This is a genomic window from Shewanella waksmanii (assembly GCF_043643685.1).
In the GTDB taxonomy this organism is placed as follows: Bacteria; Pseudomonadota; Gammaproteobacteria; order Enterobacterales; family Shewanellaceae; genus Shewanella; species Shewanella waksmanii_A.
On sequence record NZ_JBHZSN010000007.1, the window covers coordinates 13,581 to 71,251 of the forward strand.

Below are 57,671 nucleotides of genomic sequence, written 5' to 3' on the forward strand. Positions count from 1 at the left end.
TCGTTAGCTCAGTCGGTAGAGCAGTTGGCTTTTAACCAATTGGTCGAAGGTTCGAATCCTTCACGACCCACCACTTTCTTTATATCTTCCTTGAAGTACCATTTACCAACTATATTAATCTTAAGTCGTTAGCTCAGTCGCTTTAAATTACAATAGCCAGTTGGTTTTAATTGGTCATTTGTTTTAGGTTCGCATCCTTCAGGGCCCTGTACTTTCTTTATATCTTCCTTGCAGTACCATTTCCTAACTTTATCAATCTTAAGTCGTTAGCTCAGTCGCTTTGAGTTGCAATAGCCATTGGTTTTAATTGGTCATTTGTTTTAGGTTCGAATCCTTCACGACCCACCACTTAATTTGTATCTTCCTTGCAGAGCATTTCCCAACTTTATCAATCTTAAGTCGTTAGCTCAGTCGTTTTGAGTTGCAATAGCCAGTTGGTTTTAATTGGTCATTTGTTTTAGGTTCGAATCCTTCAGGGCCCTGTACTTTGTTTGCATCTTCCTTACAGTACTATTTCCTCACTATATAAACTCTTAGTTGTTAGCTCAGTCGTTTTGAGTTGCAATAGCCAGTTGGCTTTACTTGGTCATTTGTTTTAGGTTCGAATCCTTCAGGGCCCTGCACTTTATTTGTATCTTCCTTGCAGTACCATTTCCTCACTATATAAACTCTTAGTTGTTAGCTCAGTCGCTATGAACCGCAATAGCCAGTTGGCTTTAATTGGTCATTTGTTTTAGGTTCGAATCCTTCACGACCCACCACCTTGTTTGCATCGTTTGTTGTTTTACGCCTTTGACCTATCCTTGTTTTGTAGAGGTGGATGCTGTCAGCAGTAGAGGTAGCGTATTATTTTGGTTGGTATCATTAGCTAAGTTAACTAGTAGCGGTAGCAAAAGTTTTAGATTTTGCTGTTATACCTTTGTCTCATAGACGTTTTGCTAATGTTGTTTGTTTGTTATCTCGGTCATATTAATTTTGATAATAAAAGTAAATGACGAGGGAGAGGTTAATGAACAACTACAAGGCAAGTGCGATAGCAGTGGCAACGTTGCTGGGCTTGGGAGCAAATGTACAAGCGGCTGAAACTGACTTTACTTTTGGTGGTTATGTCAAAACAGACGTGATGTTTAGTGATTATTCCAATGGTGCACCAGACTCAGGTTCACTGTCTCGCCAGTTCTATGTACCGGGTACCATTTATGGCACGCCTGGGAATGGTGAGCAGGTTGTCGATTTTCAAGCAAGGGAGTCTCGGTTTAATTTCAAAACTGTGTCAGATTTTGACGGTCATAAATTAACCGGCTTCATTGAGCTAGACTTTATGACCCACACCGACGGTAATGAGCGTGTTTCTAATAGTTATTCACCTCGTATTCGTCATGCATTTGTTAGCTATGATAATTGGACAGTGGGTCAAACTTGGACCACATTCCAAAACCCGGGCGCCTTACCTGAAAATTTAGATTTTGTTGGCGCCGCTGAGGGTACACCATTTGTGCGCCAAGCGATGGTTCGTTATACCAATGGTGGTTTTCAATTTGCGATAGAAAACCCAGAAACAACGGTAAATTCACCGCTAGATAGCGATGGTGGTACAAAGAGACTGGTCAGTGGTTCGGGCATGGTTCCAGACTTCGTGGCGCGCTATAACTTCAAAACAGAAGGCGGGGCTAAGTTTACCGTAGCGGGTTTGGCACGACAGCTTAATATCGAGAAAAGTGGTTATGATTCACAAACCATGGGCTATGGTGTCAGCTTTACTGGTGTGATCCCGGTTGGAGATGATGATATCAAGCTCTCGGCAACCGCAGGTGACGGTATGGGGCGCTACATGGCGCTTAACTATGCTAACGCTGGGGTATTGGATGCCGATGGTGATATTAAAACCATTAGCTCATACGGTGGCTTTGTTTCCTATCGCCACTGGTGGAATGATAAGTGGCGCTCAAGCTTTACGTTATCAGCATTTACGGCAGATAATGATGAGAGTTTAACGGGTGGTAGCGTCAATAAAGAATCATATTCAGGCTATATCAACTTGCTGTATTCACCGATTAAACCGATGACGATTGGTGCTGAATACATGTATGCAGAAAACACCAGACAGGATGGATATAAAGGCGAGTTAAATCGCGTAATATTTTCTGTGAAATATGTCCTCTAACACGCTCAAATAAAAAAGGAGGCATCAGCCTCCTTTTTTATTACGTTGCGATTATAACAAGTTGTTGTCACGCACGTATTGTTCAAACTCGGTGCAGCCGCCCACATGCTCTTGATCGATAAATATCTGTGGTACGGTTTCAACAGGCTTTCCGACGGTTTTTTCTAGATCTGCCTTACTGATCCCTTCGGCGTGGATATCAACATACTTAAACTTAAAGTCGTCGCGCGCTTCGACAAGCTGTTCAGATAATTGTACTGCACGAACGCAGTATGGGCAGCCTGGTCGGCCAAAGATCACAACAAACATATCAACTCCTGAATAAAGTGTTCGAGTCTTTATACCATAGGCTTTAAGAGAATGCATATTCCCATTTAAAGAAACTTATGCTCAGTTTGATATCGGCCTTTATAGTCGAAAAAACGCTCAACTAAGTCCCAACCTTTTTTGGTTTTTTTTAATAGCAGCATATCGGGTTTACGAAAATGCTCGGCTTGGCTAATGACATCATTGACACTGTGGAACTTTGGCTGCTCCATTCCAGGTGTTTTGGTATGTGGCATGACAAATACGGCGTAAAAAGCGCGTCGTTGTGCTGAGGTGCTGAAATGGTATCGCTCGGTATAGTCGTTACCATCTAAATCGATATATTTAACTTCCAATCGATCATCGTGATTGGATAGCAACATATCATGACATTTAAACAGGTGATGATGGCGTTTTTGCAATACTTCTTTTAAGCGTTTATCTGCATCGATAATGGCCGCGTCACAGGCATGACAAATCTTAGCGGCTATATCGTTTAGCTCGCCGCAGTGTGGGCAAGGTTTAGCACGATATCGATAGTCACATTGAGTTTGCCCATCATTGGTATCTACCGTGCCTTGGCACCTGCGGCCATAGTGTTCGACAATCGCGCCGTCTTCGTCGACGATTCCCCAAAAAATATTGGCAAAATCACATTGTGGACAGGGAACTTGTACCGGGACGCTTTTGCTATTGGGTTTAACCTGTCCAACTTCTGGGTAGAACAAATTGAAACCATTAGCCGCATAATCTATGACTAAACAGTGTTGTTTGTCGGTATCTATTCTTAACCCACGGCCAACCATTTGTTGAAACAAGCTGACTGAAGCCGTAGGGCGTAATACCGCAATGAAATCCACATGCGGCGCATCAAACCCAGTGGTTAATACGGCAACATTGACTAAGTACTTTAATTGCTTGGCTTTAAAGTGTTGGATAATGCTATCACGCTCATCATTATGAGTATTTGCAGTGATGATACCCGCCTGTTCATCGGGCAGTAATGATATGACTTCCTGTGCATGACGCACAGTGGCAGCAAAAATAATTACACCTTGCTTATTTTCTGCTAGCTCTATGATTTGCTTTACAATAGCCTTTGTTGCTCGACCACTGTGATTGAGTAAATCATTAACTTGCTGTTCTGGGTAGTGACCTGATTCGGTCACGTTAAGCTGACTAAAGTCGTATTGTGCCGATAAGCCATCATAGATTTTTGGCTGACTCAGGTATCCGCGTTTTATCAGTGGTCTTATGGGCAATTCATAGATGCACTTTTCAAAAGCCGGTGTGTCAGTGTTGCCAACCTTACCATGGTAATGGTAGCGATAAATCCAACCTGTTTCTAAGCGGTAGGGGGTTGCAGTCAGCCCAAGTAATTTAAGCTTAGGGTTTTGTTGCTTTAGATGCTGCAATAACACTTGATATTGACTGTCTTCGTGCTGAGAGACGCGATGGCATTCATCAATGATCACCAAAGAATAGGGTACATCGAATTGCTGAGGTTGCCTCACTGCAGATTGGATGCTCGCTACAATGGTTTTTTCTTGGGTTGATTTTTGCTTTAACCCCGCAGAGTAAATACCGGCTTTATGGGTTAGTAGGCCGATTTTTTCCGCGTTTTGTTCAACTAACTCTTTGACATGGGTAAGCACCAGTACTCGCCCTTTGGCGATTCGGGCAAGTTCGGCAATCACAATACTTTTACCCGCGCCGGTTGGTAGTACCAATACGGCAGAGTCTGGTGATTGCTTAAAGTGGTTAATTGCGGCGTCTACCGCATCTTGCTGGTAATCTCGAAGTTTCAAACAGCTAGGTTGTATTGGCGATATTGGCCAAGCAGAATAACAAGCCTCAGGGGTAAGTGCTACGGATTCTTGAGTTGTGGCTATAAAAAAGCCCCTCTATCAATGAGAGGGGCGTTGGTCGGGAGAGTCCAAAAATTATTCGGTACGGTTTAGACGGGTTTCAATCAAGGTGTCAATCACTGCTGGATCTGCCAGTGTTGAAGAATCGCCTAAGTTGGTGACTTCATTAGCAGCAATTTTACGCAAGAAGCGACGCATGATTTTGCCGGAGCGAGTTTTCGGAAGGCCGCCAGCCCATTGAATCAAATCAGGTGTAGCTAACGCACCAATCTCTTTTCTCACCCATTGTCTTAGGGCTTGACGCAGTTCTTCAGATTCTGCGGTGCCTTTAGTTAGCGTCACGTAGGCGTAGATACCTTGACCTTTAATGTCGTGTGGGTAGCCTACAACTGCTGCTTCAGCAACAAGCTCATGAGCAACCAAAGCACTTTCTACTTCGGCCGTACCAAGTCTGTGGCCAGAAACGTTAATGACATCATCAACACGGCCGGTGATCCAGTAGTAACCGTCTTCGTCACGCTTCGCGCCGTCACCAGTAAAGTACATGCCACGGAAGGTTTTAAAGTAGGTTAGTGCAAAGCGTTCATGATCACCATATACGGTACGCATTTGTCCTGGCCATGAATCAAGCATGACAAGATTACCTTCAGCCGCGCCGTCGATAATATTGCCCATATTGTCGACTAGAGCTGGCTGTACGCCAAAGAATGGACGGGTGGCTGAGCCAGGCTTAGTATCTGTAGCACCGGGTAATGGGCTAATCAAAATACCGCCAGTTTCAGTCTGCCACCAAGTATCTACAATTGGGCATTGTTCGTGACCAATCACATCATTGTACCAGCGCCATGCTTCTGGGTTGATGGGCTCACCCACTGAACCCATGATTCGCAACGAGCTGCCGTCAAAGTCTGCAAACTGTTCTTTTCCTTCTGCCATCAAGGCGCGGATAAGTGTTGGTGCAGTATAGAGAATATTAACGTTATGACGGTCAATCATCTCACCTAAACGAGAAGGTGAGGGGTAGTTTGGTACACCTTCGTGGATTAGGATAGTGGCACCATTGGCTAATGGACCATAAACCATGTAGGAGTGACCAGTGATCCAACCTACATCGGCTGTACACCAGTACACTTCACCGTCTTTGTAGTCAAACACGTATTCATGGGTCATTGAAGCATAGACCATGTATCCACCGGTCGTGTGTAATACCCCTTTAGGGTTACCGGTTGAACCTGATGTATATAGCAGGAATAGCGGATCTTCTGCGCCCATTTCTTCAGCAATACAGTGCTCTGAAGCGGTGCTCATCAGAGCATCCCATTTGATGTCACGTCCTTCGACCCAATTAACATCACCACCAGTTCGCTCTAAAACAATCACTTTTTCTACGCAATCTACATCAGGGTGAGATAGCGCTTCATCAATATTTGCTTTTAACGGAATAATACGACCGCCACGAACACCCTCGTCAGCGGTGATAACAACTTTAGATTTGCCGTCAATAACACGAGATGCAATCGAGTCAGGTGAGAACCCACCAAATACTACTGAGTGAATAGCACCAATACGGGCACACGCTAGCATGACAACAGCTGCTTCTGGAACCATTGGCATGTAGACAGTGACTACGTCTCCACGGCGTACCCCTTGGCTACGGAGGGCATTGGCAAATTTACACACTTCTGCGTGCAGCTCACCATAGGTAAGGGTGCGTTGGTCCGCTGCGTCATCGCCTTCCCAAATAATGGCTACTTTATCGGCTTTATCGGCTAGATGGCGGTCTAGGCAGTTTGCTGATGCGTTAAGCGTGCCGTCATAAAACCAGTTGATTGATAGGTTATGATCATCAAAAGAAGTTTTCTTTACTTTAGTGAAGGGCTTTATCCAATCAATACGCTGACCGTGCTCTCTCCAAAATCCATCAGGGTTTACAATCGACTCCTGATACATCTTTTTATATTGTTCTTCGTTAATGTGTGCATTTGCTGCGATGTCGCTTGGTACTTTATAGAGAGACTGCATGCTCATCGGGGCTTCCCTTTATTGCTAATTGTGCGTAGGACGAGTATGGCGGTGATGGGGTATTAAGCTCTATTAGACCTTGGTCTATAAATAAAATGTCCTTTATTTTTAGCCTGTTGTGAAATAATGCTAGCTAGATTTAGTGCTTAATTTAGCGCAAAATGGAATAAAAAAGAGCTTGAGTGATGAATTTGACAATTTTTGTAGGCGTGATTGCCATTTTATATGTGTCGTTATTGTTCCTGATTGCTTGGGGGGCTGAGCGCTGGTTTGGCAAGATATCTAAAAAAATTCAAGTGGCTGTTTATGGCTTGAGCTTAGCGGTTTATTGTTCGTCATGGAGCTTTCTTGGCACGGTTGGCCAGTCAGCTCAAGATTTATGGTCTTTTTTGCCCATCTTTGTTGGGCCGATTCTTATCTTTGTGTTTGGTTTTGGTTTATTGCGCAAAATGGTGTTGGTATCTAAGGCGCAAAATATTACCTCAGTGGCCGACTTTATTGCCGCACGCTATGGTAAGTCGCAGTTAATTGCCGCCATTGTCACCTTGATTGCACTTTTTGGCATCATGCCATATATCGCCCTGCAGCTGAAGGCGATGGTATTTAGCCTCAACCTGTTTCAGCCCGAGGATGCACCCTATGATGGTGCGCGGGTTTCATTAATCATTACCGCCTTGCTGGCAATGTTTGCCATTTTATTTGGTACACGCAAATTGGACGCTACCGAACATAACCCCGGGATGATGCTTGCCATTGCCTTTGAATCCTTAGTGAAGTTAGCGGCCTTTTTGTTAGTTGGTATTGTGATAAGTTTCGGCTTTTTCGATGGTTTTACCGATATATGGGATACAGCTGCGGCTCGGGATTTAATTAACAACCCCGAAATTCGTCTAGAGTCACTGATGCCGCAATTACTGGTGGGCATAGCCGCATTTCTGTGTATGCCAAGGCAGTTTCACGTGATGATGGTGGAGTGTAGCGATGAGCGTACTTTATTGAAGGCACGTTGGCTGTTTCCCCTGTACCTTTTGTTGTTTGGCTTGTTTGTTGCGCCCTTAGCGTTAGCGGGTAAGGTGGTTTTAGGTGATAGTGTTTCTGCTGATACCTATGTGATCAACCTACCATTAGCGTTGGACCAACCTTTGTTGGCAGTGATTGCACTGCTAGGGACGTTATCTGCCGCCACGGGCATGGTGATTGTTGCTGTTGTCACTATTAGCGTCATGGTGAGTAACGAGTGGTTCGTGCCATTAATGCTACGCTCTGGCAAAATTCGGCAGAAGAACTTTAGCCAGTTCTCGCAGTTCCTATTAAATGCAAGACGATTATCCATCGTGGTAATTTTGGGCTTTGGCTATTTTAGTTATTTGTCTTTTATCGATAGCGATTCGCTATCGGCGCTCGGTATGTTGTCATTTGGGGCGTTTGCCCAGTTAGCTCCAGCATTGATTGGCGGAATGTATTGGAAGCACGGTAATCGCGGTGGCGTTTACTTAGGGCTCGTGGTGGGCTTTGGTCTTTGGTGTTATATCTTGCTTCAAGGGGCCAATGGCGGGGCTGGATTACTGGGTAATGATATTCCATTGCTTGAGTCGATCAATCCTAATACCCGTGACATTTTAACCGCACTGATTGCCAATTTGGGGTGTTATATTCTCGGCTCTATGTGGTATCGCGCAGGGGTATCAGAGCGTATCCAAGCCAGTGCTTTTGTCACGCCTGGCGATTTAAAGTCTGGCTCTGTACGTAAAGCCTCTCCGGTGTCACAACAAGATCTGCTTATTCTTGCGAGTCGATTTGTCAGTCCAACTCGCGCTTATGAGAGCTTTTCCCGTTTCTCAGATGAAGCGGTTCGCAGCGACAGTTGGCATAAAGTGGCTTCGCCTGAGCTGATCGCCCATACCGAACATATGCTAGCGGGGGTGCTTGGGGGCTCAAGCGCCTCGCTGGTGATGGACTCGGTATTGCAAGGTCGAGACTTAGCTTTAGATGAGGTATTTAGCTTAGTTGATGAAGCTTCATCTAAAATTATTCTCAGTCAAGATATGCTGCGCGGCGCGATAGAGCATGCCTATGAAGGCATGAGCGTAGTTGATAAAGATCTTAATCTTGTTGCTTGGAACTACAAATACGCTGAACTGTACGAGTACCCAGATGAGTTTTTGCAGGCTGGCATGCCCATTGCCGATGTGGTGCGATTTAATGCTGAAAGGGGCTATTGTGGCGAAGGTAATGTTGATGAGCAGGTAGCCAAACGTGTGCAGCATATGCGTAATGGTACCGCTCATGTATCTGAGCGTGAGCGCAAAGACGGTAAGGTCATCAAAATCCAAGGCAATCCAATGCCAAGTGGCGGCTTTGTCATGACCTTTACGGACATTACGCAGTATCGGGAACAAGCTAAAGCACTACAAGAAGTGAACGAAACTCTTGAGGCTAGGGTAAAAGAGCGAACTTACGAGTTAGCCCTATTAAATAGCCAGTTACTTGAAGCCAAAGCACAAGAAGAGATGGCGAATGCGTCGAAGAGTAAGTTTTTGGCCGCTGTTGGCCATGATTTGATGCAGCCATTAAATGCAGCGCGGTTGTTTACTGCATCACTTGCTCAATACCCTAATCTCGACCAAGAAGGTAAAACCACCTTATCCCATGTTAATAGCTCGCTTAAAATTGCTGGGGAGCTGTTGACCGATTTATTGGATATCTCCAAATTGGACTCTGGCATGGTGGAGGTGAATCGTCGTGATTTTCGTTTAAGTGAATTATTAAATGGTTTGGCGGTTGAGTTCGAAGCGATGGCAAATGATTATAAAATCGATTTTTCGATGGTAGATTGCCATGCCACTGTCAACTCGGATCTGAGCCTACTCAGGCGGGTATTACAAAACTTTCTGACCAATGCATATCGATATGCCAAAGGTAATCGGGTGTTGTTAGGCTGTCGTCATCGCCCTGGTGCCATTGAGATTCAAGTCATCGATACTGGATGCGGGATTGATGAGAAAGAAGTGAGTGATATTTTCCGCGAGTTTAAACGCCTAGATAATCCGGAGAGTAAGAATGTTAGCGGCCTTGGTCTTGGCTTAGCCATAGCAGATCGTATCAGTCGCGTGCTTGAGCATCCGATTAATGTGCATTCTGTGCTTGGCCGCGGTTCAACCTTTTCTATTACCGTCCCGCTAGGTGACAAGGTCCAAGAGAGTAAACCTAAACCTTCGGCAAAAGCGTTGCAGCCGCTTGCAGGCGTCAAAGTCCTGTGTATTGATAATGAAGAAGCCATTCTTGCGGGACTGGAAAGTCTACTAAACCGTTGGCAGTGTGAGGTAATATGCGCCCATGATTTGGCTGATGCACGTATTAAGCTTGGTTTAAAAGGGGTCGCGCCAGATATTGTGCTAGCCGATTATCACTTAGATGATGGTCAAAATGGACTCGATGCCATGGAGAACATTAGAGCCTTATATGGTGGCCAGCTGCCAGGAATTTTGATCACTGCTAATACCCGGAAAGAGCTTATTGATGATGTGCAGAATAAAGGCTATCACTATATGGCGAAAATGGTGAAGCCAGCGGCGCTAAGGGCGCTTATCTCGAGTTTGGTGAGTAAATAATAAAATGGAGTACACATGAACACGGTTAAGTGTCACGGGAAGCATATTACGCCGAGCAAGATAGTGTGCGTCGGGCGCAACTATGTGGAGCATATTGAAGAGCTCAACAATGAAGTTCCACAAAGTATGGTTTTGTTTTGTAAACCTAATTCAGCAATTACCGAGCAGCTTATCGCTCATCGTGACGAACCGATTCATTATGAACTTGAGCTTTGCTTTATCTTTGACGGCAAGCGCTTTAGCGCTGCCGGCTTAGGGCTGGATTTGACCAAAAGAGCCATGCAAAGTGAATTGAAAACCAAAGGTTTGCCTTGGGAGAGGGCGAAAGCTTTTGATGGCTCGGCCTTGTTCAGTGAGTTTTTTGAGATAGCGGACAGTAGTGCGCGTTTTACCTTTGAGCTAAGCATTGATAATGAACCTCAGCAACAGGGCGATGTGGGGAAGATGATTTATCAACCCAATGATATTCTGAGAGAAATTCAGTCGTTTATGAGCCTATCTGCCGGGGATGTTGTGATGACAGGCACGCCTAAAGGAGTGGGAGCTTTGGTGTCTGGTGCCCACTATCATAGCCGATTGATGTTAGATGATAAAATGCTCTGTCAGTGGCAGCTACAAGCGAGTTAATGAGATAACCGTTTGAGTAAAATCAATAACATGCCGAGCTTGTTTCGGCATGTTACTGTCTCAAGTTGTTAATAGACGCTATAAAGGACTTAACCTAGATACTAGATATCGACTTTTTCCATTTCGAGTTGTTGCAAGGCTATCACCGCCTGGGTTCTGTTACGTACCCCTAATTTTCTAAAAATCGCGGTAGCATGCGCCTTAATAGTGGCTTCTGAGACACCTAAATCATAGGCTATTTGCTTATTCAATAAGCCTTCAGCGAACATTTGAAGCACCCTATATTGCTGCGGCGTAAGGTCTGCTAATTTACTGGCCATTTGATCGGTAGCATCTTCGACAATATCTTGTAATTCAACGTCCGCTGGTAACCAGACATCGCCATATAAAACAGCGGTTAGCGCCTCAGCCAACGTCTCCATTGAAGCTGACTTGGGAATAAATCCAGCACTTCCATAGTGAACGGCGCGGCTAATTGTCATCGCATCTTCATGAGCAGAGATCACGATAACTGGCAGATCGGGATAGTGCGTACGCAAGTGTATTAGCGTTGAATAGCCATGAGAACCGGGCATCTGCAGATCTAGCATGACTAAATCAAATGCGATTTCTTTGTCTAACAGTGTTTGCAAGGCTTCAGCGCTGTCAGCTTCATACCATTGTGTGTTAGCAAAAGTCGATGATAATGCTTGTCTGAGAGCATTTCTAAATAGAGGGTGATCGTCAGCGATTAATATATTCAAATTTTCTAGCTTCATGGCTTTTATAGATTATGTTCGTTGCACGTGAAGGTTACCTCAATGTAACAGACATTGACCCACTAAGCCTATGGGTTTATCGAGATAAATGACAAAAATATGAAGAAAGCCCTCGTTTATTAGACTTATGTCTAACAAGGTAAGCTTGTTGAAAACTGTACAAATTCGGTAGGTAACCGCTGCTGTGCAACACTTCTCTGGTAGCGTAAATCGACAATAGCATTTACGGTAGCTATTTAATACTTATTAAAATAATTAATGCTTTATAGTTAGTGGTTTAATAAAATTAGTTAGAAAAAAGATGGTTTGATAAATGTTGGGTAGGTTTTGTTAAAGTTGATATATTTTGATTACTGTTTTTGTGTGGCGCTATGATTAACTTATGTTTTATTTTTTAATGTAGGGGGTTTAGGGGTTTTAGGGGTTTTAGGGGTTTTAGAGGTTTTAGTGATTCTAGTAGCTAGATGATTGATCGTAGCGGTTAGCTTATGTTGTTATCTTGAATTATGGCTTTTTTTGAGTGTGAATTCACTGTCATTATCTGGCTGTTATTGCTTCGCTATTATTAGGTGGCCCTCCCTGTTAAATAAAATATTTTAACCAAGTTACTTATATCAGCATTTTATCGCTAACCTGTTTTTCAAACTATGAGATTAGTATTTCCGTCTGTTGTGTCAATTTAATATCGAATAATAAATGAATGTGTTTTCTTTAGGCGTTATGGCTGAGATGTGGATTAAATGCTAAAGCTACTGATAAAGAGCAGAGTGGCTGCATGGGTTATATTGACTTTGAAAGCTGTATAGGCAGCAAGGTTAATAGCGGGCTGTCTATGGTCTATAAGGCGATATTAGGTGTATTTTTATCGATTTTTTCGGAAGTTTATATTTAGCCTGTTTGTATAGTTTTCTGCATGAGTTAATTAGGCTAAAAAGCTAAATCAAGAAGCTAAATCAAGAAGCTAAATCATGAAGGGGAATGTATCGCCTAAGTTAAGAGGTTATACTGAGAAACTATAAAAAGATATGGCTATAAAGCCACAGAAAGATTTTGCACTAATGAAATATGGTTGAGAGTTGTTCTCGCTATTAATTATTTTGGTTTTAAGTATTGGTAGCTACTGTCAGTAGCTTATATTTTTATAAGTTGATGTATTTTATTGTTAATGTGGTTGGAGTTATAAACAATAAACTTTTTGTTATAGTAAAATTCTAAACAAATCCAGAATTATTGTGTAGATTTATTTTACCGATGATTTCGACTATGTTGTTATGCGGTTGAGTTTTGTTGTCTCTATATTTAGGTCGTTCGGAAATCTAAAAAATAATAGGAATAACAAAATGAGTAACAATAAATCAAACTTAACATTGCAGCGAAAAAAACTCGGGCAATTGTTAGCAACAGCGCTCTTATCGGCAACGGCTAGCCCCCATGTTTTGGCTGTCAGTTGTGATGGAGTTGATAGTTGGAATGCTGAAACCGTCTACGCTACCCCAACCCAAGTCACCCATCAGCAAGGGCTTTACCAAAATAAGTGGTGGACGACCAACGAATCGCCATCTTCTTCTGGACAATGGGGAGTATGGGAAAACCTTGGCATGTGCGACAGTGTTGCCAATTTGCCGCCAGAAGTGAACATAACCTCCCCAGTACAGGGCAGTGTAGTGAATTTTGGTGACAGTGTTGATTTGTTAGCAGTCGTGTCTGATCCCGATGGGACTGTTGCCAGTCAGCAATGGCGCGCAAATGATACTCTGGTCCAAACACCATGGGTTGCTGATGTGCAAGGAGTGGTCGTTATAGCGCTGCAAGCGACCGACGATAAAGGCGCAGTAACTACCCAATCTGTGCAGATTGAAGTACAAAATAGTAATAATTTACCGCCGTTAACCAGCATTGTTTCGCCCACAAATGACAGCGCTGTCAAAGGTGGTGAGGTGGTACTGGTAACAGCAACGGCATCGGATCCTGATACGGGTGACGCGGTGAGTCGTGTTGATTTATTAGTTGATGGACTTGTTGTTGCTACCGATGCTACATCTCCGTATGAGCTAAGCTGGCCTGCAAGTGGCGAAGGTTCACATACGCTGCAAACTCGCGCATATGATAGCGCCGGAGCTACCGGAGAGTCAGATATTGTTAATATTTCAGTGACTGCAGCTAATCAACCACCACAAGTTAGTCTCACAGCACCGCTTGATGGTTTTAATCTACCGATAAATGCATTAGTCAACTTGAGTGCTGAAGCCAGCGATATAGATGGCGAAGTTGCTTCAGTTGATTTTTATGCAAATGGTGCACTTATCGCTACCGATACCAGCGCGCCTTACACGGCTACTTATGATGCAAATATCGAAGGTGACTTAATTTTTACGAGTGAGGCCACCGATAACCAAGGTGCATCTACGCAGTCAAGGGCGGTGATAGGTTATGTTGGTGAGCGACCAACCGACCATGAGAAATGTCGTCCAGAAGGCCTACTCGGGCAATCAGTTTATTGTGATATTTATGACGATCAAGGTCGAGAAAAAATGGGCTCTGATCATGCACGTCGTGTTATCGGTTATTTTACTTCGTGGCGAACGGGTAAAAACGGCCAACCTAGTTATCTAGTTGATGATATTCCTTGGGACAAAATCACCCATATTAATTATGCGTTTGCTCATGTTGATGCTAACAACAAAGTGTCAGTTGGCAACCCCAATAGTACAACCAATCCTGCTACCGGTATGACTTGGGAAGGTGTTGTAGGCGCGGAGATGGACCCTGAGTTTGCTTATCAAGGGCATTTTAACCTGTTAAGTAAATATAAGAAGCGCTACCCACAAGTCAAAACGCTTATTTCCATCGGTGGCTGGGCGGAAACTGGAGGCTATTTTGATGAAAATGGTCAACGTGTTGCCAGTGGTGGCTTTTATGAGATGACCAAGACCCAAGCGGGAATTGATACGTTTGCTGATTCGGTTGTGGAATTTTTACGAACCTATGGCTTTGATGGCGCAGATATTGATTACGAGTATGCAACGTCGATGGCTAAATCAGGTAACCCCGATGACTTTGCCATCGCAGATCCTCTTCGGGCCACACTTTTTAAACAATATGATGTGTTGATGGAGACACTGCGAACTAAGCTAGATGCGGCAGGCGTGCAAGATGGCAAACACTATATGCTAACGGTGGCAGCTCCCGCATCAGGTTATTTGTTAAGGGGCATGGAAGCGTATCAAATGACCCGTTTCCTCGATTATGTCAACATCATGACTTACGATTTACACGGTGCTTGGAATGACTTCGTTGGTCATAACTCTGCGCTATATGATACTGGTGAAGATGCAGAGTTAGCGTTTTGGGATGTGTACTCAACACCGCAATATGGTGGAATAGGGTATTTAAATACTGATTGGGCTTACCACTACTTTAGAGGCGCTTTACCGGCAGGGCGGATTAATATCGGTATACCGTATTACACCCGTGGTTGGCAAGGAGTCACTGGCGGTACCAACGGTCTGTGGGGTAAAGCAGCATTACCGGACCAGACCAATTGCCCTGATGGCACTGGAGAGGGAGATAATAGTTGCGGTTATGGTGCCCAAGGTATTGATAACCTCTGGCATGATTTGGACAAGCAGGGTAATGAAATGTTTGCAGGTTCAAATCCAATGTGGCACGCCAAAAACCTTGAACAAGGTATCATGGGTAGCTATGTCTATGATTATGGACTTGATCCTGTCAACGACCCGCATCATCAGTTAAATGGAACTTATCAGCGACATTATGACAATGTGGCGCAGTCTGCCTGGTTATGGAATCCGACTAAATCCGTTTATTTATCGACAGAAGATGAACAAGCGATGAATGCCAAGGTTCAGTACGTGGTTGATAAGGGGCTTGGTGGCGTGATGTTTTGGGAACTTGCCGGCGATTTTGATTGGTATCCGCAGCGCAATAATGGCCAAGGCGAGTATTTCATTGGCACCACCATGACGACTATCGCCTATGATGCTTTCGCATCGGCATCACCCTATGGAAATAGTGTTAGTGAGCAGCCTAAGCCAGCGAACAACTTGCCAATGTCTGTTAGCTTGTCAGGCTATAAAGTAGGTGACAGTAACTATCCGATCACGCCGACATTAACTATTACTAATAATAGTCAAACCACTATTCCTGGTGGGGCGGTGTTTGAATTTGATATTGCGACCTCAACTTCTGCACAAATCAGTGACCAATCTGGACTTAACCTTACGGTGATCTCTGACGGCTCTAATCTCGCTTCAGGTAATGTAGGCGGACTGGAGAATAATTATCATCGAGTACAAATGACTTTACCTAGCTATAAAACGTTAGCACCGGGAGGTAGCTTTGGTGGAGTGATTAAATATTACTTGCCAATTACGATGCCGTCGAACTTTACCGTCACGTTTAATGGTACTACATATGGTTTCGGTGCTAGTGAACCTTCCAATCCAGGAGAGTGTGAGTTAGACCCTAGCTTACCTCAGTGTCAGCCTCCGCTGACAGACCCCTGTTCAGCACTTAGTGTTGATCCCAGTGTTATTCCCGCTTATCCAAACTTCCCACAGGTAGATTGGCAAGGAAACCCAAGCCATGCCAATGGCGGCGATCGCATGAAAGATGATGTGGCAGTTTTTGAGGCCCTATGGTGGACCAGCAGTGTACCCGGCGGTAGTGACTGGAAGTTTGTTTGTAATATCGATTAGTTAGCGATTTTTGAACCGTGCTTTATCAAAGGTTAGCACGGTTCAATTCGGTTATGACAGTTGCAACAAGGAGAGTGAATAATGTTTCTTAAAAATATACACATAATGACAGCGGTAACTGCTGTGATTATTGGTCAACTGGTCTGTAGTTCGCTTGCACAGGCGCATGGTTTTATGCAATCACCTAAAGCACGTCAGCAATTTTGTGTTGATGATGGTGGTTACTGGTGGCCAGATGATGGCAGTGCAATGCCCAATCTTGCCTGCCGACAAGCATTCTTAAAATCAGGTACTAAGCAATTTGTACAGAACCATGAGTTTTCTGCCAATGTCGTTGACTACCAAAATCAAGCTGCGGTTCAGGCCGCCGTGCCTAATGGGCTGCTTTGTGCTGGCGGTGATAATGGTAAAAGTGGCATGGATGAAGCGTCGGCTCATTGGCAACGCACTGAGTTAACGCCAGGGGCAAATGGTGAAGTGCAAGTGATTTTCTCTGCGCATACTCCCCATAATCCCAGCTATTGGGAGTTTTATCTGTCAAATGAGAACTTTGATGCTGCCACTGAGACATTAACATGGGAAAAGCTCAGTTTAGTGAGCGAAGTGGGTAATGTTCAAGCTGAAACCATGAATGGCATGAAGGTGTATAAGATGACCATCAATTTGCCAACTGATCGCAGTGGTGAGGCGACACTTTATACCCGCTGGCAACGAATCGATGAAGCTGGAGAGGGGTTTTACAACTGCAGTGATGTATTGATTGTTAATGACAGCCAACCACCTCAGTGGCAGGATCTAGGTCAATATGTTGCCAACGGCACCACAGTGACTGTTGGTGATGAGGTATGGTTTAGAGTATTTGATGCAAATGGCCAAGAGACGGTATTTGAAAAGCTGGCGGTTATTGAGGCTAATCAAAGTAACAACCTCTGGGCTAGTGAGCTTGCACAGCAAGTTGCCAACATCACAAACAAGGTGCAAATCGGTGTAAAACAGCCTGATGGTAGCGTTGTCTATAGCGATGATATTGCGCTCAATCGTGTTTGGAGCAATGCCAGTAATAGCAGTTATCGTCTCGATGTTAAATCGGGTAATTTGGCGCCAACGGTGACATTGTTAACCCCAACAAACGCTCAGCAGTTTATTGTTGGCGACAGCTTAACAATTGAAGCTCAAGCAGCAGATAATGATGGTCAAGTTGTGTCGGTTAACATTAACCTTGCTGATACTGAGATTGCCTTAATAGAGCAACCACCGTATCGGGCAACGACCTTGTTGAGCCAACCAGGCACATTCATTGTAACAGCAACTGCGACTGATGATGCTGGATTAGCCAGCAGTACCAGTGTCAGTATTACGGTTAGCGATGGACAAAGCACTTGTTCAGTATCACCTTGGCAACAAAACAATGTCTATGTTGGCGGTGATCAGGTTTCGTTTCAGAGTAAGCTTTTCAAAGCAAAATGGTGGACGCGGGGTGAGCAGCCAGATGTTAATGATGAATGGGGAGTATGGGAGCTAATGGGTCCTTGCCAACCTTAAGCATCTGACGCAAACAAAAAAGGGCTTCACATCAGTGAAGCCCTTTAGATTATGAATCGAGTTTGTCGTCTGCAATTTTATAGTGGGGATCTTCAATCAGGTTTACTTCTACCAAATCGCCCGCTTTGTGCAATAGCTGTTTACAATCATGGCTTAAGTGACGTAGGTGCAGTTTTTTACCTGCACTGACATAACGTTCTGCCAGCGTATCGATGGCATCTAGCGCTGAGTGGTCACAGACGCGTGAATTTTGGAAGTCGACAATAACGTCTTCTGGGTCAGTCTTCGCATGGAACAGCTCTAAAAACTCCGCAACAGAACCAAAGAACAATGGGCCGTTGAGTTTGTAGATTTTCCAGCCATTGGCATCTTCACTGATTTCAACATTGATATGTTTGGCATGCTCCCACGCAAATACCAATGCAGATACAATCACACCCACAAATACGGCAAATGCCAAATCGGTAAATACTGTCACAACGGTCACAAGCACGATAACGAATGCATCGTGCTTAGGCACTTTACGCATCACTTTGAAACTTGCCCATTCAAAGGTGCCTAGCACTACCATAAACATCACACCAACTAATGCCGCTAGTGGGATCATCTCAATCAGTGATGAGCCAAATAAAATGAACGCCAGTAGAGCAACCGCAGCGGTAATACCCGATAAACGACCACGTCCACCAGAGTTGATATTAATCATTGATTGACCGATCATCGCACAACCACCCATGGCGCCGAAGAAGCCACTGGTAATGTTACCGACACCTTGACCAATACATTCTTTATTACCTTTACCGCGGGTACCTGTCATTTCATCGACAACCGTTAGTGTAAGCAGCGACTCAATCAAACCGACTGCCGCCAAAATCATTGAATAAGGCAAAATGATATATAAGGTTTCTAAATTATATTCGACCGATGGAATTGCGAAACTAGGTAAAGAGCCTGCAATTGTGGCATTTGGATCGCCACTCATTGATTTTAGAAAATCCAAAACAGTTCGTGTGTCTAGCTCTAAAAAAACCACCAGTGAGGTAACGGTAAGGATCGCGGCTAAAGACGAGGGAATGGCGCTGGTTAGCTTAGGCAAAAACTGAATAATTGCCATAGTTAGCGCAACTAGACCCAGCATTAAGAGTAACTGCTGCTGTGGTAACCAGGTTAAGACGCCATTTGCATCTGGGGCTTTAAACTGGCCTAGCTGTGCAAGAAAAATGACAATAGCCAAGCCATTCACAAAGCCTATCATTACTGGGTAGGGCACGATTCGAATGAACTTACCTAATTTGAGCAGACCAAAACTGACTTGAATTAAACCCGCTAACACAACCGCGGCAAATAAGTACTGCACGCCGTGTTCTGCAACTAAGGCTACCATGACGACCGCCATCGCACCTGTAGCACCAGAAATCATGCCCGGTCTGCCACCAATAAGCGCGGTCACAAGTCCCATAATAAATGCAGCATAGAGGCCAACCATTGGCTCGACACCAGCAACGAATGCAAATGCAACCGCTTCGGGGACTAGTGCTAATGCAACAGTTAAGCCGGATAGCACATCAGCTTTACTACTGGCGGTTTTGTGACGAATGAGATCGAACATTTTGCCTCTGTTATAAATTTGTTGATAGATTAAAGTGCGGCCGCGAATACTACCAAAATTTTGCCTACAAGAAAATAAAAAAGCCATGCAATATTGCATGGCTTTTAGTAACGCTAGTTAACTAAACGTTATGCTTTGGTCGTTTCTGAGTTAGCTGAATCAGCACCGGAAACTAAACCACTATTTGTCGTAGCGCTTGCTGCTTGCGCAGCATATTGGCGGCCCGTTGGGGTTGCAACATTTTCAGGCACGCCCACCGATGGTTTAGTGGTTGTCGAGCTAACCATTGAGCCGAATCGGCTCGCTACCTTAGGTGCTGCCGTCGCAACTGCAACTTCTTCAGTTAAAACTGGTGTGGCGGCAGCGGCTTCTGCTGGGGTTTCTGCTGGCGTTGGCATATCAATTTGTGGTTTTGCCATCGGTGCAGAGGCTTGCTTAGCAGCAGGTGCCGTGTTTGCCTGCTCATCAGTGTTTGCTGTTGGTTGCTCAGCTACCGTGTTTGCAGGCTCAGCATCTTGTGTTGTTTGCGCTTCAGTTGGAGCGTCAACCTCCACTTTGACCTCAACAGGTGCTTCCTCTACTGGGACTACATCGACTTTAGCAGGTTTAGTGGCTGCTGCTGTTGATGATGCTGCAGCGCTAGCTTTACTCGACGTGCGTGCAGCACGCTTAGGTTTTTCTTCGCTCACGGCAGCTTGTTGCTTAGGTTGCTGCTGAACCTCTGAATCTTCAGTCTCTGACTTATCTTCAACAACCGCTTCAACGACTGGCGTAGTCTGTGCAGCGGTTTGCTGCTCAACAACTGGCTCAGCGTTTTTAGCTACCACTTCAACATCAGCTGTAACATCTACTGCTGCTTCAACATCAGCAGTGACCTCTTTGGCCGGTGCAGTGCTGGCTTCGCTGACAGTCTCTTGCGCATTATTTTCAGCTGGAGCTTGCTCTGTTGCGTCCAAGTTTTGCTGCTCTAGTTCGACTTCATTGGGCACAAAAGCTGCTGGTGCATCGGTATTATCGACTTCTTCATCTCTGCGGCGACGTTGACCTGCAGCTCTTAGGTGTCTAGGACTGCGGCGACTACGGCGTTGACCTTCACGCGGCTCTTTTTTGTCGTTAGCTGAGGTGCTTTCAACACTTTCTTCTACAGAGACACTGTCGTTAACCTTAGCCTCGGCTTTTGTCTCGTTACTTGGCTGAGCAGTTTCAGCGCTAGCAGCGACAGTCGTATTAACTTGTTCTGCGGCAGTAATAGACTCTACATTTGCAACAGCAGTTTCTACATTGGTTTCTACATCAGTCGCGACAGGAGCTTGCTCAACAGCTTGCTGCTTGGGCTTACTCTTACGCGGTTGACGTTTTGGACGCGGCGCTTTTTCTGTTGCGGTTGCATCGGGTTGTGGCGTTGCTTTGGGCTTGTCAGCTTTCGCTTTTACTTCCGTTGCCACAGCGTTATCAGCGGTTTCATTCGCTGCTGCATTTTGCTCGTTTTCGATACGCACTTTTCTACGCATATTACGGCGTTGGCGACGTTCTCTAGCGGCTTCCTGCTTTGGTGACACTTCTTGCGCATTATCAGCCGCTTCATTGCGGTTTTTATTGCGGTTGTCATTACGCTTTGGACGCTTGTTGTCTTTCTTGTCCTTGTTTTGGCGATTCTCTTGCTCATCCGCTTGTTTACGGTTGTGCTTATCTTCACCGTCTTTTCTATCGTTATCTCGACGCTCATTACGACGGTTATTACGATTATTTCGACGGTTTCGATTCTGGTTGTTGCGACGAGATTGAGGCTTTTTCTCTTCCTCTTTCTTCTCTTCGCTGCCACCAAACAGTGAACCGATCGCTGCAAATAGCTTAGCAATGAGACCAGGTTCATCGTCTTTTTTCGCTGCTGGTTTAGCTGCGGGTTTGGCTGGCGCAGTTTGCTTAGGAGCTGAGAAGCCTTTTAATGCTGGCTCTGGCGCAGCTGCACGCTCAAGTTTACGAGGCTCGTATAGTTTCGCTTCTGGCTGGTCTAACAGCTTATAGCTCGACTCGCTGATTTCATCATCTTTACGATGACGTACAACACGGTAATCTGGCGTAGTCATGTTTGGATCTGGAATGACGTAAACTTCCACATCATGGCGTTGCTCAGTAATACGGATAGCTTTACGCTTTTCGTTAAGCAAGAATGCAGCGACATCAACCGGAACAATGGCTTCGATTTGAGATGTGTTTTCTTTAATTGCTTCTTCTTCCATAAGGCGAAGAATCGATAATGCTAACGACTCAGTGCCACGGATTGTGCCTTGACCATGACAGCGTGGGCATAGATGCGCCGCTGACTCTTCAAGTGAAGGACGAAGACGTTGACGTGACATCTCCATCAATCCAAAGCGAGAAATTCGACCTAACTGAACGCGTGCTCTGTCGTGGTGAACAGCGTCGCGCATGCGGTTTTCAACTTCACGCTGATGCCTTACAGGCGTCATGTCGATAAAGTCGATCACCACTAAGCCACCTAAATCTCTTAGGCGTAGCTGACGGGCAATTTCATCAGCAGCTTCTAGGTTAGTGTTAAGGGCTGTTTCTTCAATATCGCCACCTTTAGTTGCGCGGGCAGAATTGATATCGATAGAGGTTAACGCTTCGGTTGGATCAATGACGATTGAACCACCTGAAGGTAGGCGCACTTCACGTTGGAACGCTGATTCGATTTGCGTTTCAATTTGGAAGTGAGTAAATAATGGTACTTCGGCTTCGTAACGCTTAATGCGTTCAACAAAGTCCGGACGAACCAAAGAAACGTGTTGTTTTGCTTGCTCAAAAATGCGTGGGTGGTCGATTAAAACTTCACCGACATCGCGACGTAAATAATCACGAATAGCGCGAACAATAACGTTACTTTCTTGGTGAATGAGGAAAGGAGCAGGGCGACTATCAGCAGCTTCTTTAATGGCTGCCCAGTGGTGCTGTAGTACTTTCAAATCCCATTTTAATTCTGCAGCGTCTTTACCAACACCTGCAGTTCTCACAATCAAGCCCATGCCTTGTGGCACATCAAGCTGTGCAATGGCAGCTTTTAGCTCGGTTCTTTCATCACCTTCAATGCGACGAGAAATACCACCCGCGCGAGGGTTATTTGGCATTAGTACCAAATATGAACCAGCCAAACTAATAAAGGTGGTTAACGCTGCGCCTTTATTGCCACGCTCTTCCTTATCGATTTGGATAATCACTTCTTGGCCTTCTTTCACCACTTCTTTGATGCTAGGGCGGCCTTGGAAAGAGTAACCTTTAGGGAAGTATTCGCGAGCAATTTCTTTTAGGGGTAAAAAACCATGTCTTTCGGCGCCATAGTCAACAAATGCGGCTTCTAGAGAGGGTTCTACGCGGGTAATTTTACCTTTGTAAATATTGGCTTTTTTCTGCTCATGGCCTGGACTTTCAATGTCTAGGTCATAAAGTTGTTGCCCATCCACTAGGGCAACGCGCAACTCTTCAGACTGAGTTGCATTAATTAACATCCGTTTCATGATGACGTCATTCTTCTTAAATGAGGGTCACCAGACAAGTTTTCGGTGCATTACGGGCCCAAGAGCATATACTCCGCCTCACGGCAGGGCTCTAGGCAAAGGTGCGCTGCAAAAGTTAGACGCAATCGCTGCGTGTCGCATCCTATTTATGGCTTAATTTTTAATGTTTATAAAAACAAGGAATTCGTTGTAAAACGTCAACCAACCCCATAAATTCTATTGTACGTTCCAGTAATGCCAAAAAACGAAAGTGATTGTCTGACGACTAGTTAAAATTAATCTTCGAATTTTGGGAGGCTTGGGCGGAGAAACCACACTTTATGTGGATTTTTATTTAGTTTAACCATTAAAACTCGTCTTTTCGGTTTTATATATAAATAATGGTCTGCAAATCAATCATTTGCTACTTAATAAAAAGACTTTTAGTCCCCGATTTTTCACCTTTGAGTTGCGGGCTTGTGAACACTTTATTCACTCATTATCCCCAACTGCCGTGGAAATATAGCAATAATCTATAAATTCAGCAAATGGAAAGGCATAAAAGTTCATGTTGATGTACAATGCGCGTCTAGAAAAACGCAAGGCTTAGCATGAATACCGAACAATCTAACTTAAAAGTGCAAATGGTCACCATTGATGAAGACCATGTTGAACAGCGCATTGACAATTTTTTGCTCACAAAACTTAAAGGTGTCCCTAAAAGTATGATCTATCGCATCATACGAAAAGGTGAAGTCAGGGTAAACAAAAAGCGCATTAAGCCTGAATATAAACTGCAAGATGGTGATGTGGTTCGAATCCCGCCTGTTAGGGTGTCAAAAAGCGAAGATAAAGCCGGGCCGAATGCCAAATTGACCAAGGTCGCTCAATTAGAAGCACGCATTTTATTCGAAGATAAAGCGATTATTGTGCTTAATAAGCCTTCAGGTATCGCTGTTCACGGTGGCAGTGGTGTGGATTTCGGTGTGATTGAGGCGATGCGCTCTTTGCGGCCACAACAGAAGTTTTTAGAGTTAGTACACCGGCTTGATAAAGAAACCTCTGGGGTGCTGTTAATCGCCAAAAAGCGCAGTGCTCTTAAACATCTGCACGACCAGTTACGCTATAAAAAGATGCAAAAAGATTACATGGCTTTAGTGCGGGGCGAATGGCAAAAACACGTTAAGGTCATCAATGCACCTTTGCTCAAACTGACATTAAAGTCAGGCGAGCGTATTGTCAGGGTCAATGCTGAAGGCAAAGCGTCCGAAACGCGCTTTAAAATCCAGCAGCGCTATCGTGGTGTCACATTGGTACAAGCTAGCCCTGTCACCGGTCGCACCCATCAAATTCGTGTACATTGTCAACATGCAGGGCACCCGATTGCTTGTGATGAAAAGTATAGCGAGCAAAAGTTTGATGACAGCATGCGCGCGCTGGGGTTGAACAGATTGTTTTTGCATGCCGCGCAATTGCGGTTCATGCACCCAGTCACTGAAGAGATCTTGCAAGTTAAAGCGCCAATGGATGAACCATTAGTTAATCTTTTGAATCAGTTGGTCAAACAATGAAGCAGTATGATTTAGTCATTTTCGATTGGGATGGCACTTTAATGGACTCGGTGAGCAAAATTGTGGTGTGCATGCAGCAGACATCTCGCCAGCTCAGTATTGATGTGCCATCGGAGCAAGCGGTGAGGGACATTATTGGGTTGTCGATGAATAAAGCGCTTAGCGTTTTATTCCCTGATGCTGATGAAACGATTCGCGATAGAATGGTTGATGTTTACCGTGAACAATATCTTACCCTTAACCAAACGCCTAGCCCGCTATTTAGCGGGGCAGAGCAACTGCTGATTGATTTAAAAGCTCGTGAACATCAATTGGCTGTGGCGACAGGCAAAGCTAGAGCGGGCTTAGATAGGGTTTTGTCTGCGACAGGACTAGGGCATCATTTTGTTGCTAGTCGCTGCGCTGATGAAGCAAAAAGTAAACCTCACCCTGAGATGTTGCAGCAGCTATTAGCCCAGCTAGATGTGCCAGCGCACCGCGCGGTAATGATTGGTGACTCAATTCATGATATGAATATGGCTAAGCGCGCAGGTGTCGATGGCATCGGCGTGAGTTATGGTGCTCACAGCCGCGATAAATTAGCGAGTAGCTCACCCATTGCTATTGTTGATAGGCCACAGCAGTTATTCGAAGTTATTGTCAATCAATAAGTTGTTACCCAATAACTTGTGTTACATGAGTTTAGCTTTTTTATTTCGATACATTTGACTATCTGCGCTACTAAGTAGTGCAGAAACGTCTTGCTCATCATGACTCACCCAATGGGTTCCCCAACTGGCATTAACCGAAAACTGATCGCCTGATATGGTTAACTGACGCATAGTGGTCATCAACTCGGCCAAATGCTGTTGCAATTGCTGTTCGGGGTTATCGGTATCATCAAAGTGTTTGATGATGACAAATTCATCGCCGCCAATTCGAGCTGCAAAGTCTTGCTGCTGGCGATGCTTCGATAAAATGCTGCCTACCTGATTAAGTACCTCATCACCGGTATGGTGACCATGCAGGTCATTGACCAATTTAAACTCATCAAGATCCATGTATATCACAGCGACTTTTCGGGACTCACAGTTTAAAGGCAACAAATGCGATAGGTGGTTAAATAATGATAGTCTATTGGGTAAGCCGGTTAAGTTATCGTGATAGGCAAGGTATTCAGTGCGCTGCTGCAGCTGATTTAGCTCAGTAATATTATGGGCTGAGACGATAACCCCGGTAATATTACCTAGCTCATCTTGAAATGGCGTGTGTAGCACATTTAAATAAATTGGGCTGTCATACTTAGGTGGCTGAATGACCGTCTGTGTTTGCAAAGCTTCACCGCTTAGGCTTTTTTCTAAAAGCGGTTTAAGTCTCTGCTCAAAAATCTCCTTTCCATGGATGTCGGCCACATGACGCCCTATGATCTGTTCTCGTGGCAAATCAAATAGTGTCTCGTAGCCTTGAGAAATAATCTGATAGCGAAAGTCAGCACTAACAAATGACATCATATGTTGGGTGGTAGCGATAATCTGCTGATGCATGTTCAGCTGTTTGCTAACCAATAGTCTTTTGTATTCAACGCCAATACGCTGTGCCAGTAATCTGAAGAATTCATTCGATTTTGCTGAAGGTGTTTGAGGTAACGAGTCCATCACCATAATATGGCCGACAGGCTCTCCATGGTCGCCAAGTATCAGTTCAGCTTGGTAGCTTTGGATCCCTAGATCTTTTATCAGTTGAAAATCAGGGAAGTGTTGCTGAAGATTGCTGCTATATAGTATGTGCGTATTGGGATAACGCAGCTTATATATCGCTTCACATGGAGAGCCTTTAAGATCAAATTCAAACCCTGGGATGGTTTGTTTTAAATCACAAAAGGCTATGACCTCCGCCTTTCCCGGCGTTTTAGACAGGCGACCGAAAGCGGCCCAACGACACTGAGTCACCAGCGCAAGGGCTTTTAATGCGCGCTGAAAAAAACGCTCATCGGTACAAGGTGCGGCAAGTAGAGCCAGTGCTTCTTCGGTATCGGTCATAACCCTGTTATTTAACAACCTACAACTTATTAGTGTATTACTACTAGACGGTCAATCTCATAATAGATACACAACGATTATAGTTAGCTTAATCTTAGACCATAGTCAGGATTTGCGTACCGAAAATCTTCTTGGCTTATAGGGTAAGAATATCGACCCCTTCTTTAGCCAACAGTGATATTAAGCTGATCAATGGTAAACCGATTAGTGTATTGGGGTCCTTTCCTTCTAAACGTTCAAACAAAGCAATACCTAAGCCTTCGCTTTTAAAGCTGCCAGCACAATATAAAGGTTGCTCTTTTTCGACATAAGCGGCAATTTGCTCATCAGTGAGGTGTTTAAAGTGGACCTTAAACGGTTCGACGATGCTTTGCAGCTGCTGGCTTTGAATGTTGTACACTGCAAGCCCGGTATAAAAGGTGAACTGTTTTCCCGAGGCGGCTTTGAGTTGCTGACAGGCGTTTTCGACCGTATGGGGTTTACCAATAATGTGATCGTCGATGACCGCAACTTGATCGGAGCCGATCACCAGCCCCTCCTTATAATGGCCTACTGCGGCTTTTGCTTTTTCACATGCTAAGCGCATCACTAATTGTTTGGCACTTTCACCGTCAAGGGGTTGCTCATCGATATTAGGTGAAAAAGTATCAAAACTGATGTGCAGTTTTTCAAGTAAGGCTTTTCGAAAAGGCGAGGTAGAAGCAAGAATAATGGGGGTAGCCATAAATTGAGCCTAGGGTATTTGTTTATAATTAAAAAACAGATACTGACATGAAAAGTGATTTTGTGCAGCGTCTTTGATGACAAAAATCAGCCATTAACTACAATCAATTATTCAGCCGCGGCGACTTGGATGTAACAACTGCTGAGTATCTGTGCTTTTTATAGCGAAATTTTAACCGAATCGTATTCAATTAGCGGCTTTGGGGCTTGAGTATCTTGAAGGCCTTGGGTAAAATTTCGCTCCGACTAATTTTTGAAGTCAGGGTTAGTTTTAACGGAATCGTTAACTCGATCTTTGAACGGGTTAAATTTTCCTTTGACTCTGAGTAATTCAAACTATAATATGCGCGCCTTATGCAAACAGTAAAGATACCGGTTTCAATTGATCCAACACGCGCGGCAGCGAGTAAGGCTTCTTATGAAGGCTTAATCCCTGGTACGCAGCTGAAACGATTAAATGAGTTATGTGCCGGCGACTGTTCCGATGTGGCAGTGTCGCTTGAATGTGGCGTAGATATACAGGGGATAGTCTACCTGAAAGGGAAGGCTGTGACGGAGCTCACTCTGAATTGTCAACGTTGCATGACGCTATTTACCACGGAGGTTACGGTCGACTTTTGTTTTAGCCCATGTGGGACTGAGGCAGAAATCGATGAGCTCCCGGATGCGTATGACCCTATTGAGTGCAATGAGATAGGTGAAGTTCGTCTGCATCAATTGATTGAAGATGAATTGATAGTCGCTATGCCTTTGATTCCAATGCATGCAGATGAAAACTGCAGCAAAGGCGATCAAGATGTAGTAGTAGGCGAGATTGAACCCGCTCAAGAGGAGCGTCCAAATCCGTTTGCAGTGTTAGAAAAACTGAAGAGCAAGTAATCTAGGAGACAGGTCAAATGGCTGTACAACAGAATAAAAAATCTCGTTCAAAGCGCGGAATGCGCCGTTCACATGATGCATTGAGCACAGCTCAACTTTCTGTGGATGCAACGAGTGGTGAACTACACCGTCGTCACAACGTGACTGCGGACGGTTACTACCGTGGTCAAAAGGTTATCAACAAGTAAATTGTTGATTTCTTTATGACTGATCTGACGCTTGCGTTAGATGCGATGGGGGGCGATCATGGCCCTCACATCACAGTGCCTGCAACCTTGCAGGCACTTCGCTTATATCCTTTCTTAAAAGTTATTCTTGTCGGTCACCAAGACCAAATCAGCCCATTGCTAGATGGTGCTGAAGACGATATTCGCCAGCGAATCGTACTTATTCATACTACTGAAGTCGTATCGATGTCAGACAGGCCTGTGCATGCTTTACGTAATCGTAAGCAAAGCTCAATGCGTCTTGCCATTGAACTTGTGCGGGACGGTCGAGCGCAAGCTTGTGTCAGCGCAGGCAATACTGGCGCTTTGATGGCGATATCAAAAGTGTTGCTAAAAACCTTATCAGGTATCGATCGACCAGCATTGGTCAGCTGTTTGCCCTCGGTGAATGGTAAACCGGTTTACTTGCTTGACTTAGGTGCGAATGTTTCTTGCTGCAGTGAGACCTTATTTCAGTTTGCGGTAATGGGCTCAGTGTTAAGTGAAGCGGTAGACAATAACGAGCAACCTAAAGTTGCCTTGTTAAATGTCGGTATTGAAGAGATCAAAGGTAACGACCAGGTCCAGCAAGCTGGACAGTTACTGCAATTGACTCCGCAAATTAATTATCAGGGTTTTATTGAAGGCGATGACATCTACTCAGGTAAAGTTGATGTCATCGTGTGTGATGGTTTTGTCGGTAATATTACCTTAAAAACCTCAGAGGGGATTGCTAAACTGCTGGTGCATCAATTAAAACAGGGTCTAACTCAAGGTTTTTTTGTACGCCTTATGGCTAAACTGATTGCACCGCGTATAAATAGTGTTTTAAATCAGATGAACCCCGACCACTATAATGGCGCAAGTTTGATAGGATTGCGCGGAATTGTAGTAAAAAGTCATGGAAGCGCCGATGAAGCTGCTTATTTACAAGCAATTAGTTTAGCAGTGACCGAAGCGCAACGTCGGCTCCCACAGATGATTGAACAGCGTCTTGAGTCGATTCTTTTAGACATTAATAACTGATATTTCCTTATGCATACAAAAATTCTCGGTACTGGCAGTTATTTGCCAGCGCAAGTGCGTAGCAATCAAGATTTAGAACAAATGGTCGAAACCAGCGACCAGTGGATTGTTGAAAGAACAGGTATTTCAGAGCGCCGTATTGCCGCTGAAAATGAAACCGTGGCCACAATGGGCTATCAGGCAGCGTTAAACGCACTCGATATGGCGGGGCTAAATGCTGAAGATTTGGATATGATTGTGTGTGGCACGACGAGTGCTAGCAACGCATTTCCTGCGGCGGCATGTGAAATTCAGGCGATGCTCGGTGTAAAAACGATTCCAGCTTTTGATATTGCCGCTGCCTGCTCTGGATTTGTTTATGCCTTAAGTGTTGCAGACCAATTTGTCAAAACTGGCGCCGCTAAAAAAGTGCTGGTTATTGGCGCAGATGTCTTATCCCGTTTATGCGAGCCTGAAGATCGTTCTACCATTATTTTATTTGGTGACGGCGCAGGTGCTGCAGTGGTAGGTGCCAGCAACGAACCTGGTATTATTTCAACGCATATCTATGCTGACGGTAGTCAGGGTGACCTGCTGAAATGTTCATTCCCGCCTCGGGCCGGTGAGTCATCAGAAGCCGTGGGTTACATGACGATGAAAGGCAACGATGTGTTTAAAGTGGCGGTGACGCAACTCTCCCATGTAGTAACAGAAACACTACGCATTAATGAAATCGATAAATCAGAAATCGATTGGTTAGTGCCGCATCAAGCTAATTTCCGTATTATTAAAGCGACAGCCAAAAAGCTGGACATGAGCTTAGATAAGGTTGTATTAACATTAGCCAAGCACGGTAATACCTCGGCGGCTTCAGTGCCAATTGCACTGGATGAGGCTGTACGAGATGGTCGAATTAAACGGGGACAGTTATTGTTACTCGAAGCGTTTGGTGCTGGCTTCGCGTGGGGAAGCGCATTAGTTCGCTTTTAGACTTGTTTAAAACAAAAATACGAAAAAAGTAGAAAGGTATTGTAATGGAAAAAGTTGCATATGTATTTCCAGGGCAAGGCTCGCAAGCGTTAGGCATGCTAGCTGATTTAGCTGAGCAGCATGACATCGTTGCACAAACGTTTGCTCAGGCAAGTGAAGCACTTGGCTACGATCTTTGGGCCTTAGTTCAAGAAGGTCCCGTTGAGCGTTTGAACGAAACTGATAAAACACAACCGGCTTTGCTGACGGCGAGCGTTGCTATTTGGCGTGCGTTAGAACAAGCGGGTGTTGCAAAACCTGACGTATTGGCAGGCCACAGTCTTGGCGAGTATTCTGCGCTTGTATGTGGTGGTGTGATTGATTTTGTTGATGCGGTTAAGCTAGTTGAATTGCGTGGCCAATTGATGCAACAAGCCGTTCCAGCAGGTACCGGGGCGATGTACGCCATTATTGGATTAGATAACGATGCGATCGCAACCGCTTGCACCGAATCAGCGCAAGGTGAAGTGGTCAACCCTGTAAACTTTAACAGCCCTGGCCAAGTGGTCATTGCTGGTGAGAAAGCGGCGGTTGAACGTGCAGCTGATGCGTGTAAAGCCGCGGGTGCAAAAATGGCTGTAGCGCTGCCGGTCAGTGTGCCTTCTCATTGTGCGTTGATGAAACCTGCTGCGGATAAGTTAGCGGTTGCATTGGCAGAGATTGAGTTTAAAACACCAGCGATAGAAATTATCAATAACGTTGATGTCGCAAGCAACCAAGATGTCGATGCGATTAAAGATGCATTGGTTCGCCAACTGTATTGTCCTGTTAGATGGTCGGAAACTATCACAACGATGGCAGGTCAAGGTGTCGTTAATATTTTTGAAGTGGGTCCAGGCAAAGTTTTGACTGGGCTAAGTAAACGAATTGATAGATCGCTTAAAGGCAAAGCGGTTAATGACGTAGCCAGTGTGGCTGCGTTGGCGGAATAAAGGAGCCATTATGAGTGTCAAGTTAGATCTCACCGGAAAAGTTGCACTAGTGACAGGCGCGAGCCGCGGTATTGGCCGTGCAGTCGCTGAAACTTTGGTTTCAGCTGGCGCTGTTGTGGTCGGTACTGCAACCAGTGAGCGTGGCGCAGAGTCAATCCAAACTTACTTGGGTGATAAAGGTCACGGTATGGTGCTAAATGTTACTGATAGTGATTCTATCTCACAATTATTTGCCTCGATCAAAGAAAAAGCTGGCGATGTTGATATCCTAGTAAACAATGCTGGTATTACACGTGATAACTTGTTGATGCGCATGAAAGAAGATGAATGGACAGATATCATTGATACTAACCTCACTTCTTTGTATCGTACGTCTAAGCAGGTCATGCGTCCGATGATGAAAAAACGTAATGGTCGGATCATTAATATTGGCTCTGTGGTAGGCTCCATGGGCAATCCAGGGCAGTCTAACTACTGTGCGGCTAAAGCTGGATTGATAGGATTTACAAAATCTCTTGCAAAGGAGGTTGCATCTCGTCAAATAACAGTGAATGCTATTGCTCCTGGATTTATTCAGACAGACATGACAGATGAGCTGACTGAAGAGCAGCAACAGGTTATTATGTCTCAAGTTCCGATGGAGAGATTGGGTCAGGCGCAAGAGATTGCTAACGCTGTACTATTTTTAGCCTCGGATTCAGCTGCTTACATCACAGGGGAAACTCTGCATGTAAATGGCGGAATGTACATGGTTTAGGGTATCTGGTAGGTAACTACTTGAATTGAGTCGTTTTTATGGCAATGTAAACCTAAGGTTCGTGGTTAGACCACAAAACTTAAGCTTGCATTGTGAGTTAAATTGAATAAACTACTCGCAATCTTACGCAAGTGCGTAATTTGAATAGGAAAGAAAACTAATGAGCAACATCGAAGAACGTGTAAAGAAAATCATTGTAGAGCAACTAGGCGTTAGCGAAGAAGACGTTAAGCCAGCGGCATCTTTCGTAGACGATTTGGGTGCAGATTCTCTGGACACCGTTGAATTGGTTATGGCTCTAGAAGAAGAGTTTGATACCGAGATTCCTGATGAAGAAGCAGAAAAGATCACTACTGTTCAAGCAGCGATCGATTACGTTTCAAAGAATCAGTAATTCTGAATTCTAGAAAACAGGCGGCTATTATGCCGCCTGTTTTTGTTTGAAATTTAGAAAAGTGTCGACTAATGTGAAAAGGCATTCATTAGCCTCAAAGCTAATGAAAACGGTCTTTAGCATTAGCAGTGTTAATCAAGTACAGATAAGGTGGAAGCGTGTCAAAACGTCGTGTCGTCGTAACAGGACTTGGATTAGTGACTCCTGTAGGCAATACCGTTGAAAGCTCATGGAAAGCACTTCTTGCTGGCCAGAGTGGTATTGCCCCAATTACTAAATTTGATGCCAGTGAATTTACTACGCGTTTTAGTGGCTCGGTCAAAGACTTTGACGTAGAGCAGTATTTGTCGAAAAAAGACGCCCGTAAAATGGATCTATTCATTCAATATGGCATGGCTGCGGGTATTCAAGCGATTGAAGATGCTGGCCTGGACATGAGCAAAGAAGATCCTGCTCGTGTGGGTACGGCGGTTGGTGCTGGAATGGGCGGAATGTGGTTGATTGAGCAAAATCATACCGCGTTAATGAAAAGTGGCCCACGCAAAATATCACCTTTCTTTGTGCCAAGTACCATTATCAATATGATCGCAGGTCACTTATCAATCAAGTATGGCATGACGGGCCCGAACTTCGCTGTCACAACCGCTTGTACTACTGGTGTACACAATATTGGTTTTGCAGCACGTACCATTGCGTATGGCGATGCGGACGTTATGATTGCCGGCGGCGCTGAAGATGTGACTTGTCCGCTAGGGGTAGGTGGTTTCGGCTCAGCTAAAGCATTATCAACCCGTAATGATGACCCAACAAAAGCGAGCCGCCCATGGGATAAAGACCGTGACGGTTTTGTGATTGGTGATGGTGCCGGTGTCATGGTCATGGAAGAGTATGAACACGCTAAGGCGCGTGGTGCCACCATTTACGGTGAACTTGTTGGTTTTGGTATGAGTGGTGATGCTTTCCATATGACTTCGCCTCCAGCAGATGGCAGCGGCGCTGCAGCTGCAATGGAAAATGCGATTAATGATGCTGGGATTGATAAAACACGCGTGGGCTATATTAATGCCCATGGCACCTCGACACCAGCTGGCGATAAGGCAGAGGCTGCAGCGGTTAAATCTGTTTTTGATAAGCATGCTTATGATTTACTTGTGAGCTCAACTAAGTCAATGACAGGGCATTTGCTTGGTGCGGCGGGGTCGGTTGAAGCGATTATTACCCTGCTTGCGCTTAAAGATCAGATGGTGCCACCAACATTAAATTTAGATAACCCCGATGAAGGTTGTGATTTGGACTTTGTTCCTCACACTGCACGGGCACATCAGTTTGACTATGCGTTGTGTAACTCGTTCGGGTTTGGTGGGACAAACGGCTCGCTATTGTTTAAGAAAGCCGACTAAATTATCAACATTGAAAAAAGCGCCATTTGGCGCTTTTTTTATGGCTGAAGCTCGCCTTGTTAAGTTTCAATTAAGCTTAGATGATCTTTTGTTAATAGAGGCAAATATTATTATGCGAATTCCAATTTAAAGTAGATACTCTAGCTGGAATCATTGTGATATTGGAGCGAGAAATGTTAAACCCGTTGGTCATTCCTATCATGCCATTTGTTGGCGCTATTGCAGCAAATCTAAATGAACTTGTTAGAGGTGAAAGTCAGATAAAACGTAGCATTGGCATGAAAACCTTTGCATCGGCCAGTGCAGCATTTGCATCGGTTTGGTTTATGTTGCTAGTTACTGCAATTTATACCGGTGGCGACAATAATACCATTGCAGGTATTGAAGTGATCATGTTGTTTCTTGCCGGGCTAGGTGTGTATACCGCTTTCAAACTTGGGCGCTTCTTAAGCGATGATATGCAGGTCTGGTTATATCGCTTGGCATTGCCAGTGATGGCCGTTGGTTGTGCCGTGGTCGCATTTTTAGGATAACTTCAGATAAAGACCGCGTTATTGTTATAGAAAAGCCAGCTAATGCAGTACACTGAGAGTATAATTTATAATTGAGTGACGGCAATGGCTGGCAAAGATAGAGAAATAACCTTACGATTTTTAGCAGAACCCGCCGATGTGAACTTTGGCGGTAAAGTCCATGGCGGCGCCGTGATGAAGTGGATCGATTTGGCTGCATATGCATGTTCTGCGGCCTGGAGTGGTAAATATTGTATTACTGCTTATGCTGGCGGAATTCGATTTGTTAAACCTATCCACGTAGGCAATATCGTAGAAGTCAGTGCCAAAGTGATCTACACCGGTCGTTCTTCCATGCACTTAGGTATTGATGTAAAAGCGGGCGATCCAAAAAATCCTGAGCGTCACCTTACTACTCATTGTATTGTTATCATGGTAGCCGTAGATGATTCTGGGCAACCCACAGAAGTGCCAGAGTGGGTTCCGGTAACCGAAGCCGATAAAGAGCTAAGAGAGTCGGCTATCCGCTTGATGGAGATGCGTAAACGCATTGGTTCGGAAATGGAAGCGCATCTTAAATTGTAATTTTAGCGCATCAGCGCTGTTTGAGTGTTCATATAGTATTCCCTTAGCGACCATCTAGTCTCTTTCTTTGGCCACCTACCTTTCACCAGATAATCGGGTAGGTGGTTTCTCATATTGCTCAATCACTTTTGTTTAACGTGCTTATACCAATCGGCATAAGAAATTGATCTACTCAGAGCTATTTTAGGCAAACGAGTTCGAGATGAATAACTTAAGTAATAGTGGTGCTATTGGGAAGTTATTCAACAAAGAAGTAGGCAGCCAAAAAAGCGCCCAAAGGGCGAGTTTTAGCGCTTCTGATACTGTGTAAACGAACTTGAACGTAGAGTCACTATGCCCTTCATTCGTTGCAAGCCACATGGTCTTGACTGTTCCAGACAGTCATAAGACATTTCCTCCATCCCTGGAGGTCAGATGTGGTGAATGTCATTAATGCACGACTATAGGGATATAGGAGGTAGAGTAACGCAGGAGCAGTTACCGAGGAGCATTTAATGACCTTGTCTCAGAAGCGCTAAACTCTCGCTGAGCGATCACATCTTTATGCCGATTGGTATTAATCATAGCCTCATCATATTTGGCCATGATTAACTGTGCTGTTTTGCCCTTCAAGAGTGTGCTAAATTCATCGGCAACATTATTGAAAGAATCTATTCAGACGTAAGGAATATCAATGGCAAAGGTCGCATTTCTAGGATTGGGTGTAATGGGTTACCCGATGGCTGGGCATCTGGTTAAGCATGGGCATGAAGTATCGGTTTACAATCGCACTTTCAGTAAAGCACAGGCTTGGAGTGAAGAGTTTGGTGGCAAAGCTTTTAAGACGCCTAAAGAGGCTGCTCGTGGCCAAGATTTCGTTTGTATTTGCGTTGGTAATGATGATGACTTACGGTCGGTAGTACTTGGCGAAGACGGTGCCTTGGCCGGCATGCAGCCAGGTAGTTTAATGGTTGATCACACCACGGCATCAGCTGATGTTGCAAGGGAGCTGGCGACGATAGCGAGTAGTGCAAAAGTCAATTTTATCGATGCACCTGTGTCAGGGGGTCAAGCTGGCGCTGAAAATGGCGTATTAACAGTAATGATTGGCGGCAGTGAAAAGGCTTTTAGCGCGGCGCAAACAATTTTGCCTGCTTATGCAAAATGTGCAGAAAGGTTGGGTGAGGTAGGTGCGGGTCAGCTAACGAAGATGGTCAATCAAATCTGTATTGCAGGCGTGGTTCAAGGGCTTTCTGAAGGTCTGCATTTTGCCCGCAGCGCTGGGCTTGACGGTGAGAAAGTTGTTGAGGTTATCAGCAAAGGTGCTGCGCAGTCGTGGCAGATGGAAAACCGTTACCAAACGATGTGGCAAGGCGAATATAATTTAGGCTTTGCGGTTGATTGGATGCGTAAAGATCTCGGGATTGCTTTAGAAGAAGCGAGGCGTAATGGCTCTCACTTGCCTTTGACCGCATTGGTTGATCAATTTTACTCGGAAGTACAAGGGATTGGTGGTAACCGATACGACACATCAAGCTTGCTTGCGAGATTAGAAAAATATCGCCGCAATTAATTGTTAGGGCGAGTTGATGGATGAAACAAAGAGGTTGCATGGCAACCTCTTTGTTTATTGTTAATCTGACGCGCTAAAGGTCAATCAGAAGCTTCAACAACAATATGCTCTAACTCGACTGGCGCACAAGCGTGTAAAGCATCCATACTGGCACCCACTAATGAGATTTTGCCAAGGCTAGATTCAATCAATACGGCTCGTTTGATTTCGCTAAGATCGCGATTGTGGCGAATCAATGTTGACAGTGCCATTTGCATTGGCATCATTGAGGGATTAAACGCCGCATTTTCAGCATATCGTCCACAGTAGGTGTGGCCATCTTGAGTTTCTAATACAACAGCAGCATAACTGTGAGTATAAGGCGCATAACTGAGGCTTGCATGGTCAAGTGCCTCAATAATCATTGGGTCTGCGCTGTCAAAATCTAAGCCATGCTGCTGTTTAGTCAATAACGCTTCAGTAATATTCAGATCAGCGGGACCAAAAGCATAGGGTAGATAATGACTCAAGGACTGAGTGGTTTGCTCTGGTAGATGGATGTTGACTTGCTGGCCATCGACTAATTCATTGATAAATTGTCGGCAGTGTCCGCATGGTGAGGCATTGACGATGATATCAACGATTTTTTGCTCGCCACTTAACCAAGCATGACTAATCGCGCTTTGTTCAGCATGAACCGAGTGACAAAGTGCTTCCCCAGATAATTCCAGGTTAGCCCCCATATAGATATCGCCACTTTTACCTTTGGCAATGGCGCCAACATGGAAGTCACTGATTGGCGGTTTAGCTAATGCCGCCGCTATGGGTAATAAACCTATTAGCAGCGCCTTTTCTGTCATTCCGGTGGTTTGGCATAAATCGGCAATTTGCTGGGCATCGATATGGCCAGCAAAGTCTTGATTCAAAATCGGCAAAATAGCGTCGCGTAGCGATGTGGGTAGCGCAGCGATGCAGTGAATAAATCTATCTTGCATGCGTCAATTCCTTTGGGTTGTCGCTTAATCTAATTCCATTGTAGGCAACATTCGTTATAAGCAAGTTGAAGTTGATCCCAGAATGATGAAATTAAATTACAAATCTCTTAGGTACTGACAAAGTGCCGTCAGCAGTTTTTGCTTCGATTCATCTTCAGCGGTTTCGTTGAGCAAATTTTCCAATCTCACCATATAGTCGGGATCATTAAGCTTTTGTTGGCAATATTCTCGCCAGCGCAGCTGTTCATCATAGTCTAATGTTTCTGGATAATGACGAGCTCGGTACCTAAACAGCATCTGATCAAGACGTGGGTCGTCAAAGTCCAGCGCTAAAGCGGCTAAATTTTTCGGCTGAGTATGACGAATGATTTCCATCTTATTTTTGTCTGCTTGGCTAAAGAAGCCGCCGCTATACAGCTGCAGATCCGGATCTTGGCTGCCAGTATTATGCTCAACGTCAAACACTGCTACCAGTTTTTCTCTAATCTCAGGATGTTGTCTTAAGCGCTTATATTGATCCCTAGCAAACGCTTTATCGATATCAAGTCGTTGTGCATTTTCGTCGGTCAGTGACTTAGCTGGCGCAATAAATGGGCACTTGTTGACGTGTAATTGCTTTAGGCCAATTGGCAGTTCATCTTCGGCTAATTCACTGCGCTTTGTGTACATTCGCTCGCGGATCTCTTCGGCACTAAGCTCAATTAATGGGGAGACATCCATAGCTAAGTTGACACAAATAACGGCATTTTTATTTTGGCTATGGTGAGCGACAGGGGCGATTAATGTAGTACAACCATGCATTGCATTGATTTTTGAGCTGACATGCGCAAGTGGCTGCATGTTAAGTACATCGATCTGTTTGTTGACCTCAGCTTTACGGCGTAAAGAGAAATAGTATTCATAAAGTTTAGGCTGCTTTTGCTTAATTAAGCGGGCCATATCGATAGTGGCATAGACATCTGACATCGCATCGTGGGCGTTCTCATGACTTAACCCATTGGCTTTGGTTAGATCTTCAAGTTTAAAACTTGGACTGCCGTCGGCTTTTTCTGGCCAAACTATCCCTTCGGGTCTAAACGCGTAGCATGCGCGCACTAAATCGATAATATCCCAGCGACTATTGCCATTTTGCCACTCGCGCGCGTATGGGTCGTAAAAATTACGATATAAGCTGTAGCGGGTGACTTCATCATCAAATCGCAGCGAGTTATAGCCAGCAACACAGGTATTGGCTACGCTAAAATGCTGATGTACTTTCTGGATAAACTCAGGCTCAACCGTGCCTTTAAGGTTGGCCAGTTGCGGAGTAATACCGGTAACTAAAATTGCCTCTGGTTGTGGTAAGTAATCATTAGCGACTTTACAGTAAAAAGTGACGCTATCTTCAATGATATTCAAGTCTAAATCGGTTCTAACGCCTGCAAACTGTGAGGGCCTATCTTTGGCAGGATTGGCACCAAAAGTTTCATAGTCGTGCCAAAAGATGGTTTCTTGCTGTGTGGAAGCCATGGAATTCTAACTATTTGTTGTCTATGAGCCTTATCATAACACCGCTATGTATGAGTGTCCTTTAGCTTTAGGCGTCATGGTAAAAATTGTCTTGGGGACAGGTATTTTTACGCTGGCAGTTTTTTCCTTTAATAGGTACAATTGTTTGATAATACTAATAAATATTGCCTATGTTTGAGCCAACGCTAACCACGCCTAGAATCATAAAATTTAGTCAAACATCGAGTTTTATACTGCGGTTACCTGAAACTGTGGATGATTTAAGTATGCTAGAGGCGTTAAATGGTCATCTTGCTGAGTTTGTTATCGTTGAAAATAATGACACCTCAACGGCAATATTGGTCCGCATGCATCCTTATTTAGCGCTCGTTGAGTGTGAAAAGTCAGCGCTATGGTCAGACAAGGTGTTGCCAAATGGCAATTCTACACAGGTATTAACTCGCACCATTGGTCAAGGTTGGCGGCTATTTAGTGAACTGGGTCGCTCGCCATTGTTTTGTTTACAGATGCTGCGTCAAGGCATTGGTATCAGTGTGGTAAGTGAGCCATCTGGCTTAATGGTGATTGCTGGTTTTGAGCAAGGTTGGCAACTTATTCCGCTTGAAAATGATATGCGCCTATTTGCCGGGCAAAAAGAGCTAAGCCGAGCTAAAGCGGTATTAAGTCGTGTCAATGATTATCATGCCAATACTGAGCAATTGTTGTTGGCGTTAAGTGAAATAGATATGGTGTGTGCTGATCTTGGCTTGATGTTACAAGATCATAGTAACACTCGGCCCACAGAGCAATTGAAACAAATCGCCAGTATTGATGCGCAATTGCAACGTAAAAAACAATGGCTATCTCAACAGTATCAACAGGCGGTTGAGCGAAACAACTGGCAATATAGTGCCAATCAATCTATCACTGATGAAAGTTTATATCGTAAACTTGAGTACTATCAGTTATTGTCTACGCCAGAAATGAATGCCATGGTGGAAAACCTACTTTCTGATGAGAAAAATAGCTAATTCACCACTTCGCTAGTTTGGAATAATCATGAGTTACAACTGCCCCTTATGTCAGCTGCCGCTGCAACTTAGTGAGCGCACTTGGTCGTGTGCTAACAATCATCGTTTTGATTGCGCCAAAGAAGGATATGTGAATTTATTGCCGGTGCAAAAAAAGCGCTCAAAAGATCCTGGTGATAATAAAGAGATGATGCTGGCTCGGCGTGAGTTTCTTACTCAGGGGTATTATCAGCATTTGAGTGATCGTGTAAATGAGCTGGCTCGTCAATATGCTGCGGGGGCAAGCGCCGGATTAGATATCGGCTGTGGTGAGGGCTATTACAGCCACCGTTTACATCGCGTACTCAATGAGCATCACAGCTTTACATTGCATGGTGTTGATATTTCAAAGTCGGCGTTAAAATATGCTTCTAAACGATACAAAGACATTGATTTTTGCGTTGCCAGTAGTTTTGAAATGCCCTTTGCCAATGGCAGTTTTGACTTCATGTTACGTATTTATGCGCCTTCGTTAGACAAGGAGCTGAGACGTGTGGCTAAAGAAGCCGGTATCTTAATCACTGTGTCGGCAGGCCCAATGCACCACTTCATGTTAAAAGAGCTAATTTACGATAACCCTAAACTGCACATTGATAGCCCAAGTGCTATCGAAGGTTTTGAGCTTATACATGGTGAAAATCTTGTCAGCGAGCTAATTTTGTCAAAGAGCAACGACATTAAGCACTTTTTAGACATGACGCCTTACAGTTGGAAGCTCACAGCGGAGCAGAAGCAAACCCTGATTGAGCAGGGGATCAGCTGCCAATTGGACTTTAAGATAGAAGTTTTTAAGGCTATTTAGTAGGTAATCAGTTGTTTAGCCAGTCTATTTTTCATAATTGAGTAAAATCTCAGTTTTTAGTAATTTTTTTTCGGGTTAAAAGTTTCACCAACTGACAGAAATTTAAGTAAAAAAAGTCTGTTTCATCATACGAAATGATTGTTGACATACGGGCAGAATGATTTATAGTTAGTGCAGCTTGAAGGTTGGGCTTATTTTTATGTGTTCAATACGATCCGTTCGTCCTGTTAACATAAGTAATACCGGCATTTTCCAGCTCTACTGCCGATTATGGCTTTATTTTATTTAAGTTACAGGATTTATATCATGTCTCAAGTTACTGGCGTTGTTAAGTGGTTCAACTCTGACAAAGGTTTTGGTTTTATCGAGCAAGAGTCTGGCCCAGACGTTTTCGTACACTTCCGTGCGATCAACTCAGACGGCTTCAAAACTCTTGACGAAGGTCAGAAAGTTTCTTTCACCGTTACTCAAGGTCAAAAAGGCCCACAAGCTGAGAACGTAACTGTTATCTAAGCTTGCCTTAATATAGCTTAACGCTATATTCGAAAAGATTCCGAAGAGCTGCGAAATATCGCAGCTCTTTTTTTTGCTTATTTTAAAGAGTGTTTAAGTAATAGTGGTTCTATTGGGAAGTGATTCAACGAAGAAGTAGGCAGCCAAAAAAGCAGGTGTTAACACCTGCTTTTTTAATGAATCAAGCTGCTATTTTAATAATATAAACAGCACCATTATGAGAACAGTTTGTCCTCTAATGTACGTCCTTTAATTAGCGCCTTATATTGCCAATCATTTTCGGCAAACATATTAAACAGACTGATTTCTAATTGTTGATTTATGCCTTGATCATAATGAATAACAAACTCATTAGCCTGCTTATTATCGATTGACTTTACACCGGCTATCATGTTGATTTTTTCTATGAATTGGTGATTGTCACAGGACTGCATCGAGAGGGTAAGATAGTCATCATTGAGCTCATTTTGTATCGATACTGATTGCCCAAGCTGCCCTTGGTCAAGATATAACACCTGATCACATAGCTTCTCAAGTTCATCGAGATTATGGGAGCTGATAATAAAGGTGGTATTGGTGGATTGTTGCTGTACTAATTCTCTTACTGCTTTGGCATTGGCAGGGTCGAGTCCCGCTGTAGGCTCATCAAGTAACACTAACTTTGGGGAGCCTATTAACGCCTGTGCGATTGATACTCGCTTACTCATACCATGGCTTAGGGAATGTGGCTTTTGTTCAGCAACGTGTGCCAAATCAACTAGGCCTAAGACGCGCAGTGCTTCTTGTTTAGCTTGCTTACTATTGAGGCCTTGTAGTTGTGCAAATAAAGTTAACTGACTGATTATGGTTAATGAAGGATCAAGTTGTGCATCTTGCGGCAGTGCCGCGACTTGGCCAAATAAAGCTTTGCTACCCGGTGGGTGCCCCATGATATCGACAGTGCCACTTGTGGGAAGAATATAGCCACATAATAAAGAAAATAGCGTGGTTTTACCGGCACCATTGGGCCCAACAAGGGCGATAGGTGCACCAGCTTGCAGAGACAGTGAAACATCATTAAGTGCCAGCTTGCTACCGTATTTTTTGCTTAGGTTATTGCAACTTATTAGCATTACAGTGAACTCCTAATCATATAGCTTCGGCCAATAAACAGCAGTACAACTGCTTGTATGATTGGAATAAGGGCGTAGGCAAGTGTGCCCATACCTTGGGTATTTATCATCAGTGAAATTTGAGCGCCGGGCAGAATCCATTGTAATGCTTCACTTAGCATAGGCAGATAATGACCAATCATGGCTATGACGATAGAACTGATGGCCCAGAATAGAATGGCGAAAATAGTCGCTTGTCGGGCTGAGTTTGCGTACAAAGAAAGTAAGCCCATCATTGCCGTGTAGGGCAGTAAAATAATACTGATATTAATAAATACCAATGTTGCAGAAGTTAATGCTGCGCCGAGCTGACTGGCGTCTCGGCTACCGGCTAAAGCTAGCGTTGCTAAAACAGTAATGGCGACAAGTATCATTTGAATCAGCATATAGCCGCTGAATCGGCCAAAGAACAAGGCATCTCGGCCAACACGAAGGGTAATAAACCTAAATGTGCCACGGGCCTTATCTGAGGCAAACTGATCTGCGCATACAAAAATACTAAAAAGTGGAAACAGATACAGTGCCGCTACCCAAAAGACTGCCATTTCTGCAACGGGCCATTCAAATAAGTTTCCAACTGTTGCTTCACCAAATACGCTGGCGACCAGTTGTTTAAAGTTTGGATCAAGCAGGAAGCTTGAAGCTTTGCGAATTGGGTACCATAAAATCAGCCCCCAAACTAACGCAAAAGCGACAAGTGCTATCACACCTCGACGATTAAATAGAATTTTGGTCAACTCATGTTTGGCCAGCAGCGCAGTATTCACTATTTGTGTATTGCCATTATTGGCGTTTGCTGCAGTATTTACAGGTGCATTACTTTGCAAGGGAATTCCTTATTAGGTCAGCTTTGGCTCAGGTTAGACTAGCATTTCTTGTAGGTTAAGAAATGCTAACCAATAAAAAAGTTGTAACTGAGTTTATTCAAGCAGTTGTTGTAGTTGTGATTTAAGCTCCGCAACTTCCACTTCAAGGGCACTAACCCGGGCTGCGAGTGTATCATCAGCATGTGGCGTCGTTGTGGCTGCCGGAGAGCTTGGGGCTGTCTGTTGCGCCTGACCGACTTCGGAAACTAGCTCGGTAAAGCGGCTTTCACGTTTGCCTGGCTCTCTTGGTAGTTGTTTGACCAAGGGGGTCTCTAGGCTAGCTAATTGCTCAAGGGCGCTATCGACTTCTGCGACATCATTAAACGGATGTAAACGATTACTGCGAGTACGCAGCTCTCCCGCTGTCTGCGGACCTCTCAACAGTAATAAGCAGATAATCGCAACTTGACCTGCGGTTAACTGCAAGGCGCTAAATTCGGTGTTGCAGAATCGATGGGTATATTTGGTCACCCGTGAACCAAACCCTGTTTGGTCTGCAACCAAGCGTTTTTTACTCAAGCTGTCGATTGTCTCTTGGACTTGTGATTCATCTAAAGCCATCACGGGATCGCGGCTAGACTTTTGGTTACAAGCCAGGGTTAGGGCATTGAGTGATAGTGGATATTGCTCAGGTGTGGTCTTCTCTTTTTCTAATAAGCAGCCAATGACTCTGGCTTCATTTGCAGTTAAGGCAATCATTCGTCTATCCCAATAAAAAAGCTTAGCTTTGTTATATCAAAGCTAAGCTTTTAATCAACATCAAAATGCCAATACCATTATCTTGATGAATAACTCTTAATCAACGTACCAGCATTAGCTAATCAAGCAGGCGGATCCCGTCAACATCAATTGAGATTTGTTTACCTTTGTATAAGCCTCCAATGCTCTTTTTGAAGGCTTTTTTGCTCATGCCAAGTTGTGCATAAATAATATCGGCATCGGTTTTATCATTAAGTGGTAAAAAGCCGCCAGCTTGCTTGAGTTTAAAGATGATGCTGGTGGCATGTTTATCCAGTTCTTGCTTAACACCACGCTGCAGAATCAAATCGATTTTATCATCGGTACGAACACGTTTAATAAAGCCTTTAAGACGCTGACCAAATTTTAGCGTGCGAAACACCTCATTATTGTAGATCACGCCCCAGTGGCTATGATCAATAATGGCTTTGTAACCTAAATCGGTACGGCCACCAATAATTAAACTGACTTCTTGGCCATTCTTGTATGGAGGCGGAGTAAGGTCTAAAAATTTGTCCAGCTTGGTTGAAGCGACAATACGCTCATCGGCGCTATTACGGTAGATGTGGACCAAATAGGAGCGGCCGACTTCCACTTCCCTTAATTGCTCAGAAAAAGGCAGCAGTAGGTCTTTTTCTAAGCCCCAATCTAAAAAAGCGCCGTAAGGGCCAGTTGCCACAGCTTTTAAGTAAGCAAATTCACCAACTTGAGCTTGAGGCATCTTTGTGGTGGCAATGACCATATCTTCTGAATCAAGGTATAGAAATACATCGACTTTATCGCCAACTTGACAGCCGTTGGGAACTACTTTGTTGGGTAACAAAACTTGGCCTAAGTCATGGGCGTTCAAATACACCCCAAAGTCGACTTGTTTGACCACGTCTAGTGTACACTTCTTACCTATCTGTACCATGATGCTCTCTTTCACTGCGGTTATTTTCGTGGCTGATTATAGTGGATATCGTTGCAAGATGCTGTAGCTGTTTTGTGTTTTATGTTTTAAAGAATAGACAAACTCTGAGGGTAATTTGATGTTTGTTAGATTAGGGCGTGTTGGTCTAGCGTTGTAGATGTTGCTCGGATGGACACTCCTGGTTAAAACCGCTTTAATTTAGGCAGCAAGTTTACGGTATAGCGTGCTTATTAAACCACCGTTTAATCAAGTGCACATTGCTGGCAGAAGAGTCCAGCAACTGCAGCAACGACCCGCTAGAACGGGGAGTTAGAGCTAGTCATTAAACAGGATTGGTTTAGCGGCCTCACACGTGAGTTGATTGGGTAACAAATATTGTGAATTTAACGCTTGATTTTAAGCTGTTTAGGATGTTTAATTGCGCGCCTTTTCATAGGGATGCTATGAAATAAGCACATATTTCGGTTGAATTTGCGATAAAAGTTTGGCGAATAGCCGTGGGTGTAATATGGTTCTTTTATGGTTAATACAACGTAGTGGGTTGCGATAGCGACTGCTAGGTTAACGTGCGGGCTGTTATAGCCTGATTGATTTTCAATAGACAGGTTGAGAAAAGATGAGTAATTGGTCTATTAAAGATGCATACGCTGGATACAATGTAAATTACTGGAGCCAAGGGCTTTATGGGATTAGTGAATCAGGGGAGGTTACCGTATCGCCTGATGTTAATCACCCAGATCATTGTATTGGATTAAATGAACTTGCCAAAGATATGGTTAAGTCCGGTGTGAATTTACCTGTGTTAGTGCGATTTCCACAAATATTGCACCACAGAGTAAATAGTTTATGCCATGCATTTAACCAAGCTATTCAACGCTATGAGTATCAATCAGACTATTTGCTTGTTTACCCGATTAAGGTTAATCAGCAGCAGACCGTAGTCGAAGAGATCTTGGCGAGCCAAGTGGCTAAAGAAGTCCCGCAACTTGGATTAGAGGCCGGCTCTAAGCCAGAGCTTATGGCTGTTTTAGCCATGGCGCAAAAAGCCAGCTCGGTGATTATTTGTAATGGCTATAAAGACATTGAATATATTCGTCTAGCATTGATTGGTGAAAAGCTCGGCCATAAAGTTTACATCGTGCTAGAAAAGCTGTCAGAGCTAAAGGTAATTCTCGCCGAAGCCAAGAAGCTGGGCGTTACGCCGCGTCTTGGCCTGCGTGTGCGTCTAGCGTTCCAAGGTAAAGGTAAATGGCAAGCAAGTGGTGGTGAGAAGTCCAAATTCGGTCTTTCAGCTGCACAAGTGCTAACTGTTGTTGAGTCACTTAAAAGCAATGACATGTTGGATTGTTTGCAACTGCTGCATTTCCACTTGGGTTCGCAGATTGCCAACATTCGTGATATTCGCCGCGGTGTCAGCGAAGCGGGGCGTTTTTACTGCGAACTGCAAAAACTTGGCGCGAATGTTAAGTGCTTCGATGTTGGTGGTGGCTTGGCGGTTGATTATGACGGTACTCGCAGCCAAAGCAGTAACTCGATGAACTATGGTTTGACTGAATACGCTAATAACATTGTTAGTGTGCTCACTGACATTTGTAATGAGTATGAGCAGCCTATGCCAAGGTTGATTTCTGAGTCTGGGCGTTATCTAACAGCGCACCATGCGGTATTGATAGCCGATGTGATTGGTACCGAAGCGTATCACCCTGAGGCTGTTCAAGCCCCAGCAGAGGACGCACCTCAGCTATTGCAGAATATGTGGCAATCGTGGAATGAAGTCAGTGCCCGTGCCGATCAGCGTGCGCTTATTGAGGTGTATCACGACTGTCAAAGCGATTTGGCCGAAGTGCATTCTATGTTTGCACTAGGACAAATGAGCCTGGCAGAGCGTGCGTGGGCAGAACAAATTAATTTACGAGTTTGCTATGAACTCAAAGGGGTGATGAGTGGTAAATACCGCTTCCATCGTCCAGTGATTGATGAATTAAATGAAAAATTGGCTGATAAGTTCTTTGTCAACTTCTCGTTGTTCCAGTCCTTACCGGATGCATGGGGTATTGAGCAAGTATTCCCGGTGATGCCGTTAACCGGGTTGGATAAGGAGCCTGAGCGCCGCGCGGTAATGTTAGATATTACTTGTGACTCAGATGGTGCAATCGATCAGTATGTGGATGGTCAAGGTATTGAAACGACATTACCTGTGCCAGCTTGGAGTGCTGAAAGCCCCTATCTAATTGGCTTCTTCCTAGTGGGAGCTTACCAAGAGATTTTGGGTGACATGCATAACTTATTTGGTGATACCAATTCAGCAGTCGTTCGCCTTGATGATGAAGGCCTTGTTAACATTGAATCTGTGCTGGCAGGTGATACCGTAGCGGATGTACTGCGTTACGTTAACCTTGACGCAGTTTCCTTTATGCGAACCTATGAAGAGTTGGTTAACCAGCATATTGATGAATCAGAGCGGGCAAGTATTTTAGAAGAGCTTCAAGTGGGCCTAAAAGGCTACACCTATCTTGAGGATTTCTCTTAAGTTTGACCGTTAATTAATATGATAGCGCCACAGTATTACCCTGTGGCCTTATCTCATTAGGTACACATCACAACCACGATGTTTGAAGGTTCTGAAAAAATCATTGATGTCTCATTGCAGGCAGGTGCTAGGGGCTTGCGTGAGCGGCCTTTAGTGTTTTGGCAAACATTAGTGGCAAGTTGCGGTGCAGAAATCCTGTCTGTTGAGCATCATGATACTTGTATTGCTTTTATCCTCAGTGAGTCCAGTCTATTTGTCTGGGATCATCGCGTACGCATGCTAACTTGTGGCGAAACTTCCCTAAGTCCATGTTTAATCAAGTTGATTGAAACGCTGGGTCAGTCACAAGTTGCTGTGGCCAGTTACCAGCGAAAAAATGAGTATCGCTATCAAGCGAGTTTAGCCAGTTTTGATCAGGAGCTGAGCTTATTGCGGCAGGTCATTGATGGTAAAGGCTACCGGGTAGGGCATATAGATAGCCATCACCACTATCTGTTTTTGGCTTATGGTGATAACCACCATGGTGCAGCACCGGCAACTTATGAGTTACTCATGCACCACCTTGATGCTGACGTCACTGAACGACTTCGGCAATCATCGATCACGAAATTACAAGTAAGAACGCTGTTAAATTTTCAGACATTATTGCCAGAGTTTACACTCGATGATCACCTATTTACCCCGTTTGGCTATTCGGTAAATGGTGTTTATCAACAGGAGTATTTTACCGTGCATATTACGCCGCAGGTAAATCATTCCTATGTGAGTTTTGAAACAAATATTATGTCGCCTCAAAAACTTAAACAGCTCACAGCAGCTATGCTGTCTTTGTTTAAGCCTGAAAGCTGGGACGTCATTGCTGTTAACCAGCAACCCGTTGAACACCATGTTGCAGAGGCAAGTCACTCAACATGTTCTATTGTTAGTGAACAGCACGATACTGTACAGTTCAACCATTATCAACGTAATGACATTCGCCTGTGTTGCGAAACGCTTTAGCCTGAACTAAGGGGTTAAAGTGGATGGAGAAGATATGACTACGCTAAACGATAAGCCAGATTACTCATTGTATTCAAATGCTTTTGGTTATTTAAGACTACCACTGGACTTTTCACCGTTAAAAAGTGATGCCGATGTTGTGGTATTAGGCTTACCTTTTGATATGGCAACCACGGGTCGCTCTGGTGGCCGTATGGGGCCTGGTGCGATTCGACAAGCTTCAGTAAACCTAGCTTGGGAAGAAACACGTTGGCCGTGGGATTTCACCCTCAGCGATCATATTAAGGTGGTTGATGCCGGTGATTTGGTTTATGACTGTGGCGATGCGGCGGACTTTACCCAGCGAGTTGAAGATTTTGCGACTGCGATTGTGGAATCAGGTAAAGGCCTGTTGAGTTTCGGTGGTGATCATTTTGTCACTTTGCCTTTGCTGCGCGCGCACTATAAGAAGCACGGCAAAATGGCGTTACTGCATTTTGATGCCCACACTGACACTTACAGTCAGGGCAGTAAATATGACCATGGCACCATGTTTTATCATGCGCCCAATGAAGGCATTATTAGCCCTGAGCATTCATTGCAAATTGGTATTCGCACAGAATATGACACAGCAAATCACCTGTTTAAAGTGATTGATGCTGCCAGCGCTAATGATATGTCAGCAGATGAGATCGTTGCGCAAATTAAGCAGCGAGTAGGTGATATGCCCTTGTATGTCACCTTCGATATCGACTGTTTAGATCCTGCATTTGCACCAGGTACTGGCACACCTGTTTGCGGTGGCATAACCAGTGATAAGGCGATGAAGATTATTCGTGGCTTGCGCGGCATGAATATTGTGGGCATGGACGTAGTGGAAGTTGCACCGGCTTATGATAGTGCGGAAATTACCGCCTTGGCTGGCGCGACTTTAGGACTAGAAATGCTGCATGTGTGGGCTGATGGCAAAGGGCTTATCAAATAAGCGGGTTGCTTAAGCTAAGTAAGACTAGATAGGGATGGTAGATGTCTAAACTGAGTGATATTCGACGTGAATACACCTTAGGTGGGTTAAATCGACAAGATTTACCAGAAGAGCCAATGGCGTTATTTGCAAAATGGTTAGAACAAGTGCGTGATGCTGAAGTGATACCGGATCCCACCGCAATGTCGGTGGCAACGGTTGATGCCCAAGGGCAACCATTTCAACGCATAGTGTTGTTGAAGCGCTTTGACGAAAATGGCTTTGTGTTTTTTACTAACCTTGAAAGCAGAAAGGCGCAACATATCGAGCAAAATAGTAAAGTGAGCTTGTTGTTCCCTTGGCATAGCTTGGAACGTCAAGTTGCAATTACTGGACATGCTGAGCCCTTATCGACTGCTGAAGTCGTTAAGTATTTCATGACACGTCCTAAAGAAAGCCAGATTGCTGCTTGGGTGTCGAAACAGTCGAGTAAGATCTCAGCGAGGCAAGCGCTAGAAACCAAGTTTGCTGAAATGAAAGCAAAATTTAGCCAAGGTGAAGTGCCACTGCCTAAGTTTTGGGGCGGTTACCTTGTCCGTCCAGACAGTATCGAATTCTGGCAAGGCGGCGAATATCGCCTTCATGACCGCTTTCTATACCAAAAGCAGCATGAAACTTGGTCAATTAGCAGATTAGCACCATAATTTAATTGTACTAACAAATTAGAGTCCTTATTAGGGCTCTTTTTTGTATGTTGACAGTCGTTAACGCATCACCTAACTTGCAAAGATTAGCAACGACTTAATTGATTAATCGGCATGGAAAATAAGGAAAGCTGACATGAACAAATTGATACTAGGCTCTGCGCTCTTGATGCTGTCTTCAGGTGCGCTTGCTGCGCCATGGAATGTTGATAGCCAGGATTCATCGGTTAACTTCATTTCCACTAAAAAGGGTAATGTTGCAGAGGTAAATAGTTTTAGTAAGGTGTCTGGTCAACTCAGTGATAGTGGTAGCTTTGCACTGGATATTGCATTAAGCAGTGTATCAACCAACATTGAAATTAGAGATACTCGCGTTAAAGATATTCTATTTGAGGTCGCTAAATATCCTACATTGGCCCTCAGTGCTACGGTAGATAAAGCCAAGGTTGATGCAATGGCCGTCGGTGACACCATGTCGATGACTGTTGATGCCAAAATCGATCTTCACGGGCAATCTAAACAGATGCCGATGAAGGTATTGGTAGCCAAGCTTAAGAAAAACGAGTTAATGGTTGTCAGTCACGGGCCATTAATTGTCAATGCGGGTGATTTTGATTTAACGAAAGGAATTGATAAGCTACGTGATATTGCTGGCTTACCAGTGATTAGTTATGCGGTGCCGGTCAGTTTTATTCTAAAATTGACCCAGTAGTTGTAAAAACTTGATTTGGGCAAAGGACAGTGATGATTTTCTGCTCCATAATGCGCCAATGATTGACGTTAGGCACAGGCTTGCTGTGCCTAATCATAAAGTATAAAAGGTTAACAATGGTTACAGATAAAGATGGCTACATGCACCTCATTCAGTATTTAACTGAACATTTGGGCATTTTTGAGACGCCCGGTGCGAGCAGTGCTTCAGATGAAACCGTTATGGAGCTGTTTGAAGAGCAATTATCTGCACAAATTATTATGGTATGCGGTCAAAACCCGTCACTGAACTTTGAGCAGCGTAATCATGTGATCCGCGAAATCGATGCGATTGTTTATGATTTAGAAGAGATTTTGGCTAACGTGGCAAATCGTAAAGCGACATCGGAACAAACCTTATTTATCACTGAATTCTCAGGCCTGATAAAAAACTTATTTGACCAAGAAATTGCCAAGTTGACTGCGTAAATTTATAAATAGTTACAGTATTTTACAAGTCAGTTATTGTTCTACCTAGCAGTTAGTCCTAAGGTTTATTTAGCAACCAATTAGGGCTTAATATGCAAACTCATCGAACCGCACGCTATCTAGTCCATTTCGGCATTTATTTGCTGTTAATGCTGTTTGGCTGTGCGCTTTATGTGTTTAGCTATAATGCCAAAGATCTCGGCTGGGGATTTTTTCCCATGATGGTGTCCTTGCCATTTGTGCCGTTTATTGTGGTTTGGTTAGCAGTGCAGTTTTCTCACCATTTACATTGCATTCGCGCTCAACACCAATATCAACCGCATCTATTGCACTGTATTTGCACTGCCGGGCTACTATTGCTATTTATCTTGCTCTTTCTCTACTAATACAAATTTGCATAAAGATGTGGTCGCTCAGCGAGAGTTTAGCGCTTCTGAGACAAGGTCATTAATTGCTCCTCGGTAACTGCTCCTGCGTTACTCTACCTCCTATATCTCTATAGTCGTGCATTAATGACATTTACCACATCTGACCTCCAGGGATGGAGGAAATGTCTTATGACTGTCAGGAACAGTCAAGACCATGTGGCTTGCAACGAATGAAGGGCATAGTGACTCTACGTTCAAGTTCGTTTACACAGTATCAGAAGTGCTAAAACTCGCCTTTTGGGCGTTTTTTGGCTGCCTACTTCTTCGTTGAATAACTTCCTAATAGAACCACTAATACTTAAGTTATTCATCTCGAACTAGTTTGCCAAAAATAGCTCTGAATAGATCACTTTCTTATGCCGATTGGTATAAACTTGGCTGAGGAGGACATTATATGTTGATGTTGTTAAATGGATTTTCAGAAAACATTGTTGCAGTTAAATTATCAAATACTGTAAACAGTGACGATATTCACCAACTGTTGTCAGAAGTTCAACAGCGTTTACAACGTTTTGCAACGGTTAAAATTTGGTACGAGTTTGATAAAGACTTTTGTGGTATGACGTTAGGCTCTTTATGGGAAGAGGCCACATTAGCATTATTTCATTTGACTGATATTTCTAGAGTTGTCATCATTTCTGATAACAAACAGGCGATAGGGACTGCTAATACATTAGCGATGATGATGCCGTGTCCTGTGGAAGTTTTTGCCACAGGTAAAGCCCAACAAGCCTATCAATGGATATGCAATCATGACGCTTGAAGCTACCCGCTTTAGGTGTTCAATCTGTTAATTAACTCATTAGGTCAATTATGCTAAGAAAGCTCGGTTTATTGGTATTACTTTTCTCATCTCCACTTTGGGCACAAGATAAGGCGCTTATTGGCCCGACCGCTCATATGCAAGTTGTGCAAACAGGATTGGAATATGAAGCACGTATCGATACCGGTGCGGTCAATACCTCTTTGCATGCCTTTGATATCGAAATCGAAGGTGGCAGTGCCAAGAAAATGAAAGACAATATCGGTAAAACCGTTTGGTTTACCACTGAGAATGCCGCCGGCGAACGTAAGCGCTTGAGTGCGAAAATTGTTAAAACCTCGACGGTAAGCAACTCTCAAGGCCGTGAAACCCGTTATATGGTTGATTTAGAGATTGGTTATGATGACGACAAACGCACGGTGAGAGTGAATTTACGTGACCGCAGCCATATGGATTACAAATTGCTGATTGGTCGAAACTGGCTAAAAGGTAACTATATTGTTGATGTATCTGAAAAGAAATTAATTGGTCCCGTTGCCCCAATTAGCATTGTAGAAACCGGTCTTGTATACAGCACGAGAATTGATACCGGTGCGGTAGAAAACTCACTTCATGCACTTGATTTATCGATTAAAGATGGTGTTGAAGATATGGAAGCTAATGTGGGTAAAATGATTAGCTTTACCACCGAAAATGAGAAAGGTGAGTCAAAACGTGTAGAAGCGATGATTGTTGAAACTTCATTGATTCGTAATGCCCAGGGCAGTGAAATTCGCTATATGGTGGAGCTAAATATTGGTGAGCCTGGTGAAGAGTACAAGGTAAAAGTTAACTTACGTGACCGCAGTAAAATGAGCTATAAGCTGCTGATTGGACGTAATTGGCTACAAGGCCATTATCTTGTAGACGTCGATATGAAGTAAGTACCAAGGTAGCACCAAGGCCGCGCGATGCTATAGCGGCCAGCCATAGCATCGCTTTTATAATGAAGCATAAAATGCTTGGTGCAATCAATGTTACCTAGCTCATAAAAGCCTAAAATAAAAGCCAGTTAAATCGTCATTTAGCTGGCTTTTTTATGTGCTTGTTGCGGTTAACCAAAGTGTGCTAGTTGTAACTGGCACGATATCTCGGTGAATTTGTGCTGTTCACTGCTGACCGTGAGTTGCCCATCAAACTCTGTATTTAACCAAAATGCCAACTCATAAAGCGTGCCGCTGCCGGACTGCTGGGTGATCATTTCATTGAGCTTGGCGAGTTGTTGCTGCTCTAATCCAACGCCATTGTCGCGTATATTGATGATTATTTTTTGATTGTCGACCTTCACTGACATACTGATTGCAGCGTCTTTGGGCATTTGAGTGGGATCAAATGCTCGAGAGGCGGTGTTGTGTAATAAGCCAAAAAATACCTGTAGTAAAGCGAGCGGAGGTAGCTGCACTTGCTTGGTATTTTCAGTATTAATCGATAAGGCGATATTCTTCTCAGCTAAGTTAGGCGTCATTATCGCATCAAAGTGCATGATAAATTGCGACAGCCTAATGACTCTGCCTTCAGTTGCATGACCGAGCAGTTGGCGTAAGTGACGCAACTTGTCCGTTTGCTCTGCCAGTAACTGTGCAAACTGGGCTTCATCATGGGGCTCAGAAACCGGTTGGTTTAATTGGGTAAACAACTTCTCTTGAATATTGGCTAGCGCTAATAAGGCATTATCAATAAACTGCGGGTAGAGTGCTTGGTTTTGCTGATAGACCTTAGCGAGCTGCTGGGTATGCGCCAATTGCTGATTAAGCTGCTCTTGCAGCTCGGTGGCATTATCCAAGGCCTGACGTTGTATGACTTGCGACTCATGGGCCTGGGTTAATTGGGTTTTTAACGAGGTTATGGTTTCTTTTTGTTCGGCCTGTAACGATTTTAAGTGGCTGATATCGATCGCCATCGCACCAATTGATGTGACCATTCCTTCCGCATTACTAATAGGGTACTTGGACACAAGATAAATCTGTTCGCCATGTGGAGTCGGTATTGGTTGCTCAAAACACTGCGGTTTATCAGTACCGTAAACAATACCATCATGGTGTGCGACAATTTCGGTGATATGTGGGGGATAGATATCAATATCCCGCAGACCAATGAGCTTGTCTCTTTCAATACCGATAACTTCACAAAACTTATCATTGACCAGGTTATAGCTACCGTCGACATCTTTAATACAGATTAGATTTTGAGATGCATTGAGTAGGGCACTAAGTTCAGATTCTTTAATTTTAAGCGCTTGTTGTGCTTGTTTTTGTACCACCAGTTGCTGCTCTAGGGCGAGATTACTGGCATCTAGACTCGCATAAGCGACCTCAAGCTGATGGCTGCGAGCGATAAATGCCCTGGCAAGTTTACCGATCTCATCTTTGCGGGTATTGGCGTCTAATTCAAGCTGTGCAGTATTACCTTCATCTAGGCTGGTGGCCATAACTGCAACAGGTTTGACAAATAACCTATGTTGACTGACAAATAAAATAAACAAGGCCGCTAATTGTGACAGTAACAAAAACAGGCCAATTTTCATCGCCACTGAGTTAGCCTGGGCAGACAATGTTGAAATGGGCGTAACCAGTACCACCTTCCAATGGGTTTTGGGCATCACAAAGAGTGTGACTAATGCTGACTCATTTAAAAATGGATCATGAACTAAGGTAAATGCTTGACCAACTTTGGTGCTGGTTTCACTGCGATTGGTGTTGGCGTTGATAATCGCCGATAGCTTGATACGTTGAATTCGGTTTAGCTCTTGAAATAGGCCATCGAGCTGCTCCGCTTGATACAAAGGAGATTGCTCTGAGCGTTTGATAAAATCCGCATCAGCTAAGGCGATCGCTTCGTTAATGGCCTCCATTTCTGGGTATTTAGCGGCATAGGTGGTAAACGGCTTGGCAAGAAAACCGTCTTGATGATCAGCCTGCTCAGTTGCATCAGCACTGCTGGGGTAAGACAGCAACTGATTTAAGCTATCTAACACAAACACATAACCGCCGGCATTGGCGGTGAAGTCTGCACTATTGAAGAACTGATTGATGGCACTGAGGCGAATATCTACAGTGGATACGCCAATAAATTCATGTTCTCTCCACATCGGCGCTGAGGCCGTGACCATGGTTTCTTGAGTGTGTGGGTCTATGTACGCGGGCGACCAATATGCGCTGCCGTGTGGGATAAATCGGGTTGGTTTATACCAAGCTTCATCTTGGTAGCGCTCGCCATCTTCGTTATAGCTATACACTCTCGCTAACTGTTGATCGTCCGTGCGGGTCCAAAAGTAACTATCTCTTGGTTTATTAGAGTCAAAAGCCCCCGGCTCTGGCCACACGCCGCCACCGACAATGAGGTTGTGATAGTGGTTGATATCTAGCATCGGTGGTACAACATTGGCAATTTCCACACTGCGATGCTGATACGTCTCACCAATACTGCCTATGGCTAACGCTAAGCTTTCAATTTTTGCCACATCTTGCTGCGCTTGGGCAACGATAGCTTGGCCTTTCGTTTGGCTAATGGTGTGTTCTGTTTCCATGTGGTGCTTGGTTTCTATGGAAAAAATTAACCACATGCTGGTTGCGATAATCACAATGGCTACCGCAAACTGAATAACAGAAAGCTTAAAAGGTAAGCTATTTAACCAATGGTGGTGACTAGACAAAACACTGGTTTCTTTGGTTTTTCCCATAGGTACTGCGGTGTCCAAGCGAGTTTGACTAAAGAGACTATTACCATAGAACAAATTTAACAATCATTAAACTGTTGTTTATTTTAAACTAATAAAAAAGGAGCCGAAGCTCCTTTTAAGTGATGTAAAACGATTCTGGATTAGATTTTTAACCCCACCAGTAACTGATCAAGCTCTTCTGCAGTGGCATGCAGCTCATCGCAACCAGAAACAGACTGGTTGGCTGACTGCTCAACGTTATGGGACTGGTTGCGGATTTCCATCAAGTTGCTAGCAATTTCATTGGCGACTGCCGATTGCTCTTCAGCAGACGTTGCGATGAGCACGCTCATGTCATAAACCTTACTGCTGTGGTGTGAAATTGCAGTCAAATCATCGCCCGTATTTAAGACATGCTTTTTGCCTTCTTCTGCCTTATCTACGGTGCGTTTCATCACGTGGGTGAGGTTTTGAGAGCCCGTTTGTAATGATTCGATCATTGCCTTAATTTCTACAGTGGCCTCTTGGGTTCGACCCGCTAGAGTTCGAACTTCATCAGCTACCACGGCAAAGCCTCGTCCTTGCTCACCTGCACGGGCCGCTTCAATCGCCGCATTAAGTGCTAGCAAGTTGGTTTGCTCACTAATGGCATTAATGGTTGTCACCACTTCATCAATTTTAGCGGCATTTTCATTAAGTGTTGTCACCGCGTTAGATGCATCTTCAATCTCATTAGATAAGATCCCAATAGCATCAACGGTGGTGGCGATGTCTTTGGCACCTTTATCGACTTGATTATTTGCTTCTTGGGTTTCAAGTGATGATTGTTCTGCATTACGTGCCACTTCTTTGACTGCTGCCGTCATCTCTTCCATGGCGGTGGCAAGGGAGTCAAGGTGTGAACGTTGATTCGCGGCAAGAGATTGACCATCTTCTGCGGTATGGCGAAAATCTTGTACGACTTGACGAATTTGATCATTGGCTTGAGTGAGTCGTTTCACTAACGTGTGCTGACGCTCCACTAAGGTGTCGATACTAATCGCCAAAATACTAAACTCATCTTTGACTTCGAAAAAGTTAAGTCTACCGGTCAGATCGCCATCTGCTGCACGTTTTAGTGCCATTACGTTGGTGTATAAGGCGCCACCGACAAAGGTTGAGATGTAATAGCTAATCAGCAATACAATAAAAATTAACACACCAAGTGTTACTAGCACTATGGTACGTGACTCTGCTAACACTTGGTTTGAGGCGCTCACCGTTAGCGTTGCCGATAAACCATTTAAATTGTCACTAACAACAACTTGGTTAGCACCTTGCTGTACAGCGGTTTGCTGCCGCTGTGCTTGTTGTAATGTTGATGACAGTTGCTGGGTTGAAGATACCAATCCGGTATTTTGAAGACTGGCGATGTACTGCTGTTGTTTGTCGCTGTCGATATATTGCAAGCCGACATTGGCGACTTGGACCATTTGATTAGCATGATCAAGCGCAGCACGTTCATGGCTTAATGCAAGTTTATTGGAAAATTGACTATACAACACCACTGATAAACCTATTAGGGTGATGATCGGTAGTATTGCCAAAATGGTAAATTTGGCTTTCAACGTAAGATGGATAAGGTATTGGTC

46 protein-coding genes (1 of these 46 only partly in view) are annotated in these 57,671 nt (G+C 44.2%); 30 read left to right on the plus strand and 16 right to left on the minus strand.

Annotation, left to right across the window (positions count from 1 at the left end):
• The first annotated feature begins 1,009 nt into the window (after positions 1 to 1,009).
• Positions 1,010 to 2,164, plus strand: a complete 1,155-nt coding sequence (locus ACHUFW_RS12275; RefSeq protein ID WP_394203436.1) for a DcaP family trimeric outer membrane transporter — start codon at positions 1,010 to 1,012, stop codon at positions 2,162 to 2,164.
• Positions 2,165 to 2,215: 51 nt separating this feature from the next.
• On the opposite strand, the gene ACHUFW_RS12280 is transcribed toward ACHUFW_RS12275, so the two are convergent.
• The 3 genes from ACHUFW_RS12280 to acs form a co-directional block, all read right to left on the minus strand.
• Entirely contained in the window at positions 2,216 to 2,473 is a 258-nt protein-coding gene (locus ACHUFW_RS12280; protein ID WP_394203438.1) for a GrxA family glutaredoxin, read from the minus strand.
• 65 nt (positions 2,474 to 2,538) lie between these two features.
• Positions 2,539 to 4,278 carry a DEAD/DEAH box helicase family protein gene (locus tag ACHUFW_RS12285; RefSeq protein ID WP_394203440.1) on the minus strand — a complete coding sequence of 580 codons (1,740 nt, stop codon included), beginning with the start codon at positions 4,276 to 4,278 and terminating at the stop codon, positions 2,539 to 2,541.
• Positions 4,279 to 4,413: 135 nt separating this feature from the next.
• Complete coding sequence (acs, locus tag ACHUFW_RS12290; RefSeq protein WP_394203441.1) at positions 4,414 to 6,366, minus strand: acetate--CoA ligase; 1,953 nt, start codon at positions 6,364 to 6,366, stop codon at positions 4,414 to 4,416.
• 179 nt (positions 6,367 to 6,545) lie between these two features.
• Between acs and ACHUFW_RS12295 the strand changes: the two genes are divergently transcribed.
• On the plus strand, positions 6,546 to 9,971 hold the full coding sequence (locus ACHUFW_RS12295) for a hybrid sensor histidine kinase/response regulator (RefSeq protein ID WP_394203443.1): 3,426 nt from the start codon (positions 6,546 to 6,548) through the stop codon (positions 9,969 to 9,971).
• A 15-nt stretch (positions 9,972 to 9,986) separates the two neighbouring features.
• Entirely contained in the window at positions 9,987 to 10,598 is a 612-nt protein-coding gene (locus ACHUFW_RS12300) for a fumarylacetoacetate hydrolase family protein (RefSeq protein ID WP_394203445.1), read from the plus strand.
• Positions 10,599 to 10,699: 101 nt separating this feature from the next.
• Here the strand turns inward: ACHUFW_RS12300 and ACHUFW_RS12305 are convergent, their stop codons facing one another.
• Positions 10,700 to 11,356, minus strand: a complete 657-nt coding sequence (locus tag ACHUFW_RS12305; protein WP_394203446.1) for a response regulator transcription factor — start codon at positions 11,354 to 11,356, stop codon at positions 10,700 to 10,702.
• A gap of 1,340 nt (positions 11,357 to 12,696) precedes the next feature.
• Between ACHUFW_RS12305 and ACHUFW_RS12310 the strand changes: the two genes are divergently transcribed.
• Positions 12,697 to 16,074 carry a glycosyl hydrolase family 18 protein gene (locus ACHUFW_RS12310; RefSeq protein WP_394203447.1) on the plus strand — a complete coding sequence of 1,126 codons (3,378 nt, stop codon included), beginning with the start codon at positions 12,697 to 12,699 and terminating at the stop codon, positions 16,072 to 16,074.
• Positions 16,075 to 16,155: 81 nt separating this feature from the next.
• Positions 16,156 to 17,616, plus strand: a complete 1,461-nt coding sequence (locus ACHUFW_RS12315) for a lytic polysaccharide monooxygenase (RefSeq protein WP_394203448.1) — start codon at positions 16,156 to 16,158, stop codon at positions 17,614 to 17,616.
• Positions 17,617 to 17,665: 49 nt separating this feature from the next.
• On the opposite strand, the gene ACHUFW_RS12320 is transcribed toward ACHUFW_RS12315, so the two are convergent.
• Both ACHUFW_RS12320 and rne read right to left on the minus strand, forming a co-directional pair.
• Positions 17,666 to 19,225, minus strand: a complete 1,560-nt coding sequence (locus ACHUFW_RS12320) for a SulP family inorganic anion transporter (protein WP_394203450.1) — start codon at positions 19,223 to 19,225, stop codon at positions 17,666 to 17,668.
• Positions 19,226 to 19,353: 128 nt separating this feature from the next.
• Positions 19,354 to 22,740, minus strand: a complete 3,387-nt coding sequence (gene rne, locus ACHUFW_RS12325; protein WP_394203452.1) for a ribonuclease E — start codon at positions 22,738 to 22,740, stop codon at positions 19,354 to 19,356.
• 590 nt (positions 22,741 to 23,330) lie between these two features.
• Between rne and rluC the strand changes: the two genes are divergently transcribed.
• Both rluC and ACHUFW_RS12335 read left to right on the plus strand, forming a co-directional pair.
• Positions 23,331 to 24,290 carry a 23S rRNA pseudouridine(955/2504/2580) synthase RluC gene (gene rluC / locus ACHUFW_RS12330; protein WP_394203453.1) on the plus strand — a complete coding sequence of 320 codons (960 nt, stop codon included), beginning with the start codon at positions 23,331 to 23,333 and terminating at the stop codon, positions 24,288 to 24,290.
• Positions 24,287 to 24,940: an HAD-IA family hydrolase gene (locus ACHUFW_RS12335; RefSeq protein ID WP_394203455.1), complete on the plus strand. Its 654-nt coding sequence runs from the start codon at positions 24,287 to 24,289 to the stop codon at positions 24,938 to 24,940. Before rluC ends, ACHUFW_RS12335 begins: the two co-directional genes overlap by 4 nt.
• Before the next feature lie 21 nt (positions 24,941 to 24,961).
• On the opposite strand, the gene ACHUFW_RS12340 is transcribed toward ACHUFW_RS12335, so the two are convergent.
• Both ACHUFW_RS12340 and ACHUFW_RS12345 read right to left on the minus strand, forming a co-directional pair.
• Entirely contained in the window at positions 24,962 to 26,308 is a 1,347-nt protein-coding gene (locus ACHUFW_RS12340) for a sensor domain-containing diguanylate cyclase (protein WP_394203456.1), read from the minus strand.
• 136 nt (positions 26,309 to 26,444) lie between these two features.
• Positions 26,445 to 27,032: a Maf family protein gene (locus tag ACHUFW_RS12345; RefSeq protein WP_394203458.1), complete on the minus strand. Its 588-nt coding sequence runs from the start codon at positions 27,030 to 27,032 to the stop codon at positions 26,445 to 26,447.
• Positions 27,033 to 27,385: 353 nt separating this feature from the next.
• On the opposite strand from ACHUFW_RS12345, the gene yceD reads away from it, so the two are divergent.
• The 11 genes from yceD (at position 27,386) to ACHUFW_RS12400 (ending at position 36,282) form a co-directional block, all read left to right on the plus strand.
• Positions 27,386 to 27,910: a 23S rRNA accumulation protein YceD gene (gene yceD / locus ACHUFW_RS12350; protein ID WP_394203460.1), complete on the plus strand. Its 525-nt coding sequence runs from the start codon at positions 27,386 to 27,388 to the stop codon at positions 27,908 to 27,910.
• Between the two features lie 17 nt (positions 27,911 to 27,927).
• Entirely contained in the window at positions 27,928 to 28,098 is a 171-nt protein-coding gene (gene rpmF, locus ACHUFW_RS12355) for a 50S ribosomal protein L32 (protein WP_011865398.1), read from the plus strand.
• 15 nt (positions 28,099 to 28,113) lie between these two features.
• Positions 28,114 to 29,142 carry a phosphate acyltransferase PlsX gene (plsX, locus tag ACHUFW_RS12360; protein ID WP_394203462.1) on the plus strand — a complete coding sequence of 343 codons (1,029 nt, stop codon included), beginning with the start codon at positions 28,114 to 28,116 and terminating at the stop codon, positions 29,140 to 29,142.
• A 9-nt stretch (positions 29,143 to 29,151) separates the two neighbouring features.
• The gene (locus ACHUFW_RS12365; RefSeq protein WP_394203464.1) at positions 29,152 to 30,111 is read left to right on the plus strand and encodes a beta-ketoacyl-ACP synthase III; all 960 of its coding nucleotides are present in this window, start codon (positions 29,152 to 29,154) and stop codon (positions 30,109 to 30,111) included.
• Between the two features lie 44 nt (positions 30,112 to 30,155).
• Positions 30,156 to 31,082 carry an ACP S-malonyltransferase gene (fabD, locus tag ACHUFW_RS12370; protein ID WP_394203466.1) on the plus strand — a complete coding sequence of 309 codons (927 nt, stop codon included), beginning with the start codon at positions 30,156 to 30,158 and terminating at the stop codon, positions 31,080 to 31,082.
• 10 nt (positions 31,083 to 31,092) lie between these two features.
• Complete coding sequence (fabG, locus tag ACHUFW_RS12375; protein ID WP_394203468.1) at positions 31,093 to 31,839, plus strand: 3-oxoacyl-ACP reductase FabG; 747 nt, start codon at positions 31,093 to 31,095, stop codon at positions 31,837 to 31,839.
• Between the two features lie 160 nt (positions 31,840 to 31,999).
• Positions 32,000 to 32,233 carry an acyl carrier protein gene (gene acpP / locus ACHUFW_RS12380; RefSeq protein ID WP_394203470.1) on the plus strand — a complete coding sequence of 78 codons (234 nt, stop codon included), beginning with the start codon at positions 32,000 to 32,002 and terminating at the stop codon, positions 32,231 to 32,233.
• 158 nt (positions 32,234 to 32,391) lie between these two features.
• Positions 32,392 to 33,633, plus strand: a complete 1,242-nt coding sequence (fabF, locus tag ACHUFW_RS12385) for a beta-ketoacyl-ACP synthase II (protein ID WP_394203471.1) — start codon at positions 32,392 to 32,394, stop codon at positions 33,631 to 33,633.
• Between the two features lie 173 nt (positions 33,634 to 33,806).
• Positions 33,807 to 34,166, plus strand: coding sequence for a hypothetical protein (locus ACHUFW_RS12390; RefSeq protein WP_394203473.1), 360 nt, complete (start codon positions 33,807 to 33,809; stop codon positions 34,164 to 34,166).
• Between the two features lie 84 nt (positions 34,167 to 34,250).
• Positions 34,251 to 34,730: an acyl-CoA thioesterase gene (locus ACHUFW_RS12395; RefSeq protein ID WP_394203474.1), complete on the plus strand. Its 480-nt coding sequence runs from the start codon at positions 34,251 to 34,253 to the stop codon at positions 34,728 to 34,730.
• Positions 34,731 to 35,403: 673 nt separating this feature from the next.
• Entirely contained in the window at positions 35,404 to 36,282 is an 879-nt protein-coding gene (locus ACHUFW_RS12400) for an NAD(P)-dependent oxidoreductase (RefSeq protein ID WP_394203476.1), read from the plus strand.
• Between the two features lie 80 nt (positions 36,283 to 36,362).
• Here the strand turns inward: ACHUFW_RS12400 and cdd are convergent, their stop codons facing one another.
• Both cdd and sbcB read right to left on the minus strand, forming a co-directional pair.
• Positions 36,363 to 37,256: a cytidine deaminase gene (cdd, locus tag ACHUFW_RS12405; protein WP_394203478.1), complete on the minus strand. Its 894-nt coding sequence runs from the start codon at positions 37,254 to 37,256 to the stop codon at positions 36,363 to 36,365.
• Positions 37,257 to 37,352: 96 nt separating this feature from the next.
• Positions 37,353 to 38,765 (minus strand): exodeoxyribonuclease I, encoded by a 1,413-nt coding sequence (sbcB, locus tag ACHUFW_RS12410; protein ID WP_394203480.1) that lies wholly within the window; start codon positions 38,763 to 38,765, stop codon positions 37,353 to 37,355.
• A gap of 266 nt (positions 38,766 to 39,031) precedes the next feature.
• Between sbcB and ACHUFW_RS12415 the strand changes: the two genes are divergently transcribed.
• The 3 genes from ACHUFW_RS12415 to ACHUFW_RS12425 all read left to right on the plus strand — a co-directional run bounded on the left by ACHUFW_RS12415 (position 39,032) and on the right by ACHUFW_RS12425 (position 41,129).
• Positions 39,032 to 39,775, plus strand: coding sequence for a hypothetical protein (locus ACHUFW_RS12415; RefSeq protein WP_394203481.1), 744 nt, complete (start codon positions 39,032 to 39,034; stop codon positions 39,773 to 39,775).
• A gap of 28 nt (positions 39,776 to 39,803) precedes the next feature.
• Positions 39,804 to 40,616, plus strand: a complete 813-nt coding sequence (gene rlmA / locus ACHUFW_RS12420; protein ID WP_394203482.1) for a 23S rRNA (guanine(745)-N(1))-methyltransferase — start codon at positions 39,804 to 39,806, stop codon at positions 40,614 to 40,616.
• Between the two features lie 306 nt (positions 40,617 to 40,922).
• Positions 40,923 to 41,129, plus strand: a complete 207-nt coding sequence (locus ACHUFW_RS12425) for a cold-shock protein (RefSeq protein ID WP_028767115.1) — start codon at positions 40,923 to 40,925, stop codon at positions 41,127 to 41,129.
• A 215-nt stretch (positions 41,130 to 41,344) separates the two neighbouring features.
• On the opposite strand, the gene ACHUFW_RS12430 is transcribed toward ACHUFW_RS12425, so the two are convergent.
• The 4 genes from ACHUFW_RS12430 to ACHUFW_RS12445 all read right to left on the minus strand — a co-directional run bounded on the left by ACHUFW_RS12430 (position 41,345) and on the right by ACHUFW_RS12445 (position 44,797).
• Positions 41,345 to 42,241 carry an ABC transporter ATP-binding protein gene (locus ACHUFW_RS12430; RefSeq protein ID WP_394203484.1) on the minus strand — a complete coding sequence of 299 codons (897 nt, stop codon included), beginning with the start codon at positions 42,239 to 42,241 and terminating at the stop codon, positions 41,345 to 41,347.
• Positions 42,241 to 43,050 (minus strand): ABC transporter permease subunit, encoded by an 810-nt coding sequence (locus ACHUFW_RS12435; protein ID WP_394203729.1) that lies wholly within the window; start codon positions 43,048 to 43,050, stop codon positions 42,241 to 42,243. Before ACHUFW_RS12435 ends, ACHUFW_RS12430 begins: the two co-directional genes overlap by 1 nt.
• A 150-nt stretch (positions 43,051 to 43,200) precedes the next feature.
• Positions 43,201 to 43,842 carry a YceH family protein gene (locus ACHUFW_RS12440; RefSeq protein ID WP_394203731.1) on the minus strand — a complete coding sequence of 214 codons (642 nt, stop codon included), beginning with the start codon at positions 43,840 to 43,842 and terminating at the stop codon, positions 43,201 to 43,203.
• 121 nt (positions 43,843 to 43,963) lie between these two features.
• Positions 43,964 to 44,797, minus strand: a complete 834-nt coding sequence (locus tag ACHUFW_RS12445; RefSeq protein ID WP_394203486.1) for a CvfB family protein — start codon at positions 44,795 to 44,797, stop codon at positions 43,964 to 43,966.
• Positions 44,798 to 45,413: 616 nt separating this feature from the next.
• On the opposite strand from ACHUFW_RS12445, the gene speA reads away from it, so the two are divergent.
• The 9 genes from speA (at position 45,414) to ACHUFW_RS12490 (ending at position 53,266) form a co-directional block, all read left to right on the plus strand.
• Positions 45,414 to 47,327 (plus strand): biosynthetic arginine decarboxylase, encoded by a 1,914-nt coding sequence (speA, locus tag ACHUFW_RS12450; RefSeq protein WP_394203488.1) that lies wholly within the window; start codon positions 45,414 to 45,416, stop codon positions 47,325 to 47,327.
• 78 nt (positions 47,328 to 47,405) lie between these two features.
• A complete protein-coding gene (locus ACHUFW_RS12455; protein WP_394203489.1) occupies positions 47,406 to 48,326 on the plus strand; it encodes an adenosylmethionine decarboxylase in 921 nt (306 codons plus the stop codon).
• A 34-nt stretch (positions 48,327 to 48,360) separates the two neighbouring features.
• The gene (speB, locus tag ACHUFW_RS12460) at positions 48,361 to 49,290 is read left to right on the plus strand and encodes an agmatinase (protein ID WP_394203490.1); all 930 of its coding nucleotides are present in this window, start codon (positions 48,361 to 48,363) and stop codon (positions 49,288 to 49,290) included.
• A 41-nt stretch (positions 49,291 to 49,331) separates the two neighbouring features.
• Entirely contained in the window at positions 49,332 to 49,973 is a 642-nt protein-coding gene (gene pdxH, locus ACHUFW_RS12465) for a pyridoxamine 5'-phosphate oxidase (protein ID WP_394203492.1), read from the plus strand.
• A gap of 136 nt (positions 49,974 to 50,109) precedes the next feature.
• Positions 50,110 to 50,685, plus strand: a complete 576-nt coding sequence (locus tag ACHUFW_RS12470; RefSeq protein WP_394203494.1) for a YceI family protein — start codon at positions 50,110 to 50,112, stop codon at positions 50,683 to 50,685.
• Positions 50,686 to 50,801: 116 nt separating this feature from the next.
• A complete protein-coding gene (locus tag ACHUFW_RS12475) occupies positions 50,802 to 51,152 on the plus strand; it encodes a DUF3802 family protein (RefSeq protein ID WP_394203496.1) in 351 nt (116 codons plus the stop codon).
• 92 nt (positions 51,153 to 51,244) lie between these two features.
• Complete coding sequence (locus ACHUFW_RS12480) at positions 51,245 to 51,538, plus strand: hypothetical protein (RefSeq protein WP_394203498.1); 294 nt, start codon at positions 51,245 to 51,247, stop codon at positions 51,536 to 51,538.
• A gap of 436 nt (positions 51,539 to 51,974) precedes the next feature.
• Positions 51,975 to 52,343 (plus strand): STAS/SEC14 domain-containing protein, encoded by a 369-nt coding sequence (locus ACHUFW_RS12485; RefSeq protein ID WP_394203499.1) that lies wholly within the window; start codon positions 51,975 to 51,977, stop codon positions 52,341 to 52,343.
• A 50-nt stretch (positions 52,344 to 52,393) separates the two neighbouring features.
• Positions 52,394 to 53,266, plus strand: a complete 873-nt coding sequence (locus tag ACHUFW_RS12490) for a putative ATP-dependent zinc protease (RefSeq protein WP_394203500.1) — start codon at positions 52,394 to 52,396, stop codon at positions 53,264 to 53,266.
• A gap of 170 nt (positions 53,267 to 53,436) precedes the next feature.
• On the opposite strand, the gene ACHUFW_RS12495 is transcribed toward ACHUFW_RS12490, so the two are convergent.
• Together ACHUFW_RS12495 and ACHUFW_RS12500 are read right to left on the minus strand one after the other, a co-directional pair.
• Positions 53,437 to 56,061 carry a PDC sensor domain-containing protein gene (locus tag ACHUFW_RS12495; RefSeq protein WP_394203501.1) on the minus strand — a complete coding sequence of 875 codons (2,625 nt, stop codon included), beginning with the start codon at positions 56,059 to 56,061 and terminating at the stop codon, positions 53,437 to 53,439.
• Positions 56,062 to 56,201: 140 nt separating this feature from the next.
• A protein-coding gene (locus tag ACHUFW_RS12500; protein ID WP_394203502.1) for a methyl-accepting chemotaxis protein crosses the window boundary here: on the minus strand, positions 56,202 to 57,671 show its 3' portion. The gene runs 27 nt beyond the window's last position; the window shows 1,470 of its 1,497 coding nt (coding positions 28-1,497); the start codon falls outside the window, past its right edge; the stop codon is at positions 56,202 to 56,204.

What these genes read in the sequence shown, in the direction of transcription:
- fabD (WP_394203466.1), top strand. Translation starts at nt 30,156, where the DNA reads ATGGAAAAAGTTGCATATGTATTTCCAGGGCAAGGCTCGCAAGCGTTA.
- ACHUFW_RS12445 (WP_394203486.1), bottom strand. Translation starts at nt 44,797, where the DNA reads ATGGTACAGATAGGTAAGAAGTGTACACTAGACGTGGTCAAACAAGTC.
- ACHUFW_RS12390 (WP_394203473.1), top strand. Translation starts at nt 33,807, where the DNA reads ATGTTAAACCCGTTGGTCATTCCTATCATGCCATTTGTTGGCGCTATT.
- cdd (WP_394203478.1), bottom strand. Translation starts at nt 37,256, where the DNA reads ATGCAAGATAGATTTATTCACTGCATCGCTGCGCTACCCACATCGCTA.
- ACHUFW_RS12495 (WP_394203501.1), bottom strand. Translation starts at nt 56,061, where the DNA reads ATGGGAAAAACCAAAGAAACCAGTGTTTTGTCTAGTCACCACCATTGG.
- ACHUFW_RS12280 (WP_394203438.1), bottom strand. Translation starts at nt 2,473, where the DNA reads ATGTTTGTTGTGATCTTTGGCCGACCAGGCTGCCCATACTGCGTTCGT.
- ACHUFW_RS12300 (WP_394203445.1), top strand. Translation starts at nt 9,987, where the DNA reads ATGAACACGGTTAAGTGTCACGGGAAGCATATTACGCCGAGCAAGATA.
- yceD (WP_394203460.1), top strand. Translation starts at nt 27,386, where the DNA reads ATGCAAACAGTAAAGATACCGGTTTCAATTGATCCAACACGCGCGGCA.
- ACHUFW_RS12415 (WP_394203481.1), top strand. Translation starts at nt 39,032, where the DNA reads ATGCTAGAGGCGTTAAATGGTCATCTTGCTGAGTTTGTTATCGTTGAA.
- ACHUFW_RS12475 (WP_394203496.1), top strand. Translation starts at nt 50,802, where the DNA reads ATGGTTACAGATAAAGATGGCTACATGCACCTCATTCAGTATTTAACT.
- ACHUFW_RS12335 (WP_394203455.1), top strand. Translation starts at nt 24,287, where the DNA reads ATGAAGCAGTATGATTTAGTCATTTTCGATTGGGATGGCACTTTAATG.
- rpmF (WP_011865398.1), top strand. Translation starts at nt 27,928, where the DNA reads ATGGCTGTACAACAGAATAAAAAATCTCGTTCAAAGCGCGGAATGCGC.
- ACHUFW_RS12430 (WP_394203484.1), bottom strand. Translation starts at nt 42,241, where the DNA reads ATGCTAATAAGTTGCAATAACCTAAGCAAAAAATACGGTAGCAAGCTG.
- ACHUFW_RS12455 (WP_394203489.1), top strand. Translation starts at nt 47,406, where the DNA reads ATGTTTGAAGGTTCTGAAAAAATCATTGATGTCTCATTGCAGGCAGGT.
- ACHUFW_RS12470 (WP_394203494.1), top strand. Translation starts at nt 50,110, where the DNA reads ATGAACAAATTGATACTAGGCTCTGCGCTCTTGATGCTGTCTTCAGGT.
- speA (WP_394203488.1), top strand. Translation starts at nt 45,414, where the DNA reads ATGAGTAATTGGTCTATTAAAGATGCATACGCTGGATACAATGTAAAT.
- plsX (WP_394203462.1), top strand. Translation starts at nt 28,114, where the DNA reads ATGACTGATCTGACGCTTGCGTTAGATGCGATGGGGGGCGATCATGGC.
- ACHUFW_RS12315 (WP_394203448.1), top strand. Translation starts at nt 16,156, where the DNA reads ATGTTTCTTAAAAATATACACATAATGACAGCGGTAACTGCTGTGATT.
- ACHUFW_RS12305 (WP_394203446.1), bottom strand. Translation starts at nt 11,356, where the DNA reads ATGAAGCTAGAAAATTTGAATATATTAATCGCTGACGATCACCCTCTA.
- ACHUFW_RS12485 (WP_394203499.1), top strand. Translation starts at nt 51,975, where the DNA reads ATGTTGATGTTGTTAAATGGATTTTCAGAAAACATTGTTGCAGTTAAA.
- acs (WP_394203441.1), bottom strand. Translation starts at nt 6,366, where the DNA reads ATGAGCATGCAGTCTCTCTATAAAGTACCAAGCGACATCGCAGCAAAT.
- fabG (WP_394203468.1), top strand. Translation starts at nt 31,093, where the DNA reads ATGAGTGTCAAGTTAGATCTCACCGGAAAAGTTGCACTAGTGACAGGC.
- ACHUFW_RS12425 (WP_028767115.1), top strand. Translation starts at nt 40,923, where the DNA reads ATGTCTCAAGTTACTGGCGTTGTTAAGTGGTTCAACTCTGACAAAGGT.
- ACHUFW_RS12340 (WP_394203456.1), bottom strand. Translation starts at nt 26,308, where the DNA reads ATGACCGATACCGAAGAAGCACTGGCTCTACTTGCCGCACCTTGTACC.
- speB (WP_394203490.1), top strand. Translation starts at nt 48,361, where the DNA reads ATGACTACGCTAAACGATAAGCCAGATTACTCATTGTATTCAAATGCT.
- ACHUFW_RS12365 (WP_394203464.1), top strand. Translation starts at nt 29,152, where the DNA reads ATGCATACAAAAATTCTCGGTACTGGCAGTTATTTGCCAGCGCAAGTG.
- sbcB (WP_394203480.1), bottom strand. Translation starts at nt 38,765, where the DNA reads ATGGCTTCCACACAGCAAGAAACCATCTTTTGGCACGACTATGAAACT.
- rlmA (WP_394203482.1), top strand. Translation starts at nt 39,804, where the DNA reads ATGAGTTACAACTGCCCCTTATGTCAGCTGCCGCTGCAACTTAGTGAG.
- ACHUFW_RS12275 (WP_394203436.1), top strand. Translation starts at nt 1,010, where the DNA reads ATGAACAACTACAAGGCAAGTGCGATAGCAGTGGCAACGTTGCTGGGC.
- rluC (WP_394203453.1), top strand. Translation starts at nt 23,331, where the DNA reads ATGAATACCGAACAATCTAACTTAAAAGTGCAAATGGTCACCATTGAT.
- ACHUFW_RS12480 (WP_394203498.1), top strand. Translation starts at nt 51,245, where the DNA reads ATGCAAACTCATCGAACCGCACGCTATCTAGTCCATTTCGGCATTTAT.
- ACHUFW_RS12345 (WP_394203458.1), bottom strand. Translation starts at nt 27,032, where the DNA reads ATGGCTACCCCCATTATTCTTGCTTCTACCTCGCCTTTTCGAAAAGCC.
- ACHUFW_RS12400 (WP_394203476.1), top strand. Translation starts at nt 35,404, where the DNA reads ATGGCAAAGGTCGCATTTCTAGGATTGGGTGTAATGGGTTACCCGATG.
- ACHUFW_RS12295 (WP_394203443.1), top strand. Translation starts at nt 6,546, where the DNA reads ATGAATTTGACAATTTTTGTAGGCGTGATTGCCATTTTATATGTGTCG.
- rne (WP_394203452.1), bottom strand. Translation starts at nt 22,740, where the DNA reads ATGAAACGGATGTTAATTAATGCAACTCAGTCTGAAGAGTTGCGCGTT.
- ACHUFW_RS12490 (WP_394203500.1), top strand. Translation starts at nt 52,394, where the DNA reads ATGCTAAGAAAGCTCGGTTTATTGGTATTACTTTTCTCATCTCCACTT.
- ACHUFW_RS12320 (WP_394203450.1), bottom strand. Translation starts at nt 19,225, where the DNA reads ATGTTCGATCTCATTCGTCACAAAACCGCCAGTAGTAAAGCTGATGTG.
- pdxH (WP_394203492.1), top strand. Translation starts at nt 49,332, where the DNA reads ATGTCTAAACTGAGTGATATTCGACGTGAATACACCTTAGGTGGGTTA.
- acpP (WP_394203470.1), top strand. Translation starts at nt 32,000, where the DNA reads ATGAGCAACATCGAAGAACGTGTAAAGAAAATCATTGTAGAGCAACTA.
- ACHUFW_RS12310 (WP_394203447.1), top strand. Translation starts at nt 12,697, where the DNA reads ATGAGTAACAATAAATCAAACTTAACATTGCAGCGAAAAAAACTCGGG.
- ACHUFW_RS12395 (WP_394203474.1), top strand. Translation starts at nt 34,251, where the DNA reads ATGGCTGGCAAAGATAGAGAAATAACCTTACGATTTTTAGCAGAACCC.